This window comes from Roseibium sp. (assembly GCF_965276855.1).
Classification (GTDB): Bacteria; Pseudomonadota; Alphaproteobacteria; order Rhizobiales; family Stappiaceae; genus Roseibium.
Genome location: NZ_OZ255700.1, coordinates 1,482,688 through 1,540,358, shown reverse-complemented (window position 1 = coordinate 1,540,358; position 57,671 = coordinate 1,482,688). Strand labels below are relative to the sequence as shown.

General features: G+C 56.9%; 50 protein-coding genes (1 of these 50 running past the window's edge). 20 read left to right on the top strand and 30 right to left on the bottom strand.

Features of this window, described 5'->3' with window-relative positions:
• The 18 genes from ribB to ACQY4Z_RS06900 form a co-directional block, all read right to left on the bottom strand.
• Positions 1–634, bottom strand: partial view of a 3,4-dihydroxy-2-butanone-4-phosphate synthase gene (gene ribB / locus ACQY4Z_RS06985; RefSeq protein WP_209176947.1) — the start only. Its footprint begins 686 nt before the window's first position; the window shows 634 of its 1,320 coding nt (coding positions 1–634); its start codon is at positions 632–634; the stop codon falls past the left edge of the window.
• Positions 635–706: 72 nt separating this feature from the next.
• Positions 707–1,825: a class I SAM-dependent methyltransferase gene (locus tag ACQY4Z_RS06980; protein ID WP_428527880.1), complete on the bottom strand. Its 1,119-nt coding sequence runs from the start codon at positions 1,823–1,825 to the stop codon at positions 707–709.
• A gap of 3 nt (positions 1,826–1,828) precedes the next feature.
• Complete coding sequence (locus ACQY4Z_RS06975; RefSeq protein ID WP_428527878.1) at positions 1,829–3,061, bottom strand: class I SAM-dependent RNA methyltransferase; 1,233 nt, start codon at positions 3,059–3,061, stop codon at positions 1,829–1,831.
• A 49-nt stretch (positions 3,062–3,110) separates the two neighbouring features.
• Positions 3,111–3,851, bottom strand: coding sequence for a TlyA family RNA methyltransferase (locus ACQY4Z_RS06970; protein WP_428527876.1), 741 nt, complete (start codon positions 3,849–3,851; stop codon positions 3,111–3,113).
• 39 nt (positions 3,852–3,890) lie between these two features.
• Positions 3,891–4,025, bottom strand: a complete 135-nt coding sequence (locus ACQY4Z_RS06965; protein WP_286189728.1) for a hypothetical protein — start codon at positions 4,023–4,025, stop codon at positions 3,891–3,893.
• A gap of 52 nt (positions 4,026–4,077) precedes the next feature.
• On the bottom strand, positions 4,078–4,704 hold the full coding sequence (locus ACQY4Z_RS06960) for an SCO family protein (protein ID WP_428527874.1): 627 nt from the start codon (positions 4,702–4,704) through the stop codon (positions 4,078–4,080).
• 21 nt (positions 4,705–4,725) lie between these two features.
• The gene (locus ACQY4Z_RS06955) at positions 4,726–5,241 is read right to left on the bottom strand and encodes a copper chaperone PCu(A)C (protein WP_428527872.1); all 516 of its coding nucleotides are present in this window, start codon (positions 5,239–5,241) and stop codon (positions 4,726–4,728) included.
• A gap of 36 nt (positions 5,242–5,277) precedes the next feature.
• Positions 5,278–5,664, bottom strand: coding sequence for a hypothetical protein (locus ACQY4Z_RS06950; protein WP_428527870.1), 387 nt, complete (start codon positions 5,662–5,664; stop codon positions 5,278–5,280).
• Between the two features lie 99 nt (positions 5,665–5,763).
• Positions 5,764–7,212 carry an MFS transporter gene (locus ACQY4Z_RS06945; protein WP_428527868.1) on the bottom strand — a complete coding sequence of 483 codons (1,449 nt, stop codon included), beginning with the start codon at positions 7,210–7,212 and terminating at the stop codon, positions 5,764–5,766.
• Positions 7,213–7,405: 193 nt separating this feature from the next.
• Positions 7,406–9,367 (bottom strand): 1-deoxy-D-xylulose-5-phosphate synthase, encoded by a 1,962-nt coding sequence (gene dxs / locus ACQY4Z_RS06940; protein WP_428527866.1) that lies wholly within the window; start codon positions 9,365–9,367, stop codon positions 7,406–7,408.
• A gap of 330 nt (positions 9,368–9,697) precedes the next feature.
• A complete protein-coding gene (locus ACQY4Z_RS06935) occupies positions 9,698–10,852 on the bottom strand; it encodes a helix-turn-helix transcriptional regulator (protein WP_428527864.1) in 1,155 nt (384 codons plus the stop codon).
• Positions 10,853–11,171: 319 nt separating this feature from the next.
• Entirely contained in the window at positions 11,172–11,426 is a 255-nt protein-coding gene (locus ACQY4Z_RS06930; RefSeq protein ID WP_428527863.1) for an exodeoxyribonuclease VII small subunit, read from the bottom strand.
• Between the two features lie 125 nt (positions 11,427–11,551).
• A complete protein-coding gene (locus tag ACQY4Z_RS06925) occupies positions 11,552–12,481 on the bottom strand; it encodes a histone deacetylase family protein (RefSeq protein WP_428527861.1) in 930 nt (309 codons plus the stop codon).
• Between the two features lie 108 nt (positions 12,482–12,589).
• Positions 12,590–13,396, bottom strand: coding sequence for a mechanosensitive ion channel family protein (locus ACQY4Z_RS06920; RefSeq protein WP_428527859.1), 807 nt, complete (start codon positions 13,394–13,396; stop codon positions 12,590–12,592).
• Positions 13,397–13,503: 107 nt separating this feature from the next.
• Entirely contained in the window at positions 13,504–15,042 is a 1,539-nt protein-coding gene (locus tag ACQY4Z_RS06915) for an ankyrin repeat domain-containing protein (protein ID WP_428527857.1), read from the bottom strand.
• A 178-nt stretch (positions 15,043–15,220) separates the two neighbouring features.
• Positions 15,221–16,084: an SDR family oxidoreductase gene (locus ACQY4Z_RS06910; protein ID WP_428527855.1), complete on the bottom strand. Its 864-nt coding sequence runs from the start codon at positions 16,082–16,084 to the stop codon at positions 15,221–15,223.
• A 35-nt stretch (positions 16,085–16,119) separates the two neighbouring features.
• Positions 16,120–16,866 (bottom strand): crotonase/enoyl-CoA hydratase family protein, encoded by a 747-nt coding sequence (locus tag ACQY4Z_RS06905; protein ID WP_428527853.1) that lies wholly within the window; start codon positions 16,864–16,866, stop codon positions 16,120–16,122.
• 41 nt (positions 16,867–16,907) lie between these two features.
• Positions 16,908–18,689: an acyl-CoA dehydrogenase gene (locus ACQY4Z_RS06900; protein WP_428527851.1), complete on the bottom strand. Its 1,782-nt coding sequence runs from the start codon at positions 18,687–18,689 to the stop codon at positions 16,908–16,910.
• A 218-nt stretch (positions 18,690–18,907) separates the two neighbouring features.
• Here ACQY4Z_RS06900 and ACQY4Z_RS06895 point away from each other — a divergent pair, with 218 nt between their 5' ends.
• A complete protein-coding gene (locus ACQY4Z_RS06895; protein ID WP_428527849.1) occupies positions 18,908–19,903 on the top strand; it encodes an L-threonylcarbamoyladenylate synthase in 996 nt (331 codons plus the stop codon).
• 470 nt (positions 19,904–20,373) lie between these two features.
• On the opposite strand, the gene ACQY4Z_RS06890 is transcribed toward ACQY4Z_RS06895, so the two are convergent.
• Together ACQY4Z_RS06890 and ACQY4Z_RS06885 are read right to left on the bottom strand one after the other, a co-directional pair.
• Positions 20,374–23,097 carry a cation:proton antiporter gene (locus ACQY4Z_RS06890; RefSeq protein WP_428527847.1) on the bottom strand — a complete coding sequence of 908 codons (2,724 nt, stop codon included), beginning with the start codon at positions 23,095–23,097 and terminating at the stop codon, positions 20,374–20,376.
• Positions 23,098–23,184: 87 nt separating this feature from the next.
• Positions 23,185–24,099 (bottom strand): DMT family transporter, encoded by a 915-nt coding sequence (locus ACQY4Z_RS06885; RefSeq protein ID WP_428527845.1) that lies wholly within the window; start codon positions 24,097–24,099, stop codon positions 23,185–23,187.
• Positions 24,100–24,344: 245 nt separating this feature from the next.
• On the opposite strand from ACQY4Z_RS06885, the gene ACQY4Z_RS06880 reads away from it, so the two are divergent.
• The 6 genes from ACQY4Z_RS06880 to ACQY4Z_RS06855 all read left to right on the top strand — a co-directional run bounded on the left by ACQY4Z_RS06880 (position 24,345) and on the right by ACQY4Z_RS06855 (position 31,383).
• Positions 24,345–26,507 (top strand): malate synthase G, encoded by a 2,163-nt coding sequence (locus ACQY4Z_RS06880; protein ID WP_428527843.1) that lies wholly within the window; start codon positions 24,345–24,347, stop codon positions 26,505–26,507.
• A 295-nt stretch (positions 26,508–26,802) separates the two neighbouring features.
• On the top strand, positions 26,803–28,926 hold the full coding sequence (locus ACQY4Z_RS06875) for a putative bifunctional diguanylate cyclase/phosphodiesterase (RefSeq protein ID WP_428527841.1): 2,124 nt from the start codon (positions 26,803–26,805) through the stop codon (positions 28,924–28,926).
• A gap of 123 nt (positions 28,927–29,049) precedes the next feature.
• On the top strand, positions 29,050–29,424 hold the full coding sequence (locus ACQY4Z_RS06870) for a hypothetical protein (RefSeq protein WP_428527839.1): 375 nt from the start codon (positions 29,050–29,052) through the stop codon (positions 29,422–29,424).
• A gap of 356 nt (positions 29,425–29,780) precedes the next feature.
• Entirely contained in the window at positions 29,781–30,251 is a 471-nt protein-coding gene (locus ACQY4Z_RS06865; protein ID WP_428527837.1) for a DUF411 domain-containing protein, read from the top strand.
• Between the two features lies 1 nt (position 30,252).
• Positions 30,253–30,909 (top strand): L,D-transpeptidase, encoded by a 657-nt coding sequence (locus ACQY4Z_RS06860; RefSeq protein ID WP_008195997.1) that lies wholly within the window; start codon positions 30,253–30,255, stop codon positions 30,907–30,909.
• 3 nt (positions 30,910–30,912) lie between these two features.
• A complete protein-coding gene (locus tag ACQY4Z_RS06855) occupies positions 30,913–31,383 on the top strand; it encodes a c-type cytochrome (protein ID WP_428527834.1) in 471 nt (156 codons plus the stop codon).
• Positions 31,384–31,401: 18 nt separating this feature from the next.
• Here the strand turns inward: ACQY4Z_RS06855 and ACQY4Z_RS06850 are convergent, their stop codons facing one another.
• The 3 genes from ACQY4Z_RS06850 to ACQY4Z_RS06840 are packed head-to-tail and all read right to left on the bottom strand — an operon-like array spanning position 31,402 to position 35,725.
• On the bottom strand, positions 31,402–32,613 hold the full coding sequence (locus ACQY4Z_RS06850; protein ID WP_428527832.1) for a mandelate racemase/muconate lactonizing enzyme family protein: 1,212 nt from the start codon (positions 32,611–32,613) through the stop codon (positions 31,402–31,404).
• A gap of 11 nt (positions 32,614–32,624) precedes the next feature.
• Entirely contained in the window at positions 32,625–34,112 is a 1,488-nt protein-coding gene (locus ACQY4Z_RS06845) for an aldehyde dehydrogenase family protein (protein WP_428527830.1), read from the bottom strand.
• Positions 34,109–35,725: a GMC family oxidoreductase gene (locus tag ACQY4Z_RS06840; protein WP_428529741.1), complete on the bottom strand. Its 1,617-nt coding sequence runs from the start codon at positions 35,723–35,725 to the stop codon at positions 34,109–34,111. Before ACQY4Z_RS06840 ends, ACQY4Z_RS06845 begins: the two co-directional genes overlap by 4 nt.
• Positions 35,726–35,895: 170 nt before the next feature.
• Between ACQY4Z_RS06840 and ACQY4Z_RS06835 the strand changes: the two genes are divergently transcribed.
• Entirely contained in the window at positions 35,896–36,780 is an 885-nt protein-coding gene (locus tag ACQY4Z_RS06835) for a LysR substrate-binding domain-containing protein (RefSeq protein ID WP_428527829.1), read from the top strand.
• On the opposite strand, the gene ACQY4Z_RS06830 is transcribed toward ACQY4Z_RS06835, so the two are convergent.
• Together ACQY4Z_RS06830 and ACQY4Z_RS06825 are read right to left on the bottom strand one after the other, a co-directional pair.
• Positions 36,777–39,152 carry a fatty acid cis/trans isomerase gene (locus ACQY4Z_RS06830; RefSeq protein ID WP_428527827.1) on the bottom strand — a complete coding sequence of 792 codons (2,376 nt, stop codon included), beginning with the start codon at positions 39,150–39,152 and terminating at the stop codon, positions 36,777–36,779. The genes ACQY4Z_RS06835 and ACQY4Z_RS06830 overlap by 4 nt on opposite strands.
• A 6-nt stretch (positions 39,153–39,158) precedes the next feature.
• The gene (locus ACQY4Z_RS06825) at positions 39,159–39,392 is read right to left on the bottom strand and encodes a hypothetical protein (protein ID WP_428527825.1); all 234 of its coding nucleotides are present in this window, start codon (positions 39,390–39,392) and stop codon (positions 39,159–39,161) included.
• 191 nt (positions 39,393–39,583) lie between these two features.
• On the opposite strand from ACQY4Z_RS06825, the gene ACQY4Z_RS06820 reads away from it, so the two are divergent.
• The 5 genes from ACQY4Z_RS06820 (at position 39,584) to ACQY4Z_RS06800 (ending at position 44,892) form a co-directional block, all read left to right on the top strand.
• Positions 39,584–40,909, top strand: a complete 1,326-nt coding sequence (locus tag ACQY4Z_RS06820) for an NAD(P)/FAD-dependent oxidoreductase (protein WP_428527823.1) — start codon at positions 39,584–39,586, stop codon at positions 40,907–40,909.
• On the top strand, positions 40,910–42,232 hold the full coding sequence (locus ACQY4Z_RS06815) for an NAD(P)/FAD-dependent oxidoreductase (protein ID WP_428527821.1): 1,323 nt from the start codon (positions 40,910–40,912) through the stop codon (positions 42,230–42,232). It begins immediately after the preceding gene.
• Positions 42,233–42,270: 38 nt separating this feature from the next.
• Positions 42,271–42,771, top strand: a complete 501-nt coding sequence (locus ACQY4Z_RS06810; protein ID WP_428527819.1) for a ClbS/DfsB family four-helix bundle protein — start codon at positions 42,271–42,273, stop codon at positions 42,769–42,771.
• 60 nt (positions 42,772–42,831) lie between these two features.
• Entirely contained in the window at positions 42,832–43,857 is a 1,026-nt protein-coding gene (locus tag ACQY4Z_RS06805; RefSeq protein WP_428527817.1) for a VOC family protein, read from the top strand.
• Between the two features lie 141 nt (positions 43,858–43,998).
• Positions 43,999–44,892 carry a DMT family transporter gene (locus ACQY4Z_RS06800; RefSeq protein ID WP_428527815.1) on the top strand — a complete coding sequence of 298 codons (894 nt, stop codon included), beginning with the start codon at positions 43,999–44,001 and terminating at the stop codon, positions 44,890–44,892.
• A gap of 4 nt (positions 44,893–44,896) precedes the next feature.
• Here ACQY4Z_RS06800 and ACQY4Z_RS06795 read toward each other — a convergent pair whose 3' ends face one another.
• Together ACQY4Z_RS06795 and ACQY4Z_RS06790 are read right to left on the bottom strand one after the other, a co-directional pair.
• The gene (locus ACQY4Z_RS06795; protein ID WP_428527813.1) at positions 44,897–45,892 is read right to left on the bottom strand and encodes a DnaJ C-terminal domain-containing protein; all 996 of its coding nucleotides are present in this window, start codon (positions 45,890–45,892) and stop codon (positions 44,897–44,899) included.
• A gap of 185 nt (positions 45,893–46,077) precedes the next feature.
• A complete protein-coding gene (locus ACQY4Z_RS06790; protein ID WP_428527811.1) occupies positions 46,078–46,485 on the bottom strand; it encodes an RT0821/Lpp0805 family surface protein in 408 nt (135 codons plus the stop codon).
• A 158-nt stretch (positions 46,486–46,643) separates the two neighbouring features.
• Here ACQY4Z_RS06790 and pdxH point away from each other — a divergent pair, with 158 nt between their 5' ends.
• Positions 46,644–47,279 (top strand): pyridoxamine 5'-phosphate oxidase, encoded by a 636-nt coding sequence (pdxH, locus tag ACQY4Z_RS06785; protein ID WP_428527809.1) that lies wholly within the window; start codon positions 46,644–46,646, stop codon positions 47,277–47,279.
• 273 nt (positions 47,280–47,552) lie between these two features.
• On the opposite strand, the gene ACQY4Z_RS06780 is transcribed toward pdxH, so the two are convergent.
• Positions 47,553–48,527: a CorA family divalent cation transporter gene (locus ACQY4Z_RS06780; RefSeq protein ID WP_428527807.1), complete on the bottom strand. Its 975-nt coding sequence runs from the start codon at positions 48,525–48,527 to the stop codon at positions 47,553–47,555.
• Positions 48,528–48,775: 248 nt separating this feature from the next.
• Positions 48,776–48,919, bottom strand: a complete 144-nt coding sequence (locus ACQY4Z_RS06775; protein WP_409689513.1) for a hypothetical protein — start codon at positions 48,917–48,919, stop codon at positions 48,776–48,778.
• Positions 48,920–49,295: 376 nt separating this feature from the next.
• Between ACQY4Z_RS06775 and ACQY4Z_RS06770 the strand changes: the two genes are divergently transcribed.
• Positions 49,296–50,282 (top strand): DUF1499 domain-containing protein, encoded by a 987-nt coding sequence (locus tag ACQY4Z_RS06770; RefSeq protein WP_428527805.1) that lies wholly within the window; start codon positions 49,296–49,298, stop codon positions 50,280–50,282.
• Positions 50,283–50,292: 10 nt separating this feature from the next.
• Here the strand turns inward: ACQY4Z_RS06770 and ACQY4Z_RS06765 are convergent, their stop codons facing one another.
• A complete protein-coding gene (locus ACQY4Z_RS06765; protein ID WP_428527803.1) occupies positions 50,293–51,195 on the bottom strand; it encodes an MBL fold metallo-hydrolase in 903 nt (300 codons plus the stop codon).
• A gap of 112 nt (positions 51,196–51,307) precedes the next feature.
• Here ACQY4Z_RS06765 and ACQY4Z_RS06760 point away from each other — a divergent pair, with 112 nt between their 5' ends.
• The 5 genes from ACQY4Z_RS06760 to pstA all read left to right on the top strand — a co-directional run bounded on the left by ACQY4Z_RS06760 (position 51,308) and on the right by pstA (position 57,657).
• On the top strand, positions 51,308–51,829 hold the full coding sequence (locus tag ACQY4Z_RS06760) for an SRPBCC family protein (RefSeq protein ID WP_428527801.1): 522 nt from the start codon (positions 51,308–51,310) through the stop codon (positions 51,827–51,829).
• A gap of 161 nt (positions 51,830–51,990) precedes the next feature.
• Positions 51,991–53,307, top strand: coding sequence for an ATP-binding protein (locus tag ACQY4Z_RS06755; RefSeq protein ID WP_428527799.1), 1,317 nt, complete (start codon positions 51,991–51,993; stop codon positions 53,305–53,307).
• Positions 53,308–53,708: 401 nt separating this feature from the next.
• On the top strand, positions 53,709–54,746 hold the full coding sequence (locus ACQY4Z_RS06750) for a substrate-binding domain-containing protein (protein ID WP_133948080.1): 1,038 nt from the start codon (positions 53,709–53,711) through the stop codon (positions 54,744–54,746).
• An 89-nt stretch (positions 54,747–54,835) separates the two neighbouring features.
• The gene (gene pstC, locus ACQY4Z_RS06745) at positions 54,836–56,308 is read left to right on the top strand and encodes a phosphate ABC transporter permease subunit PstC (RefSeq protein WP_133948078.1); all 1,473 of its coding nucleotides are present in this window, start codon (positions 54,836–54,838) and stop codon (positions 56,306–56,308) included.
• Positions 56,308–57,657, top strand: a complete 1,350-nt coding sequence (pstA, locus tag ACQY4Z_RS06740; RefSeq protein WP_428527796.1) for a phosphate ABC transporter permease PstA — start codon at positions 56,308–56,310, stop codon at positions 57,655–57,657. The genes pstC and pstA overlap by 1 nt, the downstream gene beginning before the upstream one ends.
• Positions 57,658–57,671: the final 14 nt, after the last annotated feature.

Below are 57,671 nucleotides of genomic sequence, written 5' to 3'. Positions count from 1 at the left end.
CGGACCGGATCATGACGCCGCCTTCCTTGGCAACCAGTGGGAAGATGTGGCCGGGACGGACAAAATCGTCTGCGCCAACATTCGGGTTGGCCAGCGCCCGCACAGTTGAGCAACGCTCTTCAGCCGAGATCCCGGTGGTCAGGCCCTGGCGGTAGTCGACAGAAATGGTGAAGGCTGTTGCGAGCGGCGCATCGTTTTCCGCAACCATCGGGTCGAGGCGCAGCCGCCGCGCATGGGCCACAGTCATCGGCGCGCAGATGATCCCGGATGTGTGCCGAACCATGAACGCCATTTGTTCAGGCGTGACCTTGGAGGCGGCGACAATCAGATCGCCTTCGTTTTCACGGTCGTCATCGTCTGTCACGACCACCATTTCTCCACGTTCGAATGCGCGGATTGCTTCTGCGACACGGGCCTGGGACACGGGATGCTCCTTGGTTGTAGCTAGTCCGAGAAAGTCGTTTGGAGTGACTTCGCCATTCGTGGCGATGGCGATCTTGCGGGCCATATCGCGCGACACCCAGACATTCGGGTCGTTGCACAGGGCGGTAACGGAGGCAGGGGACAGGTTTGCCCGGCGCGCGAAGGCGCTGCGGCTTTCCCCTGTTTGCAAGAGCCAATGATCCAATCTCATAAGACCGGATATACGCCCTTCGGCTTTCAGTCACAAGACAAGATGCAGAAAAATTTCAGTAATACTGAAAGGTCAGGTGGTCTTCACGAATTCTGCAGCTCGGGACACGAAGGCGGGCCGCATCCAGCGTTCATCAAGCCCCACATCCGCGCACAGGCTTGTGAGGTCCTCACTCAGATAAGAGGTATAGTACGGCTCGTGGAACAGCTGCGGAAAAATCGTCAAGAGACCGTCGTAATCCGGCACATCGCCGGTTTGCAGGCTGTCGACGAACAGAAACGAACCGCCTGGTTTCAGGACTCGGGCCACCTCGCTTAAAACCTGGCGCCGGATTTTCGGGGGCAATTCATGAAAAAGGAAAACGCACGAGACAACATCGAGCGAGTTGTCCGCGAAGGGCAGCTCTTCGGCCAGCGCGGTCACATATCCGGCGCGCGGACTTTTGAACCGATCCCGGGCAACGTTGAGATAGGGCTCTGAGAGGTCCAATCCGATCCCGGACAGGCGTGGAAAAGCATTGAGCGCAGGGCGGAGCAAGCCACCAGTGCCGCAAGCAATGTCGACATAGGCGATCTTGCGCTGGTCCTTGCGTTTCAGGATTTCCGCGAAGGGAAGGAGGGCCTTGCGCCGCATTGCAGCCGTTGCCCCGGAAAACAGGACATCAACCTGGAAATCATAAAGCCGTGCGCTGTCTTCCGACAGCCAGCCATCTGTCTGGAAATGGAAGTTCTGGCGGTAATAGCGTGGAAGCGCATCGGCAAAGGCCGGGCCGTCCTGGTTGACTTCCTGATGGGTGTTTTCGGCCCGCCGCCGCGCCACTTTGGGCACATCCTTGAAAAAGGCCTGGCTGGTCTGCAACAGCTCCCTTGGGCTCAGGGTGCCGTCTGAAGGCATCGGATAGATGCCATCTTCAACCGCCTTTATGTCCTCGGCAAACAACCTGACGATGTCGGTGAGCATGCGGCGCTGGCTCGGGACTGGGCCTTCCGGGGTGACTTTCGGCGTTTCGGGCAGGTCCTTTTGAAGCCGCAGGTTCATGCGGCGCATAGCTTCGGAATGTAAGGTGTAGAGCGCGACACGGCTGCCCTGATGGGCCGCATAGCGAAGCCTGCGGGCAACTTTGGCAATCGGGGGCGGTGACCGGCGCAAGCCCTCTTTGTCAGACGCATTCCGATTTGTCACCGCAGCCATGGTTCACTCCCGTTTCAAAACTGCCACCGCCTCAATATGGGGCGAGAAGTGGAACTGGTCTACCGGGGTGACAGAGTGAAGCGCATAGCCCCCGTCGATCAGGATCCTCAAGTCCCGGGCCAGCGTCGCCGGATTGCAGGAGACGGCGACGATCGTCTTCACTTTCGATTTTGCCAGCATCTCAGCCTGAGCTTGAGCTCCGGCACGCGGCGGATCGAAAACAACCGCGGCAAACGGCTCCAGCTCTTCCGGCACCAGCGGGCGGCGGAAAAGATCCCGCTTTTCAAAGGTCACCTTCTTCAAGCCCTGCGGCTTGCGTAAGGACCGGTCGAGCGCGGCAATCGCAGCTGAGTCGCCCTCAACCGCATGGACGTTGGCTGCACGGGCAAGTCTCAGCGCAAAGGTGCCGACACCGGAAAACAGATCTGCCACGGTCTTGGCCTTGCCAACACCTGCGGCAACAAGTTCTGAGAGCGCCTCTTCAGCGGCATGCGTTGCCTGCGTAAAGCCTCCCGGTGGCGGGACGAGGACGGTGCCGCCCATGTCGAGCAAGGGCGGGCGCACTTCCAGAAGGACTTCGCCGTTCACACTGAGGCGGGCCAGATCCAGCTCCACGGTCTTCTGGCTCAACGCCGGGATCTTGCGGTCATAGGCCTTGTCGGCCTTGTCAAAGGCGACATCCAGACCTGAGGTGGTGCTGAGCACGGTTATCCGGAGGTCGCCCTTCTTCGGCACCAGATCAGCGGCCAGGGATTTCAGGCCCTTGAGTGCGCTGGTGATGCTTGGATCGAGCACCGGGCATTCAGAAATGTCGACCAGCTTGTGGCTGGCCTTCTCATGATAGCCGAGAAGAACCGCGCGCCCGGCCCGGGTCGCCGTAAAGACCGCCCGCCGCCGTCCGCCTTCGGTCGCTGCGATGGTCTGTGCCACTTCAGCGTCTATGCCCTGGGTTTTGAGTGCTTTTTCGACGAGGTTCCGTTTCCACGACAGATAGGGCGCCTCGGCCAGATGCTGCACCGAGCAGCCGCCACAGGCCGCATAATGCCGGCACACCGGCTCAATACGGTCCGGCGATTGGGTCAGATAGACCGGTTTCCGCGCTCGGCCGTTCTGGACCTTGGCCTCAACAGTCTCGCCTGGCAGGCCTCCGGCCACATAAACAGGCCCGGTATCGGTGATAGCAATGCCATCTCCCCGATGGCCCAGCTCGGTGATTTCTAGTCGCGTCTCAGTCATGGCCGAGCGATACAGGCGAACGCAGGTCGGGGCAAGCGATAGGTCGGCTTTAGGCCGCTTTCTTCCCGTAAAGCAGCCATTCGGCGTTGCCGTCGCCGCCTTTGACCGGAGAGGGGATCAAGTCCCCGGCGGTCCAGCCCGGCACGGTCCCGAGCCAATCTTGCAGGTGCTTGGCTGTTGCCTCGGCAATCTCCGGATCCACCAGCCCGCCTTTGCCGATGTTGTCCTTGCCCGCTTCAAACTGCGGCTTCACTAGAAAAATTCCGTCCGCCCCCGGCGCTGCTAGATCGAGAGCAGGAGGGAGAGCGAGTTTCAGGGAAATGAAGCTGACATCGGAGACCAGCAGCTCGGGTTGATCGCCGCTGAGGTGCTCAAGGGTAAGCTCGCGCGCATTCAGCCCGTCCTGGGCCAAAACTCTGGGATCGCTGCGCAAGCTGTCGTGCAGTTGGTCATGCCCGACGTCTATGGCATGGACTTTTGTTGCCCCGTTTTGCAGCAGAACCTGTGTGAAGCCGCCGGTCGACGCGCCGATATCAAGGCAAATCTTGTCTGCCGGTGAAACATCAAAGGCACGCAGTCCTTCGATCAGTTTCAGTGCAGCGCGGGAGACGTAGCCTGCCGCGGGATCTTCCACGGCAATTACAACATCCGCGGCGACTTTTTGAGCTGGTTTGCCACAGACCACGCCGTTCACCGAAACTGTGCAGCGCAAGATCGCATCCCGGGCACGGGCTCGGGAGGGAAAGTGACCGGTGTCGACAAGGTGCTGATCAAGACGCTGTTTGGACATCAGAACGGGCTAATCAGAAAGGAAAGGGACGGTGGGTTGTCAAAAACACCCGGCAATTGCGGAGATGAGACGGTCGACATAAACCCGCTCGCCTGCATAGAGCCACAGCATTGCGGACAGCGCGACAAGGCTTGTCGCGCCAAGCGCCAGTCCGAAATAAAGTGACGTTTGCATTCCGCCCTTATCCTTTCATCCAAACTATCCGACGCAATCCTGTCGCAATTCGTCAGGACGAGGCCGGGGCATTTTCGATCAGCCGCTTGAGTTTGGCCAGTGCTGTTTCTTCCACTTCGCCGTACGCGATGGTGCCGACGAACTTGTTGTCTGCATTCATCAGATAGACGGCCGCAGAATGGTCCATCGTATAGTCGCCGTCGTCAAGCGGAACCCGTTTTGCATAGACCCGATAGGCCTTCAGCATTGCATCCACGTTTTCGCGGGACCCGGTCAGTGCCAGGATGCGGTCATCGAAGGCTCCGACATAATCGCGCATCACATCCGGGGTATCCCGCTCCGGATCAACGCTGACAAAGGCGTAGTTGAGTTTGTCTGCATCCGGACCCAGGACCTCAATCCAGCCCTGCAGTTCCGACAAGGTTGTGGGGCACACGTCCGGGCAATAAGTGAAGCCGAAGAACAATACCGTCGGTTTTCCGGCCAACGTCTGGTCGGTGACGGTTTCGCCATCTCCGCTGACCAGTTCAAAAGGACCGCCGATGGCAGCGAGCGGCTCAATCAAGGCCCCGGAATTGTTGCTGGAGGTGGTTTGCAGATAGACAAGCGCGCCGGCCACGCAGGCAAGGACGGCGACTGCCGCCCAAGCCACGTACCGGAAGAGTTTCAAACCTGACATGGTTGGCTCTCCCTTAAAGACTTAGTTGTGGTTCATCTTGCTGTGGTCATGACCACTGTGATCCATTTTGCCGTGATCCATGGCTTTGGCACCCATCTTGGCGACCAGCAACTCGACGGCAACATCACCAGCTTTTTCAAACGTCAAAACCACCGGAATGGACGTGCCTTCCTCAAAGGACTGGTTCAGTCCCATGAACATGATGTGCAAGCCGCCGGGCTTCAAGGCGACGGTTTCGCCTGCCGGGATCTCAATGCCCTCTTCCATCTCGCGCATTTTCATCACGCCGTCGGTGACGGCCATTTCATGCAGCTCGACTTTCTTCGCGACGTCGGAGTTGGCTGAGACAAGACGGTCTGCCTCTGTTCCGGTGTTGATGATTTCGATAAAGCCACCGCCTGCCTTGGCTTTCGGCGGTGTTGCCCGGGTCCAGGCGTTCGACAGGTCAAGGGATCCGGCCGAATAATCGGCGGCAACAGCAGTCATGGAGGCGAGCGAAAGCGCAGCAGCTGCTGCAACGGAAGTCCAGAGTTTCATTTGAATATTCCTCGTGTTCTGAGTGTTTGGTTCGGGTCAGACACGAAGGACAGGCGGCGCACGAATTGGACCGCTTTTGCCAAAGGGAAACTGTGGTGCGCGTTGCGCGTGGTGGGGCGTGTTGAGGCCTATCGGATCATTGGCCGACAAGCGCTCAATCTGCGCCGGAGCAAGGCACGGGCCAGCTGCACAGCCGTGCGGACAGCTCGTCGCGCAAGTGCAGGTGATCGGGTCATGCGCACCTTGGGTGGAAGGGTCTACATCCGCAGTGAGGCAGAGGCTCGCCAGCCCGTCACCAGCAATCGAGCCGGTGGGTGCGAGGGCAGTGCCGAGTGTGATCAGGATCAGCCGGACGGCAAACGCAAGCGCCGTGAGCGCCACCAATGGTGTCCGCTCTTGCCGCAAAATCCGCAGTGTGCTCATGCGCCGTTCCATGGGGCGGCTATAAGCTGAATGCGGACTTCTGTCGAGCGGCGAAACAGCGCAGAAGTCCGATTGTCCGCTCAAAAGGACTCCAACACGTCAGGTTTTGTTTGCCGGTTTTGCTGGTTCCTCTGACACAGTCCCGGAGGGGGCGCCTTCCGGGGCGCCGTCCTTGAGTGATGTGTCAGCGCCAACTGTATCATCGGCGGGAACAGCCTCGGTCTCGTCTTTTTCCGTATCGTTAGAAGCCTCAGTGTCGAAGTTGTAGATGTCATCTTCATAAGCCGGGAACTCTTCCGGCGGGATGACATACTCTTCGTCTTCAGCGTTTAGCTCTTCAGTCGAAATAACGGTACCGACCTGCGCCGTTGCAGCATATTCGAAGTCTGTCTTTTCTTCGGCCGTCAGGGCGTCGCGGGTCAGGACGCGCGTGAAGATGAATGCGGCCATCAAGACGTTGAAGGCAATCACCATCACGTAGAGGCCAGAGGGACCCATTTGGCCCATCAATGCCGAAGCGATCAGCGGGCCGACGATTGAGCCGATACCGAAGGACAGGAGCATGCCGGATGAGGTCTCAACAAAATCCTCTTGTGCTGCGTGGTCAAACGCGTGCGCAACGGCGATCGCATAGAGCGGCTGCGAGAACATGCCGACAAGAACGGCTGTGCCGGCAGCGATCATGAATACACTTGGCGAGAAGACCACGATGGCAGCCGAGGACGCGGCCGTTGCCAAACTGAGAAAGATAAGAACAAGGCGCCGGTCAATGCTGTCGGATAACCGGCCGACCGGCCATTGGGCAATCAATCCTCCGCCAATAATCGCTGCTGCATAAAAGGCTGCCTCATTCGTTCCGAGACCAATTTGAGATCCATAAAGAGGGGTTAGTGTCAACAACGCGCCCTGCGAGATTCCGATAAAGAAAATACTGACAAACGCGGCTGGCGAATTTTTATAAAGCTGAACGGGCCGGAATCGGACCAGGGTAATTGGAGCCGGCTGTGCGGATGTTGTCAGCGATACCGGCATGACAGCAAGGCTCACACTTACAGAGGCGATTACGAAGGGAATAAAGGACGCGATGCTCATGGTCGCGATTGAAACCTGCCCTAGCATAAGGGCACCGAACAGGATCACGATGTAGACTGACATGATCGTACCGCGATTTTCGTTCGTGGCACTCTCGTTGAGCCAACTTTCGACAATCATATAAAATCCGGCGAGCGCAAAACCCGACACTATACGAATGAGGACCCAGGCAATTGGATCGACGATGACCGGATGCAGGATTGCAGCGGCGGACATCAACGAAACGAGCGCTGCAAATGTCCGGATGTGTCCGGCCCGCATGATGAGCATTGGCGCCCCGAGACACCCCAAAACCATGCCGACAAAATAGGCTGACGAGACCGCGCCAATCTCTAAGTCGCTGAAGTAAAACCGGTCCGCGGCCAGCGGCAAGAGTGTCGTCTGCAGGCCGTGGCCGAAAATGAGCAGAGCGACCGAAAGCAAAAGAGCGGATACTGAGAGAAGTGTCTGTGCCATGGCAGCCTCCGGAGCATCGCAGCCTACCAGCGAGTGTCTCCAAATCGGGCGAAAACAAAAGCGCCAGCGAAGTGCCGGCGCAATTACAACTACTATCTAGCGTTAAGTGGTTTTAGACAATTCTGTCAATCGAGGTTTCGCGTCTTGTGCTTGTCCAAATACGCCATTCAAAGATGACCTGGTTGACAAAAAGTCATGCGCGTTGCGAGCCGGTCATGAATTCGGTGCCAAGCGCTGCAAAGACTGTTTTGAGAATACCGTCCTTATCGAGACCGGCAGACGCGTACATGGACGCCGGTTTATCATGATCCTGATATGTGTCCGGAAGGGTCAAGGTGCGGATCTTAAGGCCGGCATCCAGCGCGCCTTCTTGAGCCAGTGCGCTCAGGACATGGCTGCCGAAACCGCCGATGGATCCTTCTTCGATCGTCACAAGCACTTCGTGTTCGCGCGCAAGCCGCCGGATGAGATCCATGTCGAGCGGTTTGGCAAACCGGGCATCTGCAACAGTTGTGGAAAGACCGGCGGCATCCAATTCATCTGCGGCTTTCAAACACTCAGCCATCCGTCCGCCGAAGGAGAGGAGCGCCACCTTGGTGCCTTCGCGCCGCACAATGCCTTTGCCGATTTCCAGAACAGTGCCGCGTTCCGGCATTTCTAGCCCAACACCTTCGCCGCGCGGATAGCGGAAGGAGAGCGGGCCGTCATCATAGGCAACAGCAGTCGCCACCATGTGCCGGAGTTCGGCTTCGTCAGAGGCAGCCATCACCACGAAGCCCGGCAGGCACGCAAGATACGCGGTATCAAACGCACCGGCATGGGTGGCTCCATCTGCGCCGACGAGACCTGCACGGTCGATCGGAAACCGAACGGGCAGTCCCTGGAGAGCGACGTCATGGATCACTTGATCATAGGCGCGCTGCAGGAACGTCGAATAGATCGCGGCAAACGGCTTATAGCCTTCCGTCGCCATGCCGGCCGCAAAGGTCACCGCATGCTGTTCGGCAATGCCGACATCATAGGTGCGCTCCGGGAAGGCTTCGCCGAAGAGGTTCAGGCCGGTGCCATCGGGCATGGCCGCTGTGATGGCGACCACCTTTTCATCTTCTTCCGCTTCCTTGATTAAAGACGTTGCGAACACATTGGTGTAGCTCGGCGCATTGGCCTTCGGTTTGGACTGTTTGCCCGTGACCACGTCGAACTTTGCAACGCCGTGATACTTGTCTTTCGCGCCCTCTGCCGGCGCGTAGCCCTTGCCCTTCTGGGTGACAGCATGGATCAGGACTGGTCCATTGTGCGTATCGCGGACGTTTTTCAGGATCGGCAGGAGATGCTCAAGGTTATGCCCGTCGACCGGGCCGACGTAATAAAAACCCAGCTCTTCAAACAACGTGCCGCCGGTCCAGAAGCCCCGGGCATACTCTTCTGCGCGGGCCGCTTTTTCAGCCAGCTGTTTCGGGAAATTCTTGACGATGTTCTTCGCTGCACCGCGCAGCGACTGGTAAGTCGGACCTGAGACAAGCTTGGCGAGGTAGGCGGACATTGCGCCGACCGGTGGTGCGATCGACATATCGTTGTCGTTCAGGATGACCACAAGCCGGGAGCCGAGATGCCCTGCGTTGTTCATGGCCTCGTAAGCCATGCCCGCAGACATTGCCCCGTCGCCGATGACGGCAATGACGTTGTTGTCGCCATCTTTCAGATCGCGGGCAGCCGCCATGCCAAGACCGGCAGAGATCGATGTCGACGAATGGGCGGTGCCAAACGGGTCGTAGATGCTCTCAGAACGTTTGGTGAAACCCGACAGGCCTCCTGGCTGGCGCAGGGTCCGGATCCTGTCCCGCCGTTCGGTGAGGATCTTGTGCGGGTAGCTTTGGTGACCAACGTCCCAGATAATTCTGTCGTCGGGCGTGTTGAAGACATAATGCAGCGCGACCGTCAGCTCCACGACACCCAGACCGGCGCCCAAATGCCCTCCGGTTATGGAAACCGTATCAATGGTTTCGGTGCGCAACTCGTCGGCCAACTGAGTGAGCTCGACTTCATCGAGCTTGCGCAAATCGGCCGGAGAGGACACCTGATCGAGCAAGGGCGTATTTGAATCTGCAGTCACGCTGGGGAATGCTCCGGAATAGAAAACATGGCGGGCAGCCATACACCAACCTTATGTATGGCGCAAACGCCGCACGATCAGGGGGCTGCACCTCAGAATGTTCTTCAGTGTTAATTGCTTGTGAGTGAGTTGAGTGTGAATGATTTTCAATGCACGCAATGCGCGAATTTTATTACAAAATCCTTGAGCAGTCACCCATTTGGGTGATGCATACATTATTAATATGTATTAAACCTTTAAGTGTGGTCGATGGGGCCACGTGCACAGTGATCAACTTGGGGTCGTAATTGCGCGACCCCATTTTTTTGTCTTTTTAGCGTAGTTATTCTTTAAAATATTTGCCGGCTGATTGCCGATGTTTGGGCGCTTTTGTCACACCAGCCCGGATAGCCGGTACACCAATTGGACCAACTCCAGTTGTGTCCGCACGGCTGTTTTGTCGAATATCCGGCGAAGGTGAGTTTTCATGGTGTTGCGCGTGATGTTCAGCAAGTCGATGGTTGCAGAAACGGAGCCGGTTTCCGCCAAAGACCGGGCAAGATGCGCTTCGGACTGTGAAAGGCCGAGTTCTTCCTGCAGGATGGTCTCAACGGATTCCGGTATGTTGGCTGGCTGGCAAACACGGAGTAGAATCCAAGGGTCATGTTTATCTCCCGATACCGCCTCGATGGTAACCCGGTTTAAGTTGCCCGACTGATCACGAAGACAAAAACCGGACCGGAAAAGAGCGCTTTCTGACTTGGTATCTTGTTTTTGACCAGTCTTATGCGGGACTCTTGCAGTGGGGGGGGCGGACGATATATCCGACAGAAGCATCTCCAGCTCTCTGTTCCGGATCTGCAGTTTCCCCCGCGCCATAAGCCCGACGTCCAGATCTGCCAGAACCGATAGCCCGTTTTCATGTTCAGCTATGACGATGCGCTGTCTGTTAACGAGAACGGAAGGAACCGTGCAATGGTTCGCAAAAGCTTGCTGAATACGGCTTTTCCGCTTTAGCGAGTCAATGTTTGAGATCGCCTCGAAACAGGTCTCCAGGATTTTGGACACTTTTGTAAAAGCAAGAACGGTTTCTGCTGAGGTCGTTTCTGCCAGCGATACGCCATCAAAGCGCAGGCCGAACATCATGGTCGAGCCTGAGCTATCCCGTATAATGCGAATGATCGCCGATCGGGATGAGGCTTCAATTCCAGATGTAAGAGATGTGTCAGGTGCATCGAGCTTTGATATGTGACCTTCGTGAATTTGGTACACGGCACCTGTTTGGGCCAATTCAAGCAAAAACTTAAACGCGGGCACCCCTTGATGGTGGACAGGGCCACTCAAAAAGTCTTTGAAGGCGTCTGCATGCGCTAGTCCGGTAAACCGCCCTGTTGCAAATCCACTGCTGAGATATTCTGCCGCGCATGCTTTGCAATTCAGAAACTCACTGACCTTGTCCAGAAATGGTTGCCAGTCCGTTTGGTCTCCAATCTTTCCAAAGGCCTCTTTCAAAAGTTCCAGTTCAGCGTCTTTGCTTAATGAGGGCATTTCCAATCGCTCAATAGATGTCCTTAAACATTACAAGCTAAGCGCAAGGATAACACTGAAAAATATTCAAAAACCGGGAAAAAAGATATGAATTCTTCACTGCGACCGAAATAAAGCGAAGTTTCAGGTGAGAGTGTTTTGCAATTGATTTATAAGTTTGAATTGTTTTTTTTGAACAATGCACGTTATAAGTGTTTTTATCAGCGGGTCCAACCCTGCCGTAAAGCTGCGGAAACCGGTCCGTGGCAGGAACTGCGTCCCGTACTTTTTTACGTGGTCTGCCGGCAAACGTCAGCGATGGCGGAGCCGATTGATCTTGTTAGCCGTTTTGCGGGTCAAGCTCGGTCGTGCCAGTTGGTTCGCCATTTTGCCCAAGCTGGATTTTTTCCACTTTGGCCTCAGCCGCCTTCAGCAATGTATCGCAATGCTGGCGCAGTGCATCGCCGCGCTCGTACATGTCGATGCTGCGCTCAAGCGGAACGTTTCCCTGCTCGAGTTCGCGTACGATTGTCTCAAGCTGCTTGAGCGCGTCTTCGAAGGACAGACCGGCGATTTCCTTGGCAGCATCGGACATGCGATTTTCCTGAATGAATTCCCTACAGACCGGCACATTTGCGAGACCTGCACCAAAGGTCAAGGGGCCGCGGGTAGATAGGCGATACCATCCACCGCCAACTGGATAATTTTTGTTGCTAGACTTCAGCCGGTCATCAACGTCATGACATGAGCGGCAGTTGAGCGGGCGAGGCCTTCAAGGTCATAGCCGCCTTCCAGAACCGAGACAACGCGGCCGTCACTATGTTTGTCTGCCACGTCCATCAGGGCCCGCGTGGCCCAGGCAAAGTCAGCCTCCACCAGATTCAAGCCGCCCAGCGGGTCACGCGCATGGGCATCGAACCCGGCTGATATGATGACCAATTCCGGTGCGAAGCCATCGAGCCGAGGCAGCAGAACAACTTCGAACGCCTCCTTGAAGCCTGCCCCGTTTTCTCCTGGCGGCAGCGGGACATTGACGATCGTGTTGGCCTCCCCGGTTTCCGAAGCATCGCCGGATCCTGGATAGAGGGGCATCTGGTGCGTCGAACAATACATCACGCTGTGATCATCCCAGAAAATATCCTGGGTGCCGTTGCCGTGATGCACATCGAAATCGATGATCGCGACCCGGTCTATCCCGTATTTCTCCTGAGCGTATCGGGCTGCAACGGCTGCGTTGTTGAAGAAGCAAAAGCCCATCGCCCGGTCTTTTTCCGCATGGTGCCCAGGGGGGCGGGAGGCAGAAAAGGCGTTGTTGACCTTCTTTGTCAGGACTTCGTCAACCGCCCGGCAGGCTCCGCCCACACCGCGCAGCGCCGCTTCCCAGGTGCCGGGCGACATGGTCGTGTCTGCATCGACACGCGCGACACCCTCGTCCGGGGACAGCCGGTGAAGTTGGTCGATATACGCCATCGGATGAGCCCGTGCGATATCCTCCAGCGCGCCAACGGGTGCGAGATCGCGCTCAACCGACTGAAACTTTTCATGTTCCAGAATACGGTCAATGGCACGAATGCGATCCGGGCGCTCCGGATGACCCACTGGGGTCAAATGATCCAGATAGGTCGGGTGATGCAGTAGGAGTGTTGACACGGCGGGCGTTTCCATAAGGTATGAATTTATAGTTGTCCGCCATCAGATCCGTGGTCTTCAGATCTGTCAATGAGCCATCTCAATTCCGGCAGCTTATTCCAGGCCGGTCTATCCGGCTTTCTGAATTTCCACCTGGTGCGGGTAGGGAATGGAAATTCCGCCCGCGTCGAAAGCCTCTTTCACAGACTTCAGCATGTGAAACTTCAGTTCCCAATAGTCGCCCGCGTCGCACCAAAGCCGCACACCGAGATCCACGGAGCTGTCACCGAGATTTGTCACACGCACCCAGGGCTCAGGGTCTTTGTGGACGCGCGCATCCTCAGTGGCGGTGTCGAGAATGATCTGGATCGCCTTGTCCGCGTCATCGCCGTAGTCGATGCCGAAAGTCAGGTCGAGCCGGCGAGTCTGGTGCGCGGAAAAATTGGTGATGACCGTGCCCCATGCCTGGCCGTTGGGCATGATGATCTGGACATTGTCCGGGGTCACCAACTCTGTGACGAAAATGTTGAGGTCCTTCACTGTTCCGGAGGTCCCGCCGATGGACACATATTGTCCGATCTTGTAGGGGCGGAAGATGATGAGCATCACTCCGGCCGCGATGTCACTCAAGGTGCCCTGAAGGGCAAGGCCGATCGCAAGGGTACCGGCGCCGAGGACCGCTACCAAACTGGTCGCCTGAATGCCAAACAGCTGCAGGACCGCGATGAATGTTACGAGAAGGACAAGCCAGCGGACGATCGAGGCCGCGAAGCCGCCGATCGTATCGTCGATCCGTTCGTGAGAGACGATCCGCTTTCGGACGAAGCTCGACAGGGCACCGGCAAGCAGCCAGCCAATGATGAGAACGATCAGTGCTTTTGCCGCATTGATCACCAGAGGCATGTAGACGGTTACCTGTTCCATTGTGCCGTTCATCGACGGTCTCCCCGATAGCTGACGTGTCACCCCACTTGTCAAAATGTCGTAGCGGAATGATTTGCCACAAGCAAGTAAGCCTGTGGCAAAACTCGCTTTTTGCCGGATCAGGCCCGGTGGTCTAGGCTCTCCGGATGCGCGCTGATCCAGGTCTCTAGAAAGGCAGCCATGTCCTCGTCACCACATCCCTTGATGAAGTCGGAATAGATCCGACTGCCGTTTTCCAGCAAAAGCCGCGCGCATTTGATATGGTCAGCTCCAGGTTTTTCCGGTGCGAACTCTGCGCCGTGAAGCACCGTGTCGAGCGCGTCACCTCCGAAGCCGTTCTTTTTGGAAAGATCCGGCTTCAGACTCAGGAAATATGCAGTTTCCTCTGGTAGCCCTTGCCAGCCAGCTGCATGAAGGGGCGATAAACCCATCTCATCGGTGGCATTCGGGTTCAGCCCGGCGGCAACAAGAGCCTTGATTTGCGGAAGACGTCCCGGTTCTGAGGCAAGCCTCACCAACAGCCGTCTGTCTTCATCAGTCAGCGCCTTCAGATCGAGCCTCTTTGCAGAAGCCTCGCCAGTGGCACACGCCGCGAGAGCCTGCTCATCCGGGGTGAGACGTGTGTCGCACCCAAGGTCCGACAGCGCGCTTGCCGCTTCTGTATGGCCGTAGATCCTGGCAAGCGCATAGGCAGAATGGCCCTGCCACCGGGCATCGAGGTCCGCCCCGGACGACACAAGCAGCGAAACAACCTCTCCGGAACATCCCCGGCGCGCTGCCTGGTGCAGGGCCGGGATGGTATTCACCGGTTGTCCGCTCGGGTGATTGTCTTCAAGCAGGTTCGGATCGGCACCGGCCTCCAGCAGCATGCGAACTTTGTCGAGGTCATTGAAATCAAGCGCACGCGGTAGAGCGTTGGTGCCATCCGGGTTGGCACCATATTCCAGAAGCAGCTTCAGGGCGCGAGCGTGGGTGAGCTCCGTGGCATGATAGAGGCTTTCATTGTCATTCGGATCTGCGCCATGGCGGAGCAGTAAGTCTCCGAGCTCGTAACTGTCGGCGTGGCACAACGCGCCGTAGAGCGCTGAGAGCTTGTGATCAGTGTTTGCATCCGCGGGAAAGCCGTCATTGACATCTGCGCCATGAGACAGAAGGAGCTCTGCCAGGGCCAGCATGTCCGCATGTTTTGAGGGAGATCGGTGGATCTCTTTCGAAAAGGCGAGATGGAGCAGGGGGGATCGAACACCAATCGGGTCGAGCGCTCGCTTGGGATCGGCCTCGACCGCTTCGCGCACCGAGGCTAGGTCGTAGAGTGCGATTTGCAATCCGAGGTTGTCGTCTTTGAGCGCAGGATCATCATCCAGCAGCTTATTGGTGACCCAATGCTGACCGGCAAAGAGTGCCGTTTTCAACCGCTCCGCCCGTTCCGCACGGGTCATGGCAGCACTTTCGACGGCAAACTTCAGTTGTGGCCAGCTGGTGTGTCCGGCTTCACGCGCGATTACATGGAGGCAATCGGCATGCTTGAGCGGCTTATCGGCAGAAACAAATTTATGCGCGCGCGCAAGAGCCGCGGGGTCGCCACTGGCAATCGCCTTCTTGAGGCGTCTGGCATCCTTGCGGAATTGGTCGAGTGAGGTAAGCGTCTCGGAAGACAAGGCTTTTCTCCTGTTAGCGTGCCCGGACGATCCGCTTGTGTCGGGCGCAGGTGAAAAACCGGCATCAATTGTATGTGTCAGGGTGCTTTCGCTGTCCGCGGATCCGGGTGCCGCCCTCATCGGCCCGCGGACATTGCCGGGACGGGCCTGAAAATGCAAGCCCGCCACGGTAAATTTCTCAGGTGGTAGCAGGTTTCATGCTGGCCGGGGCCGGGCTGTCGTCCGGGACAAAGAAGTCCGGGGTGAGCGACTGGGTTGGATCCACCCGATACTGATCAAAGTCGGTTACGCCGCGGCTCTGAAGGAACGTGTCGTCTATCAGGAACTGACCGGTCAATTCCTTCGACTGTGTCGTGAAGATCTCATAGGCAGCATCTGCAAGGATGTCCGGCGTCCGGCTTGTTTGCATCATCTTGTCGCCGCCGATGATGTTTTTGATCGCCGCTGTCGCGATCGTGGTGCGCGGCCAAAGCGCATTCACCGCAATCCCCTTGGACCGCAGTTCACCGGCGAGGCCCAGAACAACAAGGCTCATGCCGTATTTGGCGATCGAGTAGGGCGTGAACGGCGCAAACCACTTTTCCTGCATATCCAGCGGCGGGGACAGCATCAGGATGTGCGGGTTTTCTGATTTCTTCAAATGAGCGATGGCGTGTTTCGAGCAGGCCATCGTGCCCCTTGTGTTGATCTGGTGCATCAGATCAAACTTCTTCATGTCCGTCTGCTGCAGCGGAGTCAGTTGGATCGCGCTGGCATTGTTGACGAGGATGTCCAAACCGCCAAAGTGATCCGCCGTCTTGTCGATGGCTGCTTGAACCGCTTCATCATCGCGAACATCGAGCACGATCGGCAGGGCCTTGCCGCCAGCCGCTTCGATTTCCTCGGCGGCTGAAAAAATCGTGCCCTCCAGTTTCGGATGCGGTTCTGCGGTCTTGGCAGCAACGGCAACATTCGCGCCTTCCCGTGCAGCACGCAATGCAATGGCTTTGCCGATCCCGCGCGAAGCGCCGGTGATGAAGAGTGTTTTGCCGTTCAAGGACATGGTGTTCTCCTTCAAGGAAGCTGCTGTGTGGCTGTTCAGGATTTCGACTTCTTGGTCATGAAGGCCTGGAATGCGGAGATTGCCTCCGGCGATGTTAGGCGGGAGGAGAACACCTTGGCTTCCTCATCGACCCGGTCGCTGAGGTCCTGGCTTTCCTGCCACAAGAACTGACGGGAAAGCGCCATTGCTTCCGGCGGTTTTGCAGCAATTTCCCGGGCGCAGGTCAAAGCCACATCATCGACATTCTCAGAGACGACTTCATTGACGAGACCGGCCTGATAGGCTCGCTCGGCACTGAACGGGCGGCCAAGGCACAGCATCTCAAATGCGCGGGCATGGCCCATGATCTTTGGACCGAGAAGGCTCGATCCGGCCTCCGGAACAAGACCCAGGTCGATGAAAGGCGTGTGGATCACGGAGCGCGGGCTGGCAAACACCATGTCGCAATGCATGAGGAGCGTTGCGCCAACACCGACGGCAATCCCGTCGATGGAGGCGACCAATGGCTTCCGGTTCCCAACAAGCGCGCGCAGAAAGCGGTAAACCGGTGTTTCGGACATCTGCATCTTGCCGGCGAACTGAAGGAAGTCGCCGATGTCGTTTCCGGACGTGAAGGCTTCCGGCTGGCCGCAGATAAGCTGACAGCGCACATTGTCATCTGTGTTCCCGGTTTCCAGCGCTTCCGCCAGATCCGTGTACATCTGGCCGGTCAAGGCGTTCTTCTTTTCCGGACGATCAAGACGCAAAGTCCTGACGCCGTCTTCGAGAGACTGCGTGATCATAAGGAAATTCCTTTCAGTATTCGTCTACAAGGCCGGGGCGTTTAAGAGGTCATGGCTTCCGGGTCGAACTCCAGGATGCTGTCCGACGAACCGACGATGTCTTCCTTCAGACTTGCCGTGTCGCAGAGAAGCGTCATGGCGTAGCTTCTCGCCATGATGGTGCGCTGGGTCCGCAGAGCCCGGTTTTCCATGCCCGATTTCAGAGCGCCTTTCGCCAGCAGAACACCACCATAGGCAAGACCTGCCAGCCGCAGGTAGGGCGTTGCGCCGGAAAGCGCCTCTTCGACCCGTCCATCGGCCTGGGCTGCCAGCATCCAGTCGGTTGCTTCTTCCAGATCATTGAGGGCCCGGCGCAGGCGTTCGGCCGTGTCACCGAACTCCGGCCGGTTGGATTGGGAAACTTCCCGGGCGATCTCACGCAGCTCGGTCAGGAAGCCGCGCACATGATCCCCGCCCGACAACGGCAGCTTGCGCATCACAAGGTCGATCGACTGAATGCCGTTGGTGCCTTCATAGATCGGCGCAATCCGGGCATCGCGCAGATGTTGTGCAACGCCGGTTTCTTCCATGTAGCCCATTCCGCCGTGGATCTGAACGCCGATGGAGGCGACTTCGACGCCGAAATCGGTCGACAGTGCCTTGGCAATCGGCGTGAGCAGGCCTGCGCGTTCCGACCAGTGCTTCTGGTGATCCGGGTCGGTGGCCGTGTTGGCCATATCGATGGCATGGGCGCAGGAATAACAGATTGCTCGGGCGACCTGGGTTCGGGTCCGCATGCCCAGCAAGGAGCGTTTGATGTCAGGGTGATGGGCAATGGCGACCATGCCGTCGCCTTTCTTGCCGGGCACGTTGCCTTGTTTGCGCTCCAGCGCGTAGGCATGGGCGTCCTGACAGGCGCGTTCCGCAACACCCAGCCCTTGAATGCCGACGGCAAGCCGGGCGTTGTTCATCATCGTGAACATACAGGCAAGGCCTTTGTTTTCCTCACCGATCAGCCAGCCCGTGGCACCACCTTCATCGCCGTAGACCATGGTGCAGGTCGGGGAACCATGAATGCCGAGCTTATGCTCTACACCTGCACAGTGGACATCGTTTCGAGTTCCCAGCGAGCCGTCTTCGTTGACCAGGAATTTCGGCACGAGAAACAACGAAATACCGCGAGTTCCAGCCGGCGCGTCCGGCAGGCGGGCAAGCACCAGATGGATGATGTTGTCGGTCAGATCGTGCTCGCCGTAGGTGATGAAGATCTTCTGGCCGTAGATCCGGTACGTGCCGTCGTCATTGCGTTCGGCCCGCGCTTTCAACGCATTGAGATCAGACCCGGCCTGTGGCTCGGTCAGGTTCATGGTGCCCATCCATTCACCGGTGACCAGCTTTTCCAGGTAGGTTGCCCGCAACTCTTCCGTTGCGTGCTTTTCGATGGCCTCCACAGCGCCCATTGTCAGCGTCGGGCCGATGGCGAAGGCCATGGAACCGGAGTTCCACATCTCCAGCGCAGCGGCTGACAGCATTTGTGGCAACCCCTGACCGCCGGCGTCCTCGCTGGCAGAAAGGCCGTTCCAGCCGCCTTCGATCCAGCCATGGTAAAGCTCGCGCCAGCCGGGAGGAGTTGTGACTTCCCGGTTGGCAAGCGGAGTTCCGTGCTTGTCGGCGACGCTGTTCAGCGGCGCAATCTCTTCCGCGGCGAAGCGGCCCGCTTCATTCAGGATAGCATCCACCAGATCATCGCCGAGTTCGGCATGCTGTCCGCCCTCCTGCAAGTCTGACAGGCCGCAGACGTGTTTGAGGGTGAAGGCGATCTCGTCGACCGGTGCACGATACATGATTGGTCCTCCCAAGAACCGGTGGCCTATCTTGGCCAAATTTCTTCTTTCAGCCGTCCAAAGCTTGACGGAACACGGGGTTGCCCGCAAAAGGCGCTACTGGCAGCCGATTGACGCAAACAGTAGCCGTGTTGACGTAAACGTCAACCCATTTCGCTGCGGCATGTCCTTATCTTTTTGGTCAGTCTTTCAGAATGGCAAGCAACGGAACGAAATGAATGCAGCGCTGGAACGTCAATCTGAGCTCAAATGACTGGCAATGGCACCCGGAAGCTGATGCCGTCTGCCGCAGTCTGATTGACGGCGGTCTGGTCGCTGTGCCGACGGAAACCGTTTACGGCCTGGCAGCCGACGCGACGAGCGGGACTGCCTGCGCGCGGATTTTCCAGGCCAAGGGCCGGCCGAGTTTCAACCCGCTCATTTCGCATCTGCCCAACCTGGAGGCCGCTCGCCATCATGGTGTCTTTGATGACCGCGCCCTGAAACTGGCGGAGGCATTTTGGCCGGGCCCGCTGACCCTTGTTGTGCCGAAGACTGAGGCCTCAGAAGTTTCGGATCTGGCGACGGCAGGTCTGTCCACGGTCGCGCTGCGGGTCCCGTCCGGGCCGATCATGCGCTATCTTTCTGAAAAAACGGGTCGGCCGCTGGCAGCCCCAAGCGCGAACCGGTCCGGCAAAATCAGCCCTACCCGGGCGGAGGATGTGATTGCCGATCTCGGGGACGCGCTCGATTTTGTCATTGACGCCGGACCATGTGAGGTTGGCATTGAATCAACAATCATCGGTTTAACGGATGAACATGTGACGTTGCTGCGGCCTGGCGGTTTGGCGCGCGAGGCAATTGAGCAGGTGCTGCAGATAAAAGTCCGGACACCAGCCTCAAGCAGTCAGCCGGAGGCGCCCGCGGCGCCCGGAATGCTCACGTCCCATTACGCACCAGACGCGAAAATGCATCTTCATGCTCGGTCAGTAGCGCCAGATGAGGCTCTGTTGTCCTTCGGAACAGATCCGATCGAAGGGCGGGACAAGGCGTTGGCGGAGGCGAATCTTAGCCCGTCCGGGGATCTCGTCGAGGCCGCAGCGCGGTTGTTTCAGGCCATGCGGACCCTTGATTCGTCCGGTGCAAAGACGATTCAGGTGCAAGATATCCCCAATACCGGCCTTGGCGAGGCGATCAATGACCGCTTGAGACGGGCAGCGGCACCGCGCAGTTAAGCTCGCCATCGCCTCACATCAGGTGTGAGGGTAAATTTCGGAAGACGCGTGTTAAGCGCGCTGTTTTTGGCTGCACCCTAAACTTCACCAAAATCAATAAGTCAGATCAGGTTGTTGATGTTCGGCGTTAACTTGGGATCACCTAAAGTTAATCTGTGTGGTGACTTCAGTTTGCGTGGAATGCCGTAGGTAATAATGCAAATGAACGGTCAATGGAAGTTAAAAAATTCATACACCATTCTTCGAAAAACAGATCTACATCTAAAACTTATCAACACCATAGGTGCGTTTACTTGAACAAAGGGCTGGTAAAAAACCGTTCGCATGACTTACTATGTAAATCAGATTTTGGATGTGATGAACCTCCCCTCGAGCAAGCGATGCTCGCACCTCAGACCGGACCGGCCCCTAATCGCCGGTCCATTTTTTTGTCCAATTCTCTTGGAAAGCCAACGAAGTGACGCCAACCTTCAAGTGGCGGCTTCTGGAGTTTTCTTGGGATCGGCGGTACTGAGATCACCTGCCTCTTCTGATGAGATCTTGTTGTCCGTTTCTTGCTCGGTTTTGGCTTTGCTTTCTGAGAAAGTTTCGGTTCTTCCTTCCAGCGTATTTGGGCTTTCCTGTGGTCCCCTTTCTGTCCCGGGAACGGAGGACAGTTCCTCTGCGGTTTCGGAATTCGCCTTGAACTGCGGAACAACAGGGTCTTCGTCTTCGGTGTTCTGAGCCTCGGAATTCATTTTCAACCGTTGGGCTGACAGGCTTTCTACATGGGCTTTCAGGTCCGGATGCTTGTCCATGAGCAGCCGGAAGTCTTGAGCTCTCAGGCTCAAAAGGTGGCAATAACTGATGGCTACAACGTCGGCGCTGCGCCGTCCGCCGGTCATGAGAGAGATTTCTCCGAAAACATCACCACGGCCGAGGCGGATGGTGGTGATTGGGGTGCGCACTTCGACCGCACCAGATGCAATGAAGTAGGCTGCATCGCCGCGTTCGCCCGTCCGGATCAAGGTTTCCCCCGGTGTCGCGAATTGCGGGCGCATCATCTTCATGATGGCCTTCTGCTGTTGCTTGGGCAGGCCTTCAAACAAGGGGTGACCCTGCACCAGCTCCTTGGTCTTCATGCCCAAGTCCAGCTTTGGCCGGAAATCGCAAGCGCGGCGGACCTTTTCGACATCCCTGAGTAGATCCTGATGCAATTCGGTGCCAATCAGCATCTGATCCCGGGCATCATCATAGGCCGTTTCTTCCAGACGGACGCCGCCCATGCGCAGAAACTTGTTCTGCAATGCATCTGCATAGTCAGGGTATTGTAAGCGCAGGGCCTCAATGGCCTGGATGGTTTCGGATTGCCGGATACTCAGGGTTTCTTTCAAGATATCAGCCACCCGTTCGCCCAAGAGCGGCCGGATCCGCTGTTCATTGAAGACGAGAAGTTCATCTTCCAGGATCCTGTACACTTGCAGAAATTCGAAACGTGCTGCGAGTTGCTGGGCGAGCGGCCGGTTTATTTTGAAACGGCGTTGCAACATCTGTGCGAACCGGAAACCAAAGCCGAACTTGAGCGGCTGCCGGCTTGCCCGCCGGTAACCACTGCGTCCATCGCTTCGTGCAAGGTCGCTGGTTCTGCCCGTGATGGCGAGAAAACCGGCGACCGCACGTCCCGAAATCGTCTTGTGGTGGAAGTGTTCCAAGACAAGTTGCTGTTCCCGGTCTGCCAGCGCAATCAGGCCCATGTTGACCCGGTCTTTGTCTTTCAACTCTTCCAGCATGTTGGTCTCTGCAGCTGCCGAAGCCGCGCGTTTTTCGTAGTCGTCGAGCACGACAGAGGCGACATGCGGAGCCACATGATAGGCTTTGGCAGCTTCTCCAAGCTCTGACCGGATGTCGGATAGAGTGAGAGCCAGAAACTGGGTTCGAAGGGCTTCGTCCCGAGCGTTTAATTGGTCGAGGCCCAGAAGCTTGATGAGCGGTTTCAAGCTCGTTCCGTAAACCAGCAAGGTGAACAGCACGAAGCCGGTGGCAAGCTTGGTGACGAATGTCGAGATCTCCGGCGACAGGGCAGCGTGCTCGGACACGCTGAGGGCCAGGGTAAGTGTCACCGCACCGCGCATGCCGCCCCACAGCATGACAGCCTTGTATTTGTCGTTTACCGCCTCTCCAGCCTTCATCAGACTCAGAACGGGCAACAAGCCGTAGATCACGACAGCACGGGCCGCGAGAGCGGCAACGATCACGATCAGAAGAAGCAGAATGTCGAGCGGGGCAAACCCGTCGACCAGCCGCGGGATAAGAATAGCGGCCAGCAGAAAGATCAGGGATGCGGCCCAGAAGGACATCTGGTCCCAGACTGAATGCAAAAAGTTCCAGTTGGCGGGTTGAATCCGGGCCGGGCCATAGAGGTTGAAGATGATTCCGGCAGCAACAACGGCAACCACAGCCGACACGTCGGCAAACTGATCACTGAGCACATAAATGCCGTAGGGTAGGGCAAGGCTCAGTGTCACTTGGGCGAGCGGCAAGTCGCGCATCAGATGCAACAAACTGACGGCGATACGCGCGAGCACTGCGCCGACGATGACACCTCCAACAAACGACCTGGCAAAAGCGATTGCGACTTCGCTTCCCGTAAGGGCTTGATCCCCCGTCAGAATGCCAAGAAGCAAAACAAAGATCACGATGGCTGCGGCATCGTTCAAAAGGCTTTCGCCTTCGACGATGCGCCCAAGGCGACCGGGCGCTCCAATGTCCCGGAAAATCGCCACGACGGCAACCGGATCCGTCGTTGCCACAATTGCGCCGAGCAAGAGGCAGGCCACCAAGGGCACACCGGCCAGCGGGTAAAGCGCAACCCCGATGAAGGCCGTTGCCACGAATACGGCAACAACCGCCATGACCAGAACCGGTGCCCAATCCTCGAACAAACGCCGCACGTCGAGGGTCAAAGAGGTTTGAAACAGAAGCAGGGGAAGAAAAATGTAGAGGATCATCTCCGAATCCAGAGGGGGATTCACGAAGACATTTGCGATGGTATCAAAGATATCGGTGCGGGGCGTGTAAAGAAGATAGGTCGCCACAATGCCGATCAGGGTTCCAACCATGGCAAGAAGCACACTGGGCGCCACACCGAGGCGCCGGGCCAGCGGTTGTAACAAAGCGATCGTCAGCAACAAAAGCGCAAAGGCGCCCGTAATCATTGGTGTTTCCATGGCGCCAATGTGCCTTCTGATTATGGCAAATTCAAACTCGCCAATGGGACCGGACCCAAATACCTCACAACCACATCAACTGTTTGCCTTGCGCTCCGACAACCAGATCCCACCGAGAACGAGCAGCAAGGCCAGGCCGTGGTGCCATTTGAACGGTTCTCCCAGGATGCTGACAGCAAGCACGGCTGCAAAGATCGGGACCAGATTGATGAAAACGCCAGCTCTGGCCGGGCCGATCAGTTCCACGCCGCGCATGAAAAAGATCTGACTGAGGCAGGAGGGGCCGAGCGCTATGTAGAGCACAATCAGCCAGCCTTTCATGTCGGGCCAGAGAGCCGTGTCCGTCGCCATTTCGTAGGCCAGACCGGGAAGGGAGGCGAACACGGATATGGCGGACAAAACGGCAAAAAAGACCAGTCCCGAAACCTGTGGCCGGTTGCGCAGTGCCAGCGTGTAGCCTGAATAGAGCACGCAGGCGATCAGCATGACACCGTCGCCGGGATTGACCGCAAGGCTCAAGAGAACGTCGAGACTTCCTTGTGCCGCAATCAAGGTCACGCCCAACAATGTCGCCAAAATACCGACGACCTGAAGCATCCGTACTTTGGAGCTGAATGCGATAACAGATCCAATGAGGACCAGGATCGGCATGGATCCCTGGATAATCCCGAGATTGACCGCCGTTGTCTCTGTCGCTGCGATGTAAAACAGCGTGTTGAAACCCACAAAGCCGAAGGCGGCCATCAGCACCATGCGCAGGAACGAGCCGCGCATGATTGGCCATTCGGACCGGATCCGCGGCCATAAAAAGGGAACAAGCAGACCTGCAACAATGATCCAGCGCAGAAAGACCACGACCATTGGGGACACTTCTCCTGCCGCCAGGCGTCCGGCCACTGTGTTGCCGCCCCACAGGAGCGTGGTTGCCATCAACAACAGGATGGCATTGCCATAAGCCATGGTTCCGATACGTCCGGCAAACGAGCTCATAAGGTGTCTTCTTTCCTGCCAATTTGGCAGCCGGGGAGGGGCGTGGGTCTAGAGCGGTAGCGGATTGTTGGCGTTTCGGAAAGGCCTTGGAGGCACCGAATTGTTCTCTCTGCAGCGATGATGGTGCGGATTATTTCGAAAAAGGAAAAAGTCATGAAGGCTCGCTGGCAATTGACCCGGAGCGTTTGGCAGCTAAAACACCCACAAAGATCAACATAATGCCGCAAAAGCGTTTGGAGAAAATTATGACAGAACGGGTCGACGCCCACGGATTGCAAGTGGCGAAAGAACTCTATGAGTTTGTGAACGACAAGGCCTTGCCTGACACCGGTGTTGATCAGGAGCATTTCTGGAAAAGCCTGTCAGCGCTTGTTCATGACCTTGCCCCGAAAAACCGCGACCTGCTGGCCAAACGCGACGCGCTCCAGGAAAAGCTGGATGCGTGGCATCGCGCCAACCCCGGCACGCCAGAGATGGCGACTTACAAAACGTTTTTGGAGGAGATCGGCTATCTCGTTCAGGAAGGCGAAGCGTTCGAGGTCGGCACCCAGAACATCGATCCCGAAATCGGATCTGTTGCAGGCCCGCAGCTTGTGGTTCCGGTGATGAACGCACGGTATGCGCTGAACGCCGCCAATGCCCGGTGGGGGTCGCTTTATGACGCTCTGTACGGCACCGATGCCATGGGCTCCAAGCCGCAAGCCGGCGGCTATGACGAGGCACGCGGCGCTGAGGTGATCGCCTATGCCCGCAATGTTCTCGATGATGCGGCACCGCTCGCTGTAGGCAGCTGGGCAGACATAACAGGCCTTGCGATTGAAAACGGAGCACTATCGGTCTCAACTGAAAATGGTGCGACGGGTTTGCAGGATCCGTCCCAATTCGCTGGTTATTCCGGCGATGTTGCATCCCCTTACAAGGTCTTGCTCGTCAAGAACGGTTTGCACCTTGAAATCAACATTGACAGTCAGCATCCGATCGGGAAGACCGACAAGGCGCACATTTCGGATGTCGTTCTGGAATCGGCCATGTCGACCATCATGGACTGCGAGGATTCCGTTGCTGCCGTCGATGCTGAAGACAAGGTTGTCGTTTACACCAACTGGCTTGGACTGATGAAAGGCGATCTGGAAGAAACCTTCCAGAAGGGCGGCGAGACGGTCACCCGCCGCATGAATGGGGATCGTCAGTACTCCGCTCCCGACGGCACCGCTCTGTCCCTTCATGGCCGGTCCCTGTTGTTGGTGCGCAATGTGGGCCACCTAATGACCATCGATGCGGTTCTGGACAAGGACGGCAACGAAGTTCCGGAAGGACTTTTGGATGGCATGATCACCGCACTGATCGGCCTGCATGACGTCGGTCCGAACGGCCGGAACACGAACAGCCGTGCGGGCTCCATCTACATCGTAAAGCCGAAGATGCACGGCCCGGAAGAAGTCGCTTTTGCCTGCGAAATCTTCAATCGTGTCGAAGATGCGCTGGGCATGGCGCGGAATACGATGAAAATGGGTATTATGGATGAAGAGCGCCGCACCACGGTGAACCTCAAGGAGTGCATCCGTCAGGCAAAAGACCGCGTGTTCTTCATCAACACCGGCTTCCTGGACCGGACCGGTGATGAAATGCACACCTCCATGGAAGCTGGGCCGATGATCCGCAAAGGCGACATGAAAGCGTCGACCTGGATCGGTGCCTATGAGAACAACAACGTTGATGTCGGTCTTGCCTGCGGTCTTCCGGGACATGCCCAGATCGGCAAGGGCATGTGGGCGATGCCTGATCTCATGAATGCCATGCTGGATCAGAAGATCGGCCACCCGATGTCGGGCGCAAACACGGCGTGGGTTCCGTCTCCGACGGCTGCGACACTTCATGCGCTGCACTACTACAAGGTGTCCGTTGCTGGCCGTCAGGCTGAGCTGAAATCGCGCGATGCCGCGAAACTGGACGACATCCTGTCGATCCCGGTTGCCGAACGTCCGAATTGGGCGTCGGAGGACATTCAGGCCGAACTCGACAACAACGCACAGGGCATTCTGGGCTACGTGGTCCGTTGGGTCGAACAGGGCGTTGGCTGTTCCAAGGTGCCGGACATCAACAATGTCGGCCTGATGGAAGACCGCGCAACCTTGCGGATCTCCTCACAGCACATTGCCAACTGGCTGCGTCATGGCGTGTGTTCCGAAGCACAGGTCGTCGAGACGATGAAGAAGATGGCCAAGGTGGTGGACGGGCAGAACGCGGGGGACCCGCTGTACCGGCCGATGGCAGATAACTTTGACGGGTCCGTTGCGTTCCAGGCAGCACTTGAGCTTGTTCTGGAAGGTACGAAACAGCCGAACGGCTATACGGAGCCGGTTCTTCACCGCCGCCGGATCGAGTTCAAGGCCAAAGCGGCCGCTTGATAGATCGGCAACTCTGAAGATCAGAAACCCTCGCCCGAATGCCGGGCGGGGGTTTTATTTTGGATATTGAATTAAATTTAAGCGAACCGGCAGAACACCCTGCCTGTCAATCGTTAACGCCTCACCATTTCTGAGCAGTGGAAACTGTTTTACACTGTTGTTTTGATAAAAGAAAATACAATTAGATCAACGCAGTAGGGCTTTTAAGAAGTTGTTATTCAAACTTTTAGTCTGATACGTACATTTACACAGAGATCTCTGGTTCCCGCTAGGATATCCGGACTTGGAGATCTAAATGCTAACTGTCCTGTCTTGCATCGCCTTTGACCATGACCCCTTTTCGCTCGGGCTTGCTGTTGCAATCCTTGTCGTGGGGGCTGTCCTGACGATGCGCCTCTACGCGCGGGTCCGCAGAACGCAAGGCAGCTTAAAATACATGTGGTTGTTTCTGTCTGGCATGATTGCAGGCGGAACCATCTGGAGCACACACTTCGTCTCCATGCTGGCGTATGAGAGCCCGTTGATCCTCGGTTATGATGTGACGCTCACAGCGGCATCTCTTGTTATCGCCATCCTTGGAACCACGTCAGGCCTTTGGTTGGGCAGCCTGACACAGCGATCTGCCTTGATCGAGGTTGGCGGTGCTGTATTTGGTCTGTCGATCGCAGCCATGCATTTCACCGGGATCCACGCCATGCGTGTCTCCGGGGTTTCACAACTTGATACGCTGTTTGTGGTCGTTTCCGTTGTGTTGGCAGCTGTCTTCGGCATGATCTCCACCAGTCGGATCGCGCGGCCCGTGACGCGTTATTGCAAGTATGGCGCAGCGCTGGCCTTCATTCTTGCCGTCGGCAGCATGCATTTTACCGCGATGGCCGGGATGAACATACTTCCGCTCCGGCTGGATGCGGAGGGGCTTGATCTTGTCTCCAATCAGTTGGTTGGGATGGGTGTCGCTTTCACGATGAGCGTCCTGTTGTTAAGCGCGATGATCACCTACTCGATCGACACCGCCAATGCTGAAGTGACGAACAATCAAATCACGCAGATCGCGCATCAGGACCCGTTGACAGGTCTGCCCAACCGCAAGGGGGTCGAGCTCTTTACTGACGGCTTGATATCACGTGTTGCGCTCGACAATGCCCGCGTTGTTGTCGTGACCTGCAATCTGTCGCGGTTCAAGGCGGTCAATGAAGCCTTGGGCCACGCGACCGGAGATGCGCTTCTCCGCCATATTGCCCGCAATCTGTCGTCCCATCTGGATCAGGATGAATATGTCGCCCGCGTTGCTGGTGACGAATTCGTTATTGTCGGCAAGCCGGTTTATTATCGCGGCTATTTGCTTGATCTGTGCAAGCGCATTCAGAAAATCGTTGGCATGCCCTTCGGCGCTGGTGATGACGCTGTTCAGGTAGACAGCGCAGTTGGCTATGCACTTTTCCCGGAACATGCGCAAAATGCCGAGGAGCTGTTTTCCGCCGCCGAACGTGCCATGCACCGTGCCCGCTCTGAAGGTGGAAACGCAGCCCAGTGTTATGACCCGGCAAAAGACGACAAGGTTAAAGACCAAAGCGCGCTTGCGATCGATTTGCGCAAGGCACTGCGGAACAACGAGTTCGTTCTGCACTATCAATTGCAGAACGATGTCCAGACCCATGACGTGACCGGAACCGAAGTGCTCTTGCGCTGGAACCATCCGGTGCGTGGATTGGTTCCCCCGTTCGCCTTCATTCCGATAGCTGAGGAAACCGGCCAGATCCTGGAAATTGGAGCATGGATCGTCCGGACAGCGTGCAAGGAAGCCGCGAGTTGGTCCAAGCCAATCCGGATTGCTGTGAATGTTGCCCCGATACAGCTATCTGACGCGAATTTCCCGGATGTTGTCGCGAATGCTTTGAAGGAAAGCGGTTTGGATCCGTCTCGCCTGGAACTGGAAATCACGGAAACCGGTATTATTGAAGATACGAACCACGCGCTGCAGGTGATCCAGCAACTGAAACGGCTGGGCGTCCGCATTGCAATGGATGACTTCGGGACGGGTTACTCCTCTCTGGCCACCTTGCAAGCCTTCCCGTTCGACAAGATCAAGATCGACCGGGAATTCATCAAGGACCTCGGCACGAACGCGCAATCCGAAGCGATTGTCCGGGCAACCATCATCTTGAGCGAAAGCCTGAATATCCCGGTGCTTGCCGAAGGCGCCGAAACCGAGGAACATTTGCGGCTCTTGAAGCGTCACGGCTGTAAAGAGGTTCAAGGCTTTTATTTTGGAAAACCCATGCCGGCTTCCGAGGTTCGCCATCGTATCAACAGCGGGGCCAAGCAGCCGCAAGAGGTTTCAGAAACAGAAACCAAATCTGCCATGTCAAAGCCAGCTGTAAAACCTGCTCTCCAACTTCTGCCCGCCAGAGTTGCTTGAGAACCGGCCGGGGCCCATCGAAATGGTTCTTTTAAAAGCTGTGCCTGCCCGCTCTCGATGAAGTGAGTGATTTTCATCAAACCGGGACTGGCTTTTCCGAAACAACTGCGATAGGGCGGTCTCATGCGTTCGTTTCTGACGGTCCTTTTGTTGATTCTTTTCACTGCGGTGCATGGTGTGCCGGCGGCGGCATTCAACGTGTCCGATTGGCAAGGCCAAGTGGGATCGTTTTCTGTAGCGGCCGTGCTTGAGGACATGAACAACGTCGATCTGCCTGCGCAGACGGCGGACTTGAAGGAAGTCATGGCCTGCTGTGGCCAGGAAGTCAGCGATGCTGCGCCGCATGCCGGCAGCAAATGCTCAAGCGACTGCGCCTCCGTCTTGCCCATGCCGCCCGGCTTGGTGGTACCCGGCTCCGTCCGGGTTCACGAAAACACTGGGAAGACGCTCACGATGGCAGCGCCCGCCGTCGCTGATCACCCGCCCCAATCTGTCTGAGACCGGACTTTCCGGGACATCTTTCGGCGCTTGCCGGCCTAAATTACTCAGACAGAAAGGGAGCAAGATGCTCACCTCACATAACGTTTCGCCGCTGCGCAGCCGGTTCGCTTTTGATCGGCTGCGGCAGAGTGCCAGCCCCCGTTCGCTCTTCATGCTGGCGTGCTGCCTCATGATGGCCGCAGGAATGGCTATTGTTCTTGCAAGCGCTCCTGCCAGTGCGTCGTTTGCCGATCGCTTCTGGCCCGTTTTGCCGCTTGCCGGTTGTTTGGCGATGCATTTGATCATGCATCGCTTCATGGGGGGATGTGTCCACCAAAGAAGCGGTGACAACCGCACACACGGAGACAAATCCAATGCTTAATCACAAACTGGTCCGCGCAGGCGCCCTTGCGGCAGCGCTGTTGGCCGCTCCGGCAATGGCGGATGAGGAACGCTCGGTCACGGTCTTCAAGACCCCGTGGTGTGGGTGTTGCAATGTCTGGGCCGAAGAGGTTGCAAAGGCGGGCTACAAGGTCGAAATCCGCGACATGGAAGACCTGACCTCCGTCAAAAAGCAGGCCGGTGTCCCGGGCGATTTGCAGGCCTGCCACACGGCTGTGCTTGGCGATGAGCGCAAGTACGTGCTGGAGGGCCATGTCCCTTTGCAAGCGATGGACAAACTGATGAGTGAGCGCCCCGACATTCGCGGGCTGGCAGTTGCCGGGATGCCGATGGGGTCGCTCGGAATGGACTACGATCCCGCGGCTCAATATCTGGTCCACGCCTTGCCGATGGAACCTGGTGCAACACCACGCGTTTATATGAAAATGGGCGAGGTTAAGTAACGTGTCTTTGCTGACAAGAAGATCATTTCTTGCCGGTTCGGCGAGCCTGACCGGGCTCGCCGTTTCCGGCTGCGTGTCGACGACGACACAGCCGGCTGCGCCGCCGGTCTCACCGTATCTATCCATGTACCGGGCGATGCCGGAAGAACGGTTTCCGATCCCGGCGATCAATCTGAACAAGGTTCCGGAGCGTTATTACCGCAAGCAAGTGCGGTATAACACGCCCGAGCGTGTCGGCACGCTGATCGTCGATACCTCCAACTATTATCTCTATCTGGTCCAGGAAAACGGCATGGCCATGCGCTATGGTGTTGGTCTTGGCCGAGCTGGATTCGAATGGTCGGGCCGCGCCCGAATTGCCCGAAAAGCGCCATGGCCAAGATGGGTCCCGCCGGAGGAAATGATCCAGCGCGAGCCGGAGCTTGAGCAGTGGAGCTGGAAGAACGGCGGCATGGATCCGGGTCTGGAAAACCCGCTGGGTGCGCGTGCGCTCTATATTTATCAGGGCAACGTCGACACGCTCTACCGGATCCACGGCACAGCTGAATACTGGACGATTGGGTCCGCTGTTTCCAGCGGCTGTGTCCGTGTGATGAACCAGGACATCATCGACCTTTATGGCCGTGTGCCGGTGGGCTCTCAGATCGTCGTGATCTAGGTCGTGGGGAAACCATTACACTCTCTGGCGATTGCCGGGGCTCTGATTGCGGGCCTCGGCGCCGCCGCTCTGTTTGTGTTGCCAGGCAATGAAAATACCGGCTTGCTTAAGCCTGAAAATGCTGACGTGGTTGCGCGCGGGAAGGATATCTACGATGAGACCTGTGCGGCTTGCCACGTGGCAAATCTGGAAGGGGAGGCGGATTGGCAAACACCAAAAGCGGATGGACTCCTGCCGGCGCCGCCTCATGATGTCTCTGGTCACACTTGGCACCATTCTTCGAAACTGTTGTTCGACATGACCAAGTACGGCGTTGCCGAGGCTGCAAATCTTGAAAACTACCAGTCAGCGATGCCCGCCTATGAGGGCGTGCTAACGGACGATGAGATCATTGCTGTGCTGTCTTTCATCAAGGCAAGCTGGCCCGAAGATGTCCGGGCCAGGCACGATGCGCTTGATGCAGTCACAAACTGACCAGCCTTATGGTATTTCCTAGAGCGGCAGTGCTGGCGTTTCCTGAAAACCCAAATGGAGCTCGGTGCCGGTGTAGGGATTGGCGCGGGCAACATCTTCGTTGAGGTCATGCCCAAGGCCCGGTTCCTTTGACGGGATGATATAGCCGTTCTCCCATCGGATCGGTGTTTTGAGAAGGTCTGCGAAGAACCCGTCAAAGGTGCGGATTGATTCCAGCACCAGGAAATTCGGGCTGCAGGTCGCAAGCTGGATATTGGCGAGCGCCACCAAAGGCCCGCAATAAAGGTGCGGAGCGACTTGCGCCGAATGGCATTCCGCCATCGCCGCGATCTTCTTGGCCTCCAGCAATCCACCGACCCGGCCAAGGTTCATCTGCAAAATGCTGGCGGCTCCCGTCTCCAGAACACGCGAGAATTCGTACTTTGTGCAAAGCCGCTCGCCGGTTGCTACCGGAATGGAGGTGAAGCGGGCCACTTCCGCCATATCCTCCGGCTTTTCGGGCGGGATCGGCTCTTCAAACCAGAGCGGGTCGTACGCTTCCAGCCGCCGGGCGAGGCGCTTGGCACCAGACACCGTGAACTGGCCATGGGTGCCGAACAATAGATCAGCTTTTGTGCCTACGGCTGCGCGGATTTGTTTGCAGAACGCCTCGGAGCGCTCCAGATCCTCAAGGCTCGGTTGGTGGCCATCATAGATGGTGTAGGCACCGGCCGGATCGAACTTCACGGCTGTAAAGCCCTGGTCGACTGCCTTTGCCGCTGCTTCTGCAGCCATATCCGCGTCGTTATAGACGTTGGGTTTATCCGGGTCCGGATAAACATCGCCATCGGCTGGATAAAGATACGTGTAGGAACGCAGCCGCTCGTGCACCTTGCCGCCGAGCAGCTCATAGGCGGGTTTGCCCGCCGCCTTGCCGATGATGTCCCAACAGGCCATTTCCAGACCCGACAGAACACCCATGACGGTCACATCCGGACGCTGCGTATATCCGGCACCGTAGGTCTTGTGCCACAGCTTCTCGATATGGTGCGGGTCTTCGTCGGCAAACTGGCGTTCAAAGACATCGACCGCCATCTGTGCCACCAGATTCGGCCCGAAGGTGGCATTGTAGATCTCGCCGTAGCCGGTGATGCCGCACTCGGTCACCAGCTTGACGAAAATGAAGTACCGCCCTCCATGGCGGGGCGGCGGGTTGCCAACGACGAAGGTTTCGATATCGCTAAGTTTCATGTCGAACCGTTTTAGCTGGCGTTGCTGATCGTGATAGCTTTGACTTTGGTGTAGGCATCAAGGCCTTCCCAGCCTTTTTCTCGGCCATAGCCGGATTTCTTGTTGCCGCCAAAGGGCAGTTCCAGACCGCCCGCCCAATAATCGTTGACCGAAACCTGACCGCTGTCGAGCGCATGGGCAACCCGCATCGCGCGTCCGGTGTCGCGCGTGTAGACGCTTGCCATCAGGCCGAACTCCGTCCCGTTCGCCAGCTCAATGGCCTCGTCTTCGGTTTCGAAATTCTGGACGGAGAGGACCGGACCGAAGATTTCGTCCTGAACGGCCGGGTCGTTGGCCCGCAGATCGGCGATGATGGTCGGCTGGAAAAACCAGCCCTTGCCGGTTTCCGGATCGGTGGTCACGTCGCCGCCGGTCAGGATGTTGGCACCGTGCGCCTTGGCGGCATCGACATGGGCCTTGATCCGGCCAAGGTGCAGAGCAGAGTTGATCGCTCCCATATTAGGGTTCTTCAGGCCATGGCCCACTTTCAGGTTGCTCGCGCGTTCCGTCAGGATAGCGAGGACTTCATCACGCAAGGATTTGTGCAGGATAAGCCGTGAACCCGCGGAACAGATTTGGCCGGAGTTGGAAAAAATCGCCCAATAGGCGCCATCTGCGACCTTTTCCGGATCCGCATCTTCAAAGGCCACCAGCGGGGACTTTCCGCCGAGTTCCAGCGTAAGCCGGGTGACATTCGGGGCTGCCGTCTGGGCGACATTCACGCCGGTGGTGACGGAGCCTGTGAAGGTTAGCTGCTTGATCCGGGGATCACGGGCAAGTTTGGCGCCAACATCGCTCCCGAGGCCGGTCACCACGTTGACCAGTCCGTCCGGCACACCTGCTTCGCTGAGGAGCTCAGCCATCACAAGTGCGGTGAATGGTGTCGTCTCTGCGGGCTTGGCAACAACAGAACAGCCCGCGGCTAGGGCAGGGGCAACGCCACGCGCAAATGTGGACGTTGGATAGTTCCAGGGAATGATGTGGCCGGTGACACCCACCGGCTCGCGAACCGTAAAGGCCGTCAAGTCCGGGCCAAGGTTCACCGACCGGCCGTCCAGCTTGTCGGCAGCGCCGGCATAATATTCAAACAGCCGCGCAGAACTTTGAACATCGCCTTGGGCCTCAGCCAGCGTCTTGCCGCTGTCGAGGACTTCAAGGACTGCCAGGCGGTCTGCGTTTTCACGGAAGACACGGGCGACGTTGTTCAGAATGCGGCAGCGCTCGGACGGGAGCGCTCTTGCCCAGTCTTTGGCGGCCTTTTCGGCCGCTTTGATTGCCGTGTCCATATCGGCTTCAGTGCCGAGCGAAAACTCGGCAAAGGCCTCGGCACGGGCCGGATCGAAGCTTTCCATCTTCCGGTCAGAGGCGGAAGTGAACCGCCCGCCGATGAAATGGCCATCCGGGAGGCTATCAATGTGTCCTGTGGAAAGGTAGTTGGCGGCAAGGTCTTGAACAGTCATGCGGAGGCTCTTTTGTGATCTTCCAGAATTATATCAGCGCCCTTCAGGGCAAGCATCATGGTGGGGGCGTTGGTGTTACCGGAGGTAATGTTCGGGAACGCCGACGCGTCTACCACACGGAGGCGCTCTATACCGTGAACTTTCAAACGGTTGTCGACAACCGACGTTTCGGCACTCGCACCCATCCGGCAAGTGGACACAGGATGATAGACCGTCCCGGCACGGGACCGGAAATCGTCCAGGAGGCCTTGATCGTTCAGCTTCAAAAGGTCTGGTCCGGTAGGCCGGTCGACGATCGCCTGTAAGGCCTTGCTCGCCATGATCTTCTGACAAAGCCGGCCGCCGGAGATAACCGTGTTCCGATCTTCGTCCGTCGACAGGGAGTTCGGCTGAATAGATGGCGCGACAGAACAGTCTGCGCTCTTGATATCGATCCGGCCCCGGCTGGTCGGACGCGCCGGCTGGGCGCAGATGATGAAGCCGTTGAAGGGATCAAGGGTAAAGCGGGAGGAACCGCCGGAGGATTTCATCTGATAACTGATCGGATTGAAATAGATTTGCTGATCCGGCTGGGTGAGCTCCTTGCGCGAGCGTAGGAAGCCACCGCACTGATTGACCGACAGGGCCAAGGGGCCTTTGCGCGACAGGGCATATTGGAACGCTGCACGCATTTGCCCGATAAGTGGCCGCAGAACTGCATTCAGCGTTGGTTCATGGGCCTGAAAGGTGTAGTTCGCGGCCAGGTGATCCTGCAGGTTGCCGCCCACATTCTCGTTGGCTTGGACGACCGGAAGGCCAAGCGATTGCAGAAGCTGCCCCGGTCCAACACCAGAGAGCTGAAGCAGTTGAGGTGAGGCAATCGCACCGGCAGACAAGATAACTTCCCGGCGGGCGGTCAAAACTTCGCCGGATAACAATTGAACGCCGGTTGCGCGCTGTCCCTCAAAGAGGATGCGCTTTGCCTGCGCGGCTGTGCGCACTGTCAGATTTGGGCGTTTGAGGGCGGGGTGCAAAAAGGCGCGAGACGAAGAGCACCGAAGTCCGGCTTTCGTGTTGATGTGGTAGATCCCGGCCCCTTCGGGCTGATCGCCGTTGAAGTCTTCCGACAAAGGCAACCCGGTTTCCGTGATCGCAGCAAAGAAATGACGGTTCAGCGTGTGGATCTCGCGGGAGATGTCCTGAACATTGATCGGGCCGCTGCCCCGCTTACTCCCATCCGCACCGGTCTTTGTTTCCAGGCGCTCGAAGGTTTCACGCACCGCGGACCATGACCACCCGTTTGCGCCGGAACTTTCCCAGTCGTCGTAGTCTTGCGGCAAGCCCCGGCAATACACCATGGCATTGATAGACCCGGAACCGCCGAGCATTTTGCCGCGTGGCCAATAGAGCGACCGGCCATTCAGGCCGCTATCGGCTTCGGTCATGAATTGCCAGGTGCGTTTCGGATCGGCGTAAAGTTTGCCATAGCCAAGTGGCAGTGAGACCCACGGTGAATCGTCCGCCCCTCCCGCTTCCAAAAGCAGCACCGTCGTGCCGGGGTCCGCACTCAAACGTTCGGCCAAAATGCAGCCCGCCGAACCGGCGCCCACAATGATGTAATCGGCAGTTTGCAAAGTCGGATCTGCTCCGGTCATTCGATCGCTCTGGTAACTTTCGATGAGTTTGCAAAAAGCCTGAAGCGAAAAATCATTTGGTGTAACATCGAAAAAATTTGAAGGAGGCGATGGGCGCACAATGAGAAATGGAGCGATCTTTGACACAAACCAGCGGCTGAGAACCTTGGATGGCCTATAACCTTCCGCCCTTGCCGTGGTTGAGAGCGTTCGAAGCAGCTGCCCGGCTCGGAAATTTCACGCGTGCTGCCGAAGAACTCCTGATTACGCCGGCCGCTGTCAGCTATCAGGTGCGCCAGCTGGAGCAGCAGCTCGGATATCCATTGTTTGATCGCCTGCACCGGGAGTTGAAGTTGACCCGGCTTGGGCAGACCTATCTGCCGTCGGTGGAAAAGGCGTTTTCCGATCTGTCGATTGCGACAGTCTCGGTTTTTGGCGGGCGGGAGCGCAAGCCGGTCCGGTTCCGCTGCCTGTCCAGCTTCGGGCACCTCTGGATGATCCCGCGGCTTGCGGATTTTCAGGCGGAGAACCCCGGTATTGACGTTCAAATGATCTCCGCCGCCTGGGCTGAGACCCTCAATCCGGATCTCTTTGAGATCGATGTGCGGTTTGGCGATGGAACCTGGAGTGACGGCGCTGTTGAGTTCCTGGTCAACGACCCGGTGATCGCCGTTTGCCATCCTGATCTTGCGTTGGACAGCACGAAAAGCGACGTGGAACAGCTTAGTCAGGCTGTCCGGCTCGACATCATGGGGGTTCTGGACACTTGGGAAAGCTTTTTCCGTCTTTATGGATACGCAGTTCCGGGGCGGTCAGGGCTGCAGGTAGACCAAACTCTGTCTGCCCTCGAGCTGGCGGCCCTTGGTCATGGCCATGCACTCGTTTTGGAAACGCTCGCCAAACCCTATCTGGAAAGTGGTCGGCTCATTCGCTCAACGGACAAGGTCATCACAAGCCGGCACAGCTATTATTTGGTGACGTCCGGACCCCGCCAAGCCCTAAGCCCTGAGGCTCAGGCCTTTTGCGACTGGCTGATCCGGGAAATGCGGGCTTAGTTGAAATTGAAGGTGAAACCAAACAGCCGCTCGATCGGATCTGTCACTTTCGGGTCGGTATAGCGATTGAGATCTAGAAGACCAGCTTCAACAGCATCTTGTGCGTTCAAGGCAGCTTGAACCTGATCAAAAATCATCCAGAACTCTGCATGTGTCCGGCGAATGCCGAAGGTCTCCACCACTCCTTGAAAATCCGTCTGACTGCGAACCGCGCTCAATGCCTCAACAAACTCGGGCAGCGCAGCCTCTTCCACTTGGAAGATAAAGTTCGGGTAGCTGCTGAACTGGCCCGGAACAATCGTCATCGCGTCATCTTCCGGCTTGCGGCGCAAATCCTCGTTGAAGACGAAGGCAACGTTGCTGTGTGCCATGTCGTGCACCAGCGTGTAGATCTCGTCGTTCTCCGCGCGCTCCACAATAAGCACGGCGATGTCGGGCATAAACTTTGCAAACGGCGCGGGTTTCACTGTCAGCGGGCGCAACTGCCCGGCTGGTGTTTCAGGCGAGGCACAAGCGCGCCCGGTGCAGCGGTTGATCGGGTCGACTTTCGGCCAGAGGCCCGGCTCAATCTGAAGGAGCTCCTTCAGAAATTCGGCCTTTGGTGTTTTGGTCTGAAAAGTTATGCCGGTTGGTGTTTCGGTATCGAGAGGTGCTTCTTTCCATCGGTCGACGAGGGAAACGAGAGTCCCCTGGTACCAGGAGCTGTGGAGCGGATCCCGGCTTTTGGGAGGCAGAAAGGAGAGGAACATTCGTTCGCCCTCACGGCGCAGGCTGTCCATGTAGAGACGCGTTGTCAACTGGTGTTCGACATTTCCGAAGACGTCGAACCCGGCAACAAGATTGTAGTAGATCCGTTCAAACAGAGGGAAATCGATCACCCAGGCGGTTTCAGGTATGGACCCCGCAAAGCCGCGCACCACAGATGCGGATGAGAAGTTCCGGTAAACGGTCAGCCGGGCATCATGGTTGCTGCCATCCCCGTCCCAGATGTCCTGATAATTCAGGCCGCCGGTTGTCCGGGCAGCATGCCTGTAGCGGGCCTGCCGAAACTCCTGATATTTGATGGGGCCAAGTGTCAGAAAATTACGCATCCGGCCCGAAATCGAGCTGTCTGAGACGGCGACCGGCAGTTCCAGAATGGGCGTTGCTTGTGACAGATAATCAGGGTCGGTCACAGAAAGGTCAGCATCAGGGTCAAGGAACGACACCCAGAAACGGTCCTCGATCACATTCACCGCGACTTGGCCATAACACACCGGTCCACGGATGAACGAGCGGACAAAATAAAGAGCGTTGTCGAGTAGGAATTGATAGCGGCTGCGGGTCGGGATTGCGGCGAAGGTCGACAGTGGATTGCCGCCGGCGGCCGTAGAGTAGGCTGGCAGCGCATCTAACGACCAGTCGGGTTTCAGGAACAATTCGATGTAGCGGGCAAGGCGCTTCTGCCCGATTTCATAGACGATGTGCTGCTTGTGCAGGATCGTCTCGTTCAACGGGATCAGGCGGTAGAAGAAACGGCCGCCTGGATCATCAAAGGGGCGGCGTGACTCAATTTCATTGGCCGGTTTACCCGGTGCAGTTCTAGACCGTATCAAACGGAAAAAGCGGTCCGGATGATCGCCTTCAAGGTGTAGATGCGCCAGAAACAGATGTTCGTAGATGTAGCGGGCAACGAGTTTCGATTTCAGCGCCGTTTGATTGAAGAACCCTTCGATTTCAGCTACTTGCGCCGAGACACCTGGTGGGAGATCAACGGGCTCCACGGCGCCGGGCGCCCCGGCCTTGGCCCAGGCCAATAAAATCCGGTAGTCGCTTTCTGGAAGCGGAGCCATACCATAAGGCATACCGCCAAACTGATGATCGTTCAGATAGTCTGCCGTTTCATTTGGCGCAGGGCACGACGTGTCCCGGTTCAATCCGAGCTCAACTTCGTCTGGCAATGCCGCGCCCAGTTTAAACGGATTGTCGCGCCCGGACTGCAGCAATTGTACCAGCGTCGAAGGTTGTTCTGATGTTCCCGTGACCGGGAAGAAGCCTTTCTGGCGCCATTCTGGAATAGTCTTCGCATCGATCCTCAACCGCGTCATTGGCGCATCATCAAGGCGGGAAGATTCGTAGACCTTTTGTTTGCTCGCCCCTCTGGCCCATCCATCGGGGGAAGACAGTTTGAGTTGGCAGGGGGCATCATAGCAGCCGTGACACACCACGCAGCGGTTGTTTAGAACATCCTGAACCTGCGTTTGAGGGGAGTGTTGTGCCTGCGCAGGACTGACAATCAGGAGGCCAAGCCCCACCGACGCCAGAGCGGTTTTGACCCTGCCGAAGGTTGTGCCTTTAAGGAGTGCCAAATAGGGGCTCAACACGTGTGGCATTTCCCGTCATTCCTGATCTTCAGGCGATTTCGTTGTCGAGCCTTTGTAGGCGATGAGATACCCATAGAACGCATAAGCCGTAATCGCCCCTACGATGATCGCCCAAGTTTGGTTGTCATTATAATATTCCACGCCCGTCCAGGCTGCACAAAAGCCGACGATCAGGATCCGCCTCCAGAGAGGATCCAGCCAGGGATGTTCAAATCCACCAAACACAAATTTGCCTTTCTTCTTCGCCATCAATGGCGATGACTGGCTTCGGGGCTTCCTTAAGGTAAGCTGTCAAGATGTTGCGCAACAAAGTGAAATTCCAACAACCTTCGCCTTTTTGCCTTGCAACATTGGTCACAAGAGAACAGGGTAATCAAGCTGACCGATGCTGAAAAGGCCATCTGCATCATGACACCATTCATGTTTACCGGCACCGCGACATGCTGAATTCGCTTGACCTTCTGACCGCCAATGACACACCCGGCCAACACCCGCCCTCCTACTATGCTGCAACAGCACGGTGGCAGACGACCTATGCACCGTTAGACGGGCCACGGGCTGCCGATGTGGTGATTGTCGGTGCCGGTTATACTGGGCTTTCCGCGGCACTTCATCTCGCCGAACGCGGCTTGGACGTTGTTCTTCTTGAAGCCAACCGCGTCGGTTGGGGCGCGTCCGGACGCAACGGAGGACAAGTCGGGTCCGGTCAGCGTGTCGAACAGGATGTCCTGGAAACCCGCCACGGCAAGTCTCATGCAAAACTTCTTTGGGATCTGGCGGAGGATTCCAAAGCGCTTGTCAAAGACCTGATCGCGAAACACGATATTGCCTGCGATTACACGCCTGGAATTCTCCACGCCGATCATCGCAAGTCCTACGTGGAAGACAGCCGCGACCACGTCGAACATCTCCGGCTGACCTATGGCTATGACCAAATTAGGTTTGTCGATGGTGATGAGATCGGCGACATGGTCGGCAGTCCGAAGTATTTCGGCGGGTCGCTGGATATGGGCGCGGGACACCTCCACCCATTGAATTACGCGTTGGGCATGGCGCTTGCTGCCGATAAGGCCGGCGCGAAAATCTTCGAAGAAACCAAGGTGACAGGGATTGAAGAGCAGGCCTCTGGCGGCGTTCAGGTTTCAACCACCGGGGGGGCAGTAAAGGCCCGCCATCTGATCCTCGCCTGCAACGGCTATCTCGGCAAACTCAACCGAGAAACGGCAGCCCATGTCATGCCGATCAACAACTTCATCGTTGCCACAAAGCCGTTTTCCGAGGACGAAGCACGGGCCCTAATCCGCGACAATGTCGCGGTTGCCGACAGCAAGTTCGTGATCAATTACTTCCGTCTGTCTGCTGATCGGCGTCTGTTGTTCGGCGGCGGCGAGAACTATGGCTATCGCTTCCCGGAGGACATCAAGTCGTTTGTCCGCAGGACGATGACTGAAATTTATCCGCAGCTGGCGGACGTCGAAATCGACTATGGTTGGGGTGGAACTCTTGCCATCACCCCAAAGCGGATGCCCTATTTCGCACGCGTCAAACCCAACATCCTGACCGCGACAGGCTATTCCGGCCATGGCGTCGCCATGGCAACGCTTGGAGGGCAGCTTCTGGCCGAAGCCATCGCTGGAACCGCAGGCCGGTTTGATGTCTTTGAACGGCTTGATATTCCAGCGTTCCCGGGGGGCGACAAGTTGCGTTTTCCGCTGCTCGTCCTAGCTATGACATGGTTCTCACTAAGGGATCGGCTCGGCATTTAGATGCTCCAGAAGACACAAGATCAGCGGCAACTGGCGGGAAGCTATTGGGAAGCAAGCAGACCCGCACTGCGCACGGACCGTCAGCTGATGGGCAATGCGCTGTTTGATGTTGCGGTGATCGGTGCCGGATTTGCCGGGTTGAGTGCTGCGATGAAGCTGGCAGCAGCTGGTGTTTCGGTCTGCGTGCTGGAAGCAGAGCATGTCGGCTACGGAGCCTCAGGCCGGAACGGCGGATTCTGTTGTTTGGGTGGGACAAAACTGAGTGTTCACCAGCTTGTGCGGCGTTTCGGTTTGGAAGAAGCGCGCAAGTTTCTTGCCTATCAAGTCGCCGGCATCAACCAGGTCGCTCAGCGGTTGGAGACTTGGGGGATTGACGCCGACTGCCATTCCAAAGGCGAAATCACTCTGGCGCACAGGCCAAAAGACCTAGACGGTTTAAAGGCTGAAGCGGACTACCTGAAGGAGAATTTCGGGGTCAAGTCCCGGGTGCTGGACAAAGCAGCGCTGGACAAAGAAGGCTACGGCGGTCCCGGCTTTCACGGCGGTCTTCACATCCCGTACGGGTTTGCGCTCAATCCGATGGCCTATCTCTTTGGCCTTGCAGATCAAGTGCGCAGGAAGGGGGGGCGGATCTACGGCAAGTCCCCGGTGAATGGTATGAGCCGCGATGGGGACCGGTGGCGGCTTGATACCGAACATGGCTTCGTGCGCGCAAAAGGTGTCGTGCTTGCCGGCAACGGTTATGCGAAGGAGACCGTGCCCAAATGGCTTCACGGCCGAACGCTCCCGGTCATGTCGTCCATTCATGTGACGCGCCCAATGTCCGAGGATGAGTTGTCCGCTCAAGGTTGGACGTCGGAGACGATGGCGTCAGACTCCCGTATTTTGCTGCATTACTTCCGGCTGATGCCTGATCGTAGGTTCCTGTTTGGAACGCGCGGCGGAATATTCGAGACCGAACCGTCCCTCAAAGCCATGCACAAGCGCGCAAGGCAGGATTTTGATCAGATGTTTCCCGCCTGGAAGAATGTTGAGAGTGAATATCAGTGGTACGGCCGCGTATGCCTGGCCCGCAACCTGACCCCGTTTGTCGGTGAAATCCCCGGGATGGACGGTGTTTATGCGGCAATGGGCTGGCATGGAAGTGGAATTGCCATGGCCTCCTTGTCCGGAGAAAAAGCCGCGGGTCTGATATTAGGCACCGTGCGCCCTGAAGACCTGCCTGCCGCTCTGCAACAGCCGTTCAAACGTTTCCCGCTGCCTTCGTTGCGCAAGCTCTATTTGCAAGGAGCCTACTGGTGGTACGGATATCAGGACCGCTAAGCTTTTGAGGAAATCCAGTTTGGTATCGCAGGTCAAAGATGGCGGCAGGGTCAAAATCAGAGCTTCTTGAGATCACCGTAAAGGAATGGAGCAAACTCAAAGATGTGCTTGATGCCTTTCCGGCTATGCAGCGCCTGGAAAAGGATGAAGACGGCATCAGCCCCAAGGATATCGTGGGACACCGTGCGCACTGGATCGAGTTGTTCTTGAAATGGTACCGGGATGGTCAATCGGGCGTCCCGGTCCACATCCCCGCTGAAGGCTACAAATGGTCGGAAACGCCGCGCTACAATGCCGATTTGAGAGCGCGTCAATCCGGCTTTTCTTGGGTCTCTGTCCGCACACTGCTTGAGACCAACCATTTTGAATTGCTGGCCCTTATCGAAAATCTGACTGACAAAGAGCTATATGGCGCGCCGATGAAGGGAAGCCAGAGCAAATGGCCCGCTGGTCGTTTTGCAGAAGCTGCCGGTGCAAGCCACTACCGGTCGGCTGTCAAATATCTCCGGAAACGGATGCGCGCAGCCAAAGCCGGATAAATACTGCCATTGCATCCAGCGATAACAACGCCCATCTCGGGCTAAGTGAGAGTTGGAGGAATGATGGCGGTCGGAGACTTTGTTTGGTGTGACCTGTCCACCTTGCGCCCTGAGACAACCAGGCCTTTTTATCGAGACCTTTTTGGTTGGGACTATGCGGTCAACCAGCTGCCAGATGGCTCCGACTATGCCGTAGCTGAAAGCAGGGCTGGTGAAGCTGCTGGCATTTTCGAAATGCCCAGAAAATTCCAGGAGATGAAGCTCCCCAGCTTCTGGATGGGATACATTGAGGTTGGGGATGCTGATGCGGCGGTGGCCTCAGCGCGAGAAAATGGCGGCAAGGTTGAGCTGGGTCCGGTGCCTTTTCAGGACGATGCCCGCATCGCGTTGATCCGGGATCCGCTCGGCGCTGGCTTTACCGTCATTGAGAACAGCGGCCTGCCAGTGCGTTCGGATAATGCCCCTGAAGGCTCAATGATTTGGAATGCGCTTTATGTTTCAGACGCTGCCCGGGTCATCAGCTTTTACGAGCACTTGTTTGGCTGGCGTTTCAAGCCATCATCGGGAGCTGGAGAAACCTACAGCCATTATCAGATCCTCAATTCCAATGGCCGTCATGTCGCAGATCTCGTGCAAGCCCCGGAAGCGATCCGCGGCTCTTTCGAGTTCTGGGGCATACATTTTTCTGTTGCCGACCGAGATCGCGCCAAAGCGACCGTCGAGGCCAAGGGCGGAGCGGTTCTTTACGAGGACGGTGATGCGGTCCTAGTTCAGGACCCGGATGGCGCGGCGTTCTTCGTGGCTGTACCCAAAGCTGGTGCAAACTGTGAGGACGACTCGGCGTCCAAGTCTCTTTTCCGTTATTGGAAGCCTGCGGCCGCGCTCGCCGTGTTGTGGGGGGCATTTATGCTGGACCAGTCCTGGGTCTGGGGGCTGATATTCCTGGCCTGGGCCATTCCGGCACTTCGTACCGGAGAAACGCATCTCATCGAACCGGTTCGCAAACGCGAAACACCCGTTCTGTTTTGGTCGATTACGATTACCTGGATCATTTTGAGTGCCGCTGTGCTGATGTACGGCCTCTAACGCGATATTGGCTCCCACCTAATTGCCGCTGCGCCCAAAGCCAATGGTGCCTTTCGCATCTGCGCGTTCGATTACAGTGACTGCTTGCTATTCTTTTTATAGCGATTTATTGCTATGAAAAGAATAGCGTGAGATTTTGTGATGATAGCGTTGCTTCCGGCAGTCGCCGCTTTGTCGGCGTCATTTGGTTGGGCATCTGGAATTGTCCTGGCCCAGTGGCCTGCCCGTCAGCTGGGTGCTTTTGAGTTTACGAGAATTCAGCTAATCGCTTGCGCAGCCTTGATGTCTTTGATGTCGTCAGTGTTGGGCCTGTGGCCGGCCCCTGCCACCATCGACATCCCGGCATACGCTTTGAGCGTGGTCGGTGGTGTCTTGCTTGGCAACCTTGCCATGATCGAGTGCCTCCGACGGGGAGGCCCGCGTCTGACGGAACTGCTTTTGTGCTTGAAGGCGCCTCTTGTTGCGTTGATGGCCTACATTTGGCTCGGCGAAACGCTTTCTCTTTCGGACATCACAGGTACAGGCGTGGTTATCACGGGCATTGTTCTCGCGATCCAGGCCAATCACGCGGATGAGGTGCCGATAACCGGTGCTCGCAAAATCCTGGGCCCAGTGGTTCTATTGGGGATTGCAGCCGCCGCTCTTCAGGGAGGTGGGTTTCTTGCCGTCAAGCCGATGCTTGAGCAAGGTGCGGAGCCCATTGCCGTGGCGGCCATTCGCCTTACAGGTGCAGCCGGTCTTGTTGTTTTGATTAGCCTGTGGCCAGCGGCGATCTTCAAGCCAAAATCCGAGCCTAACGCTTATCTTCTTGTGCGCACGATCTTGCCAGGCGTCATTGGCTACGGATTTTCTTCGTCTCTGTTGCTGTATGCCTTTGCGCACATGGAGGCAGGGATCGCGGCGGTGCTGGGATCCCTATCCCCGCTATTTGTGCTGCCGATCCTGTGGCTTAAAACAAAAATGCGCCCGGACCCCAGGGCCATTGCGGGCGCATTCCTTGCGGTGACAGGCACCGCCATCATTGTTCTGGGTTAAAGTCCTAGTCGAATTCGGGACCGCGAACCCGGTACGGGGTGATCTCCCGCCATGCCTTCATCAAGGTGTCCAGCTCATCATCCCCGTGCGGCGGCAGCATGATCTGGATCTTGACCAGGAGGTCGCCATGACCGCCGTTTTTGGTTGGCAAGCCCTTGCCCTTCAAACGCATGGTCTTGCCACTGGAGGTATTCTCCGGAATGGTCAGATTGACAGCGCCGGTCAGGGTCGGTGTCCGGATCTTAGCGCCGAGGATCGCCTCATAGAGCGTGATCGGCAAATCCAGATGAAGATCGGAGCCTTTGACGTCAAACAGCTTGTGCGTCTTGAAGCGGACCTCAATCAGGGCATCACCCGCAGCACCGCCTTGATCGCCCGGATGGCCCTGACCTTTCAACCGGATCTTTTCGCCCTCAACGACGCCTTTGGGAAGTGTGACGTTGACGGTTTTACCGCTCGGGAGCGTGACCTGAGCCTTGCCGGAGTTGAGAATATCCTCCAGCGACACGGCGGCTATCAGATCTGCATTCGCGCCTTTGGAGGGGGAGGGCCGGCGCGCCTTGGCGCCGCCTGCACCTGCAAACCCGCTGGCACCTGGGCCCGCACTTCCGCGCGCGCCACCACGGCCGCCGAAACCACCCAGAATGTCATTCAGGATGTCATCGAACCCGCCACCGCCCGCAGCTCCGCCGGAGGACCGGAACCCACGGGAGCCACCGGCTGCACCAAAGTCTTCAAATCCGGAGAAGCCATCAAAACCACGCGACTGGAATTTCTGCTTGCCCTCGGCATCAATTTCGCCGCGATCAAACTGGGCCCGCTTGTCCTTGTCGCCGATGATTTCATAGGCCTGGTTTACTTCGGAAAAGCGCTGCTGTGCCCCCGGATCGTCCTTGTTCTGATCCGGGTGGTATTTTTTGGCCAATTGCCGAAAGGCCTTTTTGATGTCGCCCTCGCTGGCGGATTTCGCCACCCCGAGAACGCTGTAGGGATCCCGCATTCGTCTCACCAGTGTTCACAAGATTGCCGGTCTGGACCGCTTGTGCCGGTCTTGATGCCTGTCACAAGGCACTGCCCGCATATCGTTGTCCGACCATCGTTACCTTAGATATCGTAACGGATAGGAAAAAATTCCAGAGCGCCGACGGTGGACCCTCGGTTCTTTTACAGCGAATTTTCCGTTGTTCAAGCGTCAGCGACTGTGAGCGCTGTGACGGCAAACTTCTGTGTAATGTCCCGGCAAGCTGTGCCGGAGTAAAGTTTGATGCCGCTGATGGTGTTGGCGGTGGTTTTGAAACCAAGGCACCCGGTCTGCTTAAACGCAGTCGAATTGATTTCGGAAATTGTTCCAGAGTTTCCGCTGATGCCGTTCAGCCACGGCAGTTTCAAGTCTTCCAGGCCCGCTCCGCTCGCCAGATCCTGGTCCAGGGTGTCAAAGTTCTTCGCAATGGATTGCCGGTCTTCAACGCTGAGATCTGTGTAGGCTTCATCAGCCGCTGAGGGAATGGATCCCGTCAGAATGGTCGGTGTTTTCAGATCATCGGTGCCGACCTGCATGCCAACCTGGCTGCACCCCGATGTGGTCAATCCCATGACAAGTGCGCACACCACCGCATATTGGCTTTTCAGGGGGTGGATCTTGCTGGGTCTGGCAGTATATGAACGCGTACGGCGCATCACTTGATAGCCTTTCTCAAGGGCGGCATCTTCTTGCCGTTCCTCCGGCCATCGAATCCTTCGACAGGGTACCAATGACAGACCTCAAGAATCCCCATGAAGAGTTAACAAAAGGTGACTTTGTTGAGGCAGAGAAACCATTTGAGCTGTTTGATGAATGGCTTGAGGAAGCCAAAACGACCGAACCCAACGATCCGAATGCTTTGGCGCTGTCGACGGTTGATCCGGACGGATTGCCAAATGTGCGTATGGTTCTTCTGAAGGGTTTTGATGAAACCGGGTTTGTGTTTTACACGAATTTGGAAAGCGCCAAGGGCCGTGAACTGTTGTCGGCTGGTAAGGCAGCCATGTGCTTCCATTGGAAGTCTCTGCGGCGCCAAATCCGAATCCGGGGCGAGATTGTCCAGGTGTCCGCCGAAGAAGCGGATGAGTATTATCAGTCCAGACCGCGCGGCAGCCGTATTGGTGCCTGGGCCTCCCGCCAATCACGTCCGCTGGAAAGCCGTTTTGCGCTAGAAAAGGAAGTAGCCAAATACACGGCTAAGTTCGGCATTGGCGAAATTCCACGCCCCGACCATTGGTCAGGACTGCGCTTGATCCCCAGTGAGATTGAGTTTTGGGCGGACCGGCCCTTCAGGCTTCATGACCGGGTAAAGTTCACCCGGTCTGCGCCGTCTCAGCCGTGGAGCAAAGAACGCCTTTACCCCTAGGCCGTGTGGACGAATTGGGACGTATTTCGTGAGACAAGTGCCAAGATATGGCGGCGACGGTCCGGTAGAGCGTATCGATATACGGTCAAGGGATCGGCGGTGCCAGATCGCTGGCACCTGTCTCACCCTTTGGGCCGTGTTTGCATTGCTCAATTCCAGCGCAAATCCGTCTTGATGATGCGCAAGCATCACCTTCACCGGATTTCCTTGATCTTGAACGATGCAAATCCCGGCGAAATGCATCTCCAATTCGTCCACACGTCCTAAGCCCGCTCAGAGCAGCCGGAGCCAGCGGAACAGGAAGAAGGTCACCCCGACGGAGATGACCATCAGACCAATGGCAAACAGGAACCCCATTTGCCATTGGAGCTCCGGCATATTTACGAAATTCATGCCGTAGATCGACGCAATCAGCGTCGGAGGCAAGAAAATCAGCCCCAGAACGGTAAAGATTTTCGCGATCTGGTTTTGCTCCATGGAGACCAGGCCAACAGTTGCATCCAAAAGAAACGTCAGTTTGTTGTCGAGCGCATCGCCGTGTTCCTTGATGGAATGGATGTCCCGCCCATACATTTTGCAATCGGTCAGTTGGTCGTCGCTGAGATTGAAGCGCTTGGCATGGGTGGTCATGTAGAGCACCATCCTTGCCAGGCCGGCGCACACATCGTGCATCTTGGCTACTCTCAAGCCAATCCGTCCCAGTTCCCTGATTGCATCCTTGTAGCTGGCGGTTTTCCTTGTGTTGAGGCCGTCGCCGAAGACTTTGAGCGCAAGGTCGTCATAACAAGCAGATGCGGTTTCCATTTCATCGGCGCACCGGTCGACGATGATGTCCAACAGCGCAAACATGATCGCAGGTCCGAGATGCGCGATTGTTGCGTCCGATTGTACCTTCCGGGCCAAAAGCGTCAGGGATTTCGGCTCACCGTATCGAACGGTCACCAGGCGTTTTGCATTCAGAACAAAGGTCACGGAAGACCGGACCGGATCCAGCGTATGGGCAACGGCTGGCATCTGTGCCGTCATCACGACCGCGCCCGGTTCCAGATAGAATCGTTCGGACGTTTCGATTGAGGTGATTTCGTCCCGGTTCGGGATCTCGGCCCCCATCAACCGCTCTGCCTTGGTCCGCTCTTCTTGCGTTGGACTGATGAGGTCAATCCACACAGAGGTTGATGGCAGGGCTGCGTCATCGGCAAGCTCGACACGTTCCAGGCCATTCACTGACGGGCAATAGGCAATGATCATTCAGACAAGCTCCACCCAGATTGCAATGCAATCGACACTCTGGAGCTTGCCCAAAATATCTGGGCGCACGCAACCACTTTTGCGGCTATTTCAATAACATACCCTGACCAACAAACATTGTTGACGGATCAGCCAAACGCTGATGGTTCGCACGCGCTGTTGCTGCGCATGCAAAAGTGTTTGACGGTATGTCGTTTGTTTTGAAACCAGAAGGTGATGCCTGATCGCCTCCGATTACGCCTGACGGATTATTTTCCGGAGGTCTTTTTCGAGAACGGACGCAAGCACAATGCTGCAGCGTTTAGGGCTGCGATGCCAACTGGCTTGTAGAGGCTTTCAAGTTTTGCTCCAGCCTGTGCAGTTTGTGCAGGGCGGGCAGTTTGATCAGACATTGTTCCGTTCCGTCTTTCTGTCTCAGTTTCTAATCGATGCGGCCTAAGAGTGTTTCGATCCGCAACCGGTGATGTGGTGCCGGAATAAGGCGCTTAGATGACATTTTGCCAATTTTCGCTTTTTCTTATCCGGATAAACATAGGATGCCCCGACGTTCCGTGTTCGGCTACTCAAAAAGGATGTCAGGTTGTTACCAACTTGGATCAAACGTGAACAATTGCGGTAAGGCTTTCTTAACGAACCGGGTGAGCGTATTGGTTGCGAAATATTTTAGGCCGGAGATCGATGTATTGCCGGGGACATCAGACACATGCCAGCTTTGCCGACACGGTTAGGAATGCTAAACAGGCGGTTGGAAACTGAACGCAAGGTCAGATGAAGCAATACCCGGCTCACAGATCAAAAGCTGCACCAGCCAGCCGCACTCTCGGGGCGCTTGCGTTCGCGCTGGCTTTGGTCACCTTGGTGACGCAGCGTTTTGAACTTCTGACACCTGATACATTCGTTTTGTCCCTCTCTGTGGCGGCCGTTTTGGCCGTCACGGCTATGCTGTGTGGGCTGATCGCATTTGTCCGGATTTGGAGCCGTGGCGGCGGCGGTATCGGATCTTCCATACTTGGTGTCATGTTGGGTGCCGTTGCGCTGTGTGCGCCTGCAGCCGTTCTGGGACTTCTCATCGTGGATCCGGAGCTCACGGATGTGACCACGGACCCGGACGAGCCACCACTGCTGGTGGAGGTTCTGCCGCAGTCGGACCAGGTAGTATTGGTTTGGATGGCGTCGCATGTCCGCAACACGGCCTGGACCCAGTACCAGGAGGTCGTGCGCACTGACAGGTCAGCTGCCGAGCTTCAATTGGAGCTCTACCCGGACATTGTTCCACGGCGCTACCGGATAACTCCAGGCGAATTGCACGCGGCTGCAAAGAAAGCGGTTGATGAGCTGAACTGGCGGGTTGTTGATGAACTTCCGCCCGATCTATTGGATGCGCCAACCGCGTTGTGGGCCGAGGAAACCACCCAGCTGCTTGGCCTTAAGCACGATATTGCCCTGAGGGTCCGCCCGGATCCAGTCGGTGCGCTCCTTGATGTCCGCTCCAGATCTCAGTCGCCTTTACGTGAGTTTTCGGGAAATGCGGATGTCATCCGAGGTCTCATGGATGAAGTCGACCGGGTTCTCCTAGAAACCTACGGCGATCTGGAGCGTCTGGCGGTTGAAGAGTCCGACTTTCAGGAGGACGCCCCCCTGGAAGTTTTTGAACGCGATCGGGAAACAATCCCGCTGCCGAGCTTCAAGCCCTACTTTGAAGATGATGAAGGGCTCTCTGCCGACGCCTTCGAGCTGGATGATCTCGAAGGCTGATATCTATCGGTTATGCTGTCAGCCGGAACGTTGCGTCCAGAGCCAAACTTGGGTCTGCAATTGTCCGACCGCGTTCGGTCAAATCCTCCAAATGCGCAAACACTGACAGCCCTGCCGCACCATGTAGTTTGGGATCCACATCGGCGTAAAGCTTGGCAACGATCTCCGGAATGCTGCGTGGTTGCGTACCGAGTTCATTCAGGATTGAGGCCTCGCGGGACAATCTGTGCTGTTTCAGCTGCTCAACATAGAGGGGCGCATTAGAAACAAGACCGCCATGCCCCGGCACATAGGTTGTCTCGGAGCGCGCAAGCAGCTTGTCGATGGAAGCCATGTAGTCGCGCATGGAACCGTCCGGGGCAGCCACAATGGACGTAGACCAAGCCATGACATGGTCTCCGCTGATCAGCACGTCTTCGCCGGAGAGTGCAAAACACATGTGATTGGCGGTATGACCTGGTGTGGCGATGGATTCAAATTTGATGCCTGCTGCTTCAAATACATCGCCATCCTGATACTCCTGATCCGGCGCGTAGTCTTTGTCCCCGCTGGCATCCAGTGGATTGACTTCACCTTCCATGAGGGGGCGGGCCGTATGGTGCGGCGCGCATCCGATGATCTTTGCGCCTGAGCGTTCTTGAAGTATCCGGGCCGCGGGCGAGTGGTCCACATGTGTGTGCGTGACCAGGATTGCCTCGATCTGTGCGCCATCCGTGAGCGATAGCAAGGTGTTTACATGTTCTTCGTCCACCGGGCCCGGATCCACAACAACCAGGTGCTTCTGGCCCAGAATGTAGCTGTTCGTGCCATGAAAAGTGAACGGGCCCGGGTTTCTTGCTGTCACGCGGCAAAGGCCGGGCAAGAGCTCCACGCGTTCCCCATAGCGCGGATCGAAGGATCGGTCATGTTTCATGCTAAGATGGTTCCTGAAGGATGGGACCGGACGTCACGCAATTGACGTTTGAATCGGATAACGGCCATATGATGAAGCATCGAGCCCAAAACATGGGATCTTGTCAAACCCGATGAAGCAAGATGTCGAAAACAACGCTGCCATGACGAGCCAAGTGGCATCGGAATTTGAATGCCGGTTTGAGAGCGTAATACCGCTCGCGCGACTTGATGCGTTCAAGCTGATTGTCGACCATCCGGAGCTTTGGTGGTGCCTGCCCATGAGTGAGGCCCCCAGCGGTGACCTTGATGTCCGCATAGAGCCCTTTGCTGGCGGCGCCTGTTACCAAATCGACGACAAGGGGCAGCGGCGCATCTGGGGTACCGTTCTTTCTATAGAAGAACCGCTCTACATTCGGATTTCTTGGCAGGTGGCGCAGGATGGAAGTCTGATCGCCGACCCGGCTGCAGCTAGCCGGGTCATGCTCAATTTTCGTGAGGCCGGAGAGGTGACGCGGGTTGAGGTCGTACACAACAAGTTTCTACGGCATGGCGAGGCGGGCGGCGAATATATGCAGCTCATGATGCAATCGAATGGCTGGCCACGAATTTTGAAGAACATTGTTGCGGCGGCAAAAACGCTGAAGCGGAAATGATGCGCCTGCGTCAGGAAGCCGCCATTCTGTCGTTTAGCTGACATGCATTCTGTGCTAGGCGGAGTGCACCTTTCATGTCTTCACACTTTAACCTGCAAGGTGAGGTGTCGAAATAACCTTAACCGGCGGACACCCAGAGTTCGTTTTAAACCCGCAAGCCTATGACCGTGTCTCAACCGCCTTTTGAAGACAGCCCTCAGATTTCGCCTGTGGAAACACCGAGGCGCCGCTTGAGGGATGCGCGGTGGGCGCTCTTGGCCAGCGCGGTCATTCTGACTGGCCTCGTGGTTGTTTATGAAATCCCGGTTTGGGTGGGGTCTCTCTGTTTTGCCGCCACTTTGGCTGCCACGCTCTCAATTCCCCGCAACTCCGCCAGCCGACGGCTGAAGATCAATGCGCAGCGCAGAATGCGGCGCATGTGGCCTGGAACGGACATGAAGGTCACGGTCGATGCTTTGCCAACGCCGTGCTTCGTTGCGGATGCGCGTGGCATCACTCGGTATGTAAACGCACGGGCGATGGAGATTTACCCCGGCGCGAAACCGGGAGATCCGCTGTCGTTCTCCTTGCGGGCTCCATCGCTTTTGGAAGCGTTTGATCGGGCCTGTTCAAACGGCACTGCAGAGCGCATCAATTGGATCGAGAAGGTTCCAACAGAAACCTGGCTTGAGGCCTATATCGCGCCCATTCACGAGCCGGGTCCTCAAGAAGGACAGGCGAGCAGCCGTAAACCCGCTTTTGTTCTTGTCGTGGTCCAGGACCAGACGGAGAACCGCCGACTTGAGCGCATGCGGACTGATTTTGTGGCCAACGCCAGCCATGAGCTGCGCACACCACTCGCATCGCTAACCGGTTTTGTCGAGACCTTGCAAGGGCCAGCTCGCGACGACGCTGAGGCACGTGACCGGTTCCTGTCGATCATGCTGGATCAGGCGGGGCGGATGCGCCGGTTGATCGACGACATCTTGTCATTGTCGCGCATCGAACTGCGTGCCCATGTTCGCCCGCAAACTTCAGTCGATCTTTGCGAAATCGTCCGACACACAAATGACGCTCTTGGGCCGTTGGCGCGCGACATGAACATGACGATCCGGCTGGATCTCCCCGAGACGCCGGTGATGATTTCGGGCGACCGGGACGAACTGATCCAGGTAACAGAAAACCTGGTCGAGAATGCGCTCAAATACGGCAGCACCGGCGAAGTTGTCGATGTCAGTTTGACCTCTAAACAGATGGGCGAGGGCGAGATCGCGTGGGAACTTGCCGTACGCGACTACGGAGAAGGGATTGCTCCGGAACACTTGCCGCGCCTTACAGAACGGTTCTACCGCGTTGATGTTGATTCCAGCCGGGCCATGAAAGGCACAGGGCTGGGTCTTGCGATCGTCAAGCACATCCTGACCCGTCATCGCGCCCGGCTCGATGTCGAGAGCGCGCCGGGTAAGGGCGCCACGTTCAAGGTGATCATTTCCGGCTAATGTCTGTTTCCGGGCCGCGTGATCGCGGCCTATTTAGTGTTCCGATCAAAAGTCTTAATTGTCAGAATAACTTATGGGGCGAGTTCGCTGACTAATCACGCGAACCGTGCTGGAACGTGTTCTACTACCTAAAGAAGCGGGTTCGAGGTGAGGAGACCTGAGAGCTTCTCTACTGCGTGTCAGTCACGCCATGGATTATGTGTCAATCGGAAGCGCAGGATGACACAAAGAAATGTAGAATTTTAGAATTAATCAATAAATACAGATACTTATAATGTCATAAAACTGAAAAAAATCTGTCATAGAACTCTCATCCATCGGGCCTAGGTTCCGGGCAGCGCTTGGACGAAATCGCGTCCAGCGTGGATTTGCAAACCTTGACATTCAAAGGGAGTGGTCAAGTGAAATTTACGACCCTCGTTAGCGCAACTGCTCTTGCTGTTGCTTCCACTGCATTCGTTGGCGCCGCTCAGGCTCGCGACCAGGTTCAGGTTGCCGGTTCTTCAACCGTTCTTCCTTACGCTTCTATCGTCGCTGAAGTTTTCGGTGAAAACACCGACTTCCCGACACCGGTTGTTGAGTCCGGCGGTTCTTCTGCTGGCCTGAAGCGCTTCTGTGAAGGTGTTGGCGAAAACACCATCGACGTTGCAAACGCGTCCCGTAAAATCCGCGAAAAAGAGATCAAGGCTTGCGCAGAAAATGGCGTAACCGACATCATGGAAGTTCGCATCGGCTATGACGGGATCGTTTTCGCATCCCAAAAAGACGGCCCGGCTTTCACCGCTTTCACACCGGTTCAGTGGCACAACGCTCTGGCTCCGAAAGTCCTGGTTGATGGCGCTATCGTCGACAACCCGTACACAAAGTGGTCCGAAGTTGACGCTTCCCTGCCGGACGTTGAAATCGCTGCATTCATCCCGGGCACCAAGCACGGCACTCGTGAAGTCTTCGAAGAGAAAGTTCTCCTCGTTGGTTGTGAAGAGTCCGGCGCCATGAAGGCAATGATGGACGGTGGTATGTCCGAAGACGACGCTGAAGACGCATGTCTTGCAGTTCGTACAGACGGCAAGTCCGTTGACATCGACGGTGACTACACCGAGACCCTGGCTCGCATCGATTCCAACCCGAACGGCGTTGGCGTTTTCGGTCTGGCGTTCTACGAGAACAACACCGACAAGCTGAAAGTTGCGACCATGTCTGACATCGCACCTTCCACAGAGACCATCTCCACTGGCGAGTATCCGGTTTCCCGTCCGCTGTTCTTCTACGTCAAGAAAGCACACATCGGCGTTATCCCGGGTCTGAAAGAGTACGCTCAGTTCTTCACAGCTGACGAAATCGCTGGCCCGCAAGGCCCGCTGGCTCAGTACGGCCTGGTTTCCGATCCGGAGCTGGCTGCTACTCAGGCTTCCATCGAAGCTGAAGAAACCATGAAGTAATCGAGCCTTCAGGTTCGAATATGAGGGGCGGCATATTCCGCCGCCCCTTTCTCCTTTTTGGAAATTTCATATAAAATCCGGGGAAGCAGATGCCTGTGGTCTGGCTCATCTTGATCGTACTCGCCATTGCGGTGGTGGGCTACGTACTCGGACGTGGTCGAGCTTTAGCGAGCGCAGGAGGCGAGCAGATAAAGCTCCATTCGCTTCCTTCGTATTACGGCTCAAACGTCGCAATGAAGGTGGTGGTTCCTGCCTTCCTCATTCTGGTCCTATGGCTGCTGGCGCAGCCTTTGATCGTTAACAACAGTGTTTCAGGTTTGATCCCGGACAGCGAGATCGCGGAAGGGTCGTCGCGTGGGCTTGTGCTTGCCGAAGTGCGCCGTGCTGCGCGCGGTTTGGACAACGCCGTTGCTCAAGGGCTGATTTCGGAAGACTTCGCGCGCAATGCCCGTGCCGACTTCAACGATGTTACGGCACGGCTGAAAGAGGCGGGGCAGGTCGTCACGTCTCAGATTACGCAGCCAATTCTCCGGGCAGCCCAAGAGTACCGGGTGCTGAACGCCACCGGCAATTTCATGATGTCGATTGTCGTCATCCTTGCGGCTTTGGCTGGGGCGGCATGGGGGCTTTATGAATCCCGGGCAGACTTCCGCGCCAGGAACACGGTTGAGCGGGGCATCAAGGCACTTTTGATCTCGGCCGCATCGATCGCGATCCTGACGACTGCCGGGATCGTCTTTTCGCTGGTGTTCAATACGGTTGAGTTCTTCCGGCTCTACCCTGCATTCGACTTCTTCTTCGGCCTGACGTGGTCACCAACCTTCTCCGGCCGCGGCGGCAATTCACAACTCGGGATCATCCCGCTCTTGTGGGGCACATTCTACATCTCGTTCGTCGCTTTGGCCGTGGCTGTGCCGATCGGCCTGTTTGCTGCGGTGTACCTCTCAGAGTACGCCGGACCGAAGGTGCGCGCCGTCGCCAAGCCGCTACTCGAGATCCTCGCCGGCATTCCGACGATCGTTTACGGTCTCTTTGCGCTGCTGACAGTCGGCCCGCTTCTTGTATCGGTCTTCGGGCCGGACGGGGCCGGGATCATGCAGTCCGGTACGGCAGTGATGACCGCCGGCCTCGTGATGGGCATCATGCTGATCCCATTCGTGAGTTCGCTCTCTGACGATATCATCAACGCGGTTCCGCAAGCCATGCGTGACGGCTCTTATGGCTTGGGTGCGACCAAGTCCGAAACCGTCAAGCAGGTCATTCTACCGGCTGCCCTTCCGGGTATCGTTGGTGCGATCCTGCTGGCGGCCTCCCGAGCCATCGGTGAAACTATGATCGTGGTTCTTGGTGCGGGTGCCGCAGCGCGCCTCAGCTTGAACCCCTTCGACGCAATGACAACAGTGACAGCGAAGATCGTCAGCCAGCTGACGGGCGATGCAGACTTTGCATCCCCGGTGGCGCTGGTCGCCTTTGCGCTGGGCATGACGCTCTTTGTGGTGACGCTCGGTTTGAACATTGTCGCGCTCTACATCGTGCGCAAATACCGGGAGCAGTATGACTGATGACCGACGCAACTCTTTCTCCAGAAGGCGCTAAAGCGCCTGAAAAAACGTCAGCACAGCCGCGCTCACTGTATGCGACGGACGAGCTGACAAAGAAACGCAATGCATCCGAGAAACGCTTTCAGGCTTACGGCATTGCCGCTATCGGGGCCGGTCTGTTTTTCTTGGTCGTCCTGGCCTACTCAATCATCAGCGAAGGCATCCCTGCCTTTACGCGGACCGTACTGACCGTTGAGTTTACGGTCACCCAGGAACAGTTCGACGATGCTGAAAGCCAGCTCTTCAAGACACGGGCTTACGAGGCTGTGTTCACTGAAGCGATGAGCGCGCAGTTTGAGCAAAAGGACATCCAGGTTCCGTTCGATATTGCTGCTATTGAGCGGATTGTCGGCAAGCCGGGAAGCACCATTCGCGAGTTCTACCGGGCGAACCCGGACCAGCTTGGTCAACCGGTTGCCTTCGAACTGGCGGCATCCTCCCGTGTTGACGGTTACATGAATGGCCGCCTGACCCGGGACAACATCACAGACAGCCGGTTCCTCCAAAAATCCGATCTGGATCTGGTCGATGTGCTGGTCGAGAGCGAGATTATCCAGACGGTCTTCAACTGGCCGTTCATCACCGGGGCAGACTCCGGCGTGGACAATCCGGGCGGTGCCGGCATCGGAGCCTCTGTGGTCGGATCGTTCTTCATGATGCTGGTGGTGTTGTTCCTGTCCCTGCCGATTGGAGTAGCCGCATCCATCTATCTTGAAGAGTTTGCACCGCAAAACAAGTTCACTGACCTGATCGAGGTGAACATCTCGAACCTTGCGGCCGTTCCGTCCATCGTGTTCGGTATTCTTGGTCTTGCGGTGTTCATTCAGTTCATGCACTTGCCGCAATCGGCGCCGATCGTTGGCGGTCTTGTTCTGACACTGATGACGCTGCCCACAATCATCATCTCCACACGCGCCTCGCTGAAGGCCGTGCCGCCAAGCATCCGCGACGCAGCCCTGGGTGTCGGGGCCTCAAAGATGCAGGCCGTGTTCCACCATGTATTGCCGCTGGCGATGCCGGGCATCTTGACCGGAACGATCATTGGTCTGGCTCAGGCTCTTGGGGAAACAGCACCGCTGCTTCTCATCGGGATGGTCGGCTTTGTGGCCCGCGGATATCCGGACGGTTTCGTCTCCGGATTTATGGACCCGAACTCGGCGATGCCGGCACAGATCTACACCTGGGCGGCCCGTTCCGACTTCGCGTTCTACGAGAAAGCCTGGGGCGGTATCATCGTCCTCCTGATCTTCCTTCTGTCTATGAACATCCTCGCGATTATCCTGCGCCGCAGGTTCGAGCGTCGCTGGTAAGGAGGCGTACCCAT

Coding starts and splice junctions, on each gene's coding strand:
- ACQY4Z_RS06920 (WP_428527859.1), bottom strand. CDS start 13,396: ATGAACGGCACAATGGAACAGGTAACCGTCTACATGCCTCTGGTGATC.
- ACQY4Z_RS06820 (WP_428527823.1), top strand. CDS start 39,584: ATGCTGAATTCGCTTGACCTTCTGACCGCCAATGACACACCCGGCCAA.
- dxs (WP_428527866.1), bottom strand. CDS start 9,367: ATGGCTGCCCGCCATGTTTTCTATTCCGGAGCATTCCCCAGCGTGACT.
- ACQY4Z_RS06960 (WP_428527874.1), bottom strand. CDS start 4,704: ATGTCAGGTTTGAAACTCTTCCGGTACGTGGCTTGGGCGGCAGTCGCC.
- ACQY4Z_RS06970 (WP_428527876.1), bottom strand. CDS start 3,851: ATGTCCAAACAGCGTCTTGATCAGCACCTTGTCGACACCGGTCACTTT.
- ACQY4Z_RS06935 (WP_428527864.1), bottom strand. CDS start 10,852: ATGCCCTCATTAAGCAAAGACGCTGAACTGGAACTTTTGAAAGAGGCC.
- ACQY4Z_RS06765 (WP_428527803.1), bottom strand. CDS start 51,195: ATGAAACATGACCGATCCTTCGATCCGCGCTATGGGGAACGCGTGGAG.
- ACQY4Z_RS06880 (WP_428527843.1), top strand. CDS start 24,345: ATGACAGAACGGGTCGACGCCCACGGATTGCAAGTGGCGAAAGAACTC.
- ACQY4Z_RS06865 (WP_428527837.1), top strand. CDS start 29,781: ATGCTTAATCACAAACTGGTCCGCGCAGGCGCCCTTGCGGCAGCGCTG.
- ACQY4Z_RS06875 (WP_428527841.1), top strand. CDS start 26,803: ATGCTAACTGTCCTGTCTTGCATCGCCTTTGACCATGACCCCTTTTCG.
- ACQY4Z_RS06945 (WP_428527868.1), bottom strand. CDS start 7,212: ATGGCACAGACACTTCTCTCAGTATCCGCTCTTTTGCTTTCGGTCGCT.
- ACQY4Z_RS06810 (WP_428527819.1), top strand. CDS start 42,271: ATGGCGGCAGGGTCAAAATCAGAGCTTCTTGAGATCACCGTAAAGGAA.
- ACQY4Z_RS06980 (WP_428527880.1), bottom strand. CDS start 1,825: ATGGCTGCGGTGACAAATCGGAATGCGTCTGACAAAGAGGGCTTGCGC.
- ACQY4Z_RS06805 (WP_428527817.1), top strand. CDS start 42,832: ATGATGGCGGTCGGAGACTTTGTTTGGTGTGACCTGTCCACCTTGCGC.
- pstC (WP_133948078.1), top strand. CDS start 54,836: ATGCCTGTGGTCTGGCTCATCTTGATCGTACTCGCCATTGCGGTGGTG.
- ACQY4Z_RS06835 (WP_428527829.1), top strand. CDS start 35,896: ATGGCCTATAACCTTCCGCCCTTGCCGTGGTTGAGAGCGTTCGAAGCA.
- ACQY4Z_RS06795 (WP_428527813.1), bottom strand. CDS start 45,892: ATGCGGGATCCCTACAGCGTTCTCGGGGTGGCGAAATCCGCCAGCGAG.
- ACQY4Z_RS06965 (WP_286189728.1), bottom strand. CDS start 4,025: ATGCAAACGTCACTTTATTTCGGACTGGCGCTTGGCGCGACAAGCCTT.
- ACQY4Z_RS06755 (WP_428527799.1), top strand. CDS start 51,991: ATGACCGTGTCTCAACCGCCTTTTGAAGACAGCCCTCAGATTTCGCCT.
- ACQY4Z_RS06800 (WP_428527815.1), top strand. CDS start 43,999: ATGATAGCGTTGCTTCCGGCAGTCGCCGCTTTGTCGGCGTCATTTGGT.
- ACQY4Z_RS06890 (WP_428527847.1), bottom strand. CDS start 23,097: ATGATTACGGGCGCCTTTGCGCTTTTGTTGCTGACGATCGCTTTGTTA.
- pstA (WP_428527796.1), top strand. CDS start 56,308: ATGACCGACGCAACTCTTTCTCCAGAAGGCGCTAAAGCGCCTGAAAAA.
- ACQY4Z_RS06910 (WP_428527855.1), bottom strand. CDS start 16,084: ATGTCCTTGAACGGCAAAACACTCTTCATCACCGGCGCTTCGCGCGGG.
- ACQY4Z_RS06885 (WP_428527845.1), bottom strand. CDS start 24,099: ATGAGCTCGTTTGCCGGACGTATCGGAACCATGGCTTATGGCAATGCC.
- pdxH (WP_428527809.1), top strand. CDS start 46,644: ATGACAGACCTCAAGAATCCCCATGAAGAGTTAACAAAAGGTGACTTT.
- ACQY4Z_RS06905 (WP_428527853.1), bottom strand. CDS start 16,866: ATGATCACGCAGTCTCTCGAAGACGGCGTCAGGACTTTGCGTCTTGAT.
- ACQY4Z_RS06830 (WP_428527827.1), bottom strand. CDS start 39,152: ATGCCACACGTGTTGAGCCCCTATTTGGCACTCCTTAAAGGCACAACC.
- ACQY4Z_RS06845 (WP_428527830.1), bottom strand. CDS start 34,112: ATGACTGTTCAAGACCTTGCCGCCAACTACCTTTCCACAGGACACATT.
- ACQY4Z_RS06900 (WP_428527851.1), bottom strand. CDS start 18,689: ATGTATCGTGCACCGGTCGACGAGATCGCCTTCACCCTCAAACACGTC.
- ACQY4Z_RS06930 (WP_428527863.1), bottom strand. CDS start 11,426: ATGTCCGATGCTGCCAAGGAAATCGCCGGTCTGTCCTTCGAAGACGCG.
- ACQY4Z_RS06770 (WP_428527805.1), top strand. CDS start 49,296: ATGAAGCAATACCCGGCTCACAGATCAAAAGCTGCACCAGCCAGCCGC.
- ACQY4Z_RS06975 (WP_428527878.1), bottom strand. CDS start 3,061: ATGACTGAGACGCGACTAGAAATCACCGAGCTGGGCCATCGGGGAGAT.
- ACQY4Z_RS06850 (WP_428527832.1), bottom strand. CDS start 32,613: ATGAAACTTAGCGATATCGAAACCTTCGTCGTTGGCAACCCGCCGCCC.
- ACQY4Z_RS06790 (WP_428527811.1), bottom strand. CDS start 46,485: ATGGGATTGACCACATCGGGGTGCAGCCAGGTTGGCATGCAGGTCGGC.
- ACQY4Z_RS06780 (WP_428527807.1), bottom strand. CDS start 48,527: ATGATCATTGCCTATTGCCCGTCAGTGAATGGCCTGGAACGTGTCGAG.
- ACQY4Z_RS06825 (WP_428527825.1), bottom strand. CDS start 39,392: ATGGCGAAGAAGAAAGGCAAATTTGTGTTTGGTGGATTTGAACATCCC.
- ACQY4Z_RS06775 (WP_409689513.1), bottom strand. CDS start 48,919: ATGTCTGATCAAACTGCCCGCCCTGCACAAACTGCACAGGCTGGAGCA.
- ACQY4Z_RS06815 (WP_428527821.1), top strand. CDS start 40,910: ATGCTCCAGAAGACACAAGATCAGCGGCAACTGGCGGGAAGCTATTGG.
- ACQY4Z_RS06955 (WP_428527872.1), bottom strand. CDS start 5,241: ATGAAACTCTGGACTTCCGTTGCAGCAGCTGCTGCGCTTTCGCTCGCC.
- ACQY4Z_RS06950 (WP_428527870.1), bottom strand. CDS start 5,664: ATGAGCACACTGCGGATTTTGCGGCAAGAGCGGACACCATTGGTGGCG.
- ACQY4Z_RS06870 (WP_428527839.1), top strand. CDS start 29,050: ATGCGTTCGTTTCTGACGGTCCTTTTGTTGATTCTTTTCACTGCGGTG.
- ACQY4Z_RS06760 (WP_428527801.1), top strand. CDS start 51,308: ATGAAGCAAGATGTCGAAAACAACGCTGCCATGACGAGCCAAGTGGCA.
- ACQY4Z_RS06895 (WP_428527849.1), top strand. CDS start 18,908: ATGCAGCGCTGGAACGTCAATCTGAGCTCAAATGACTGGCAATGGCAC.